This is a genomic window from Thermocrispum municipale DSM 44069, from assembly GCF_000427825.1.
GTDB lineage: Bacteria > Actinomycetota > Actinomycetes > Mycobacteriales > Pseudonocardiaceae > Thermocrispum > Thermocrispum municipale.
Map to the genome: position 1 here is coordinate 1 of NZ_KE386593.1, position 57,671 is coordinate 57,671.

Consider the following 57,671-nt stretch of genomic DNA (forward strand, 5'->3'; position numbering starts at 1 on the left):
CGTCCAGTGCGCGACGAGCGGTCGGCTGCTCCACCCCGTACTGAGCCATCAACTCGTTCTCACCAGGAACCTTGCTGCCCGGAGGAAGCTCACCACCATCAATGCGCGCCCGCAGCTCGTCCGCGATCTCCCGATATCCGTAGCGCCCCTTGCGCGNCTCATCGGCCATCCCGGCTCACCTCCCTCCGGAGCTACTGAAANTCTTCCCACGGTCATCGTTTAGTTCTGTACAGCACAGGCTACCCCTCAGCGCCTCCCACACCGCCACACGGGGCCACAGCCATCACACCCCCGACCCCCGCTCGCAGCCCCGGTCTGCGTGTTCAAACTTTCTCTACTTGTTCAAGGCGGCCCCTGCGGGGCCGCGCACCGGGCCGCCACCGAGGCGCGGCGGGCAAGCGGGGCATGCGGCTGCCGCCGGTCCCCGCGCCCGCCGCCAGCGTCTCGGCGACCCGGGCGCAATCACGCAGGAGCCATCAACAGATCCAAGAAATGCCCTCGCCGGGCGGGCAGGCTCCGGGATGACCCGAACGACCCGAACGCGCAACCGACGGCCGCGCGGTGTGTGCGGGTAGTCACCAACTGGTCATCCCGCCGCCTGCCCTGAGGGCTATCACACCGGCCTGGGGCCGCAAGCTTGATCACGTACGCGCCGGTCATGCACGCAGGTTGCGGCCCCAGGCAGGTGCGATCTAGACGCCCTCAGGCGACGGGATGACCAGCCCAGATCCCCCGACATGGCAGCGAACGTGCTGTGCCTGTCCCCCCAACTGCCACGTGCTGTTCGACAACGGCGCCATGATCATTACGAGGATGGCAATGTCGTCGTCAATGGCATCGTCCGCCGGACCACTCAGGATCCTGACGGCGCGTCCAACATTCGTCCAACATGCGCCCGGCGGAGAGCGGCAAACACCAACAGACAATGACAGCTCCCCCGGCCGAGTCCATCCAGGTCAGGGGGCTGACCAGTGCTCTACGGGCAAGGAACCGTCTTCAGAAGGTTGGGGGTTCGAATCCCTCCGGGCGCGCATCAGGCCCCTGCTCAGGGGCCATTTTTCTTGCCCTGAACGGCGCATCAACCCGGCGCATTGGTCATTTCGTAGCACGCGGCGCACCGTCGTACCGGATCAAGATCAACGCATCAGCCGATCCCCTTCCGGCGTTCCTACCTACGCCCGCGCTCCCGGTGGCATTCACCTGATCAACGGCCGCTGCGGGACAATCGCCGCGTGGGCCACACGCATCTGCCGAAACCGGACGCCAGCACGACGTGGGAGTCGTCCTGGCCGACGGCCATAGCGCAGACCGTGGCTCCTTTGCAGCGTGGCCGGGCCGACCCGACACATCGGATCGTGGAGTCGGCCGCCCACTCCGGGCTGCCGGGTGTCTGGCGGACATCGCTGACCGATGACGGCCCGGTGAGCATGCTGCTGACGCAGGACGATGTCCACACGCTGACCTGCCGGGCATGGGGTCCCGGTGCGCGGCGGGCCGTCGAGAACGCGCCCGAGTTGTGCGGCGCGGCCGACGACCCGAGCGAGTTCCGGCCGGATCATCCGATGCTGGAGGGCCTGCTCCGGCGCAACCGCGGGCTGCGCATCGGCCGCACCAATCGCGTCCTCGAAGCCCTGATCCCCGCGATCCTCGAGCAGCGAGTGCTCGGGCGGCAAGCCACGACGGCCTGGCGCCGACTGGTTCGCCGCTACGGCACCCCCGCGCCTGGGCCCGCGCCTGAGGGCATGAAGGTCTTCCCGGCGCCGTCCACCTGGGCGGCGATACCCGCCTGGGAATGGCATCGCCTCGGGGTCGACCCACGACGAACTCGCACCATCATCGCCTGCGTACGCCGAGCCGGTCGGCTCGAACGACTCAGCGGGCTGCCCACCGAGGACGCCAAGCGCCTGCTGTGCACGATCGACGGGATCGGGGTGTGGACAGCGGCGGAGATCGCCCAGCGGGCGTTCGGGGACACGGACGCCCTGTCCGTCGGAGACGTGCACCTCGCCCGTGTGGTCGGCCACGCCATGTTCAACGCCGACTTCGACGACGACGCCATGGTTGCCGCACTCGAACCGTGGCGGCCGCACCGCTACCGCGTCGTGCGTCTGCTGCACGCGGGCGGGTACGCCACACGGCCGCGGTTCGCGCCGCAGCGGCAATGACCTGGCTCGAGAACAACAAAGGCCGCCGGAGCAACGGCGGGGACAGATCCTTCGGGGTCTGCCCGGGCCGTAATTCCGGCGGCCTCGGTCGCTGTTCGGTCAGTGCAGCGCGCTCTTGAGCGTGCGGATGGCCAGGTCGATGGCGGCGTTGGCGGCGTGGGTGTCGCGCAGCGCGTCCAGCATCACGAAGTCGTGGATGATTCCGGCGAATCGGACCGCGGTGGTGGGCACCCCGGCCTCGCGCAGCTTGGCGGCGTACGCCTCACCCTCGTCACGCAGCACGTCGGCCTCGGCCGTGATCACCAACGCCGGCGGAAGGTCCTTCAGCTGCTCCGTCGTTGCCCGCAGCGGCGAGGCGGTGATCTCGTTCCGCTGCTTCTCGTCGGTGGTGTACTGGTCCCAGAACCACTTCATGCCGTCGCGCTGCAGGAAGTAGCCGGTCGCGAACTCGTGGTACGAACCGGTGTCGAAGGCAGCGTCGGTGACCGGGTAGAACAGCACTTGCTGCACGAACTTCACATCGCCGCGCTCCTTGGCCAGCAGCGTCAGCGCGGCCGACATGTTCCCGCCGACCGAGTCACCGGCGATCGCCAGCTTCTCCGCGTCGAGCCCCTTCTCCTTGCCCTTGGTCACGATCCACTTCGCGACCGCGTAGTTCTGCTCGATCGCACGGGGGTAGCGCGCCTCCGGCGACAGGTCGTACTCGGGGAACACCACCGCGGCCTCCGCGCCGACCGCCAGCTCACGGACCAGCCGGTCGTGGGTGTGCGCGTTGCCGAACACCCAGCCGGCGCCGTGGATGTAGAGGATCGCGGGCAGAACGCCGGTGGCGCCCTGCGGCTTGACGATCCGCGCCCGAGTCCCGTCCTCGAGGGTGATCCACTCCTCGTCGACCGGCAGCTTCGGGTAGTCGGTCGTCTGCGCCTCGTCGACCGCCTTGCGACCTTCCTCCGGAGGCAACTCGAACAGGAACGGCGGGTTGGCGGTCGCGTTGGCGAACTCCTGAGCGGCCGGTTCCAGAACAACACTCATGTCGAACAACCCTTTCGAACTCGGAGCCCTCGAGGTCTTCGGGGACTCGCAACCCTTGTGGAAGTCTTTGGAGAACGTTCGTTCTCCGACGTCTGCTACTCTAGGAGAACGATGGTTCTCCCCGCAACATGGCGTGCGTCACGTGGCGGTCGCGGGAGACGAAAGACGGCGATCCCGGGATGAATGACGGTGATCGCGGAGGCGCAGGGACGCAGACGCGACGGGCCGAGGGATCGCGAAGGCGGAGCAGTTCAGCAACGCCCAGACGGAGCGAATTGTCGGCGCGAGGCGGAGGGGCATACAGACGCACGGGGCCGGGAAGGCAAGCTGAGGGACGAAGGGAAGGCGAAGTGGCCAAGTCAGCAACGGCGAGTGAAGCCAAGACAGCAACCAAGACCGGCGGCAAGACGAGCAGGACCAGGCTCGACGACGAGACCGCGCAGCAGCAGATCCTGAGCGCGGCCGATCGACTGTTCTACGAGCGCGGCGTGCAAGCCGTCGGCATGGACGCCATCCGCGATGCCGCGGGTGTGTCGCTCAAGCGCCTCTACCAGCTGTTTCCGTCCAAGGAGCACCTGATCGAGGCCTACCTGCGGCACCGCGACGCGTTGTGGCAGTCCATGCTCGACGAGCACGTCGACGCCCGGACCGATCCGCGCGAACGCATCCTCGCCGTGTTCGACTTCCTGCGCGACTGGTCGAGCCAGCCGGACTACCGCGGCTGTGCGTTCATCAGGACGTTCAACGAGCTCCGCGCCGCGTCACCGCACATCGCGGAGATGGCTACCCATCACAAGGACGGCTTCCGCGCCGAACTCGTCGAACTCGCCCGCGAAGCCGGAGCCGACGCCCCGGAGCAGCTGGCCGACCAGCTCATCCTGCTGAGCGAAGGCGCCATCACCCGCTGCGCGATGGCCGGCTCGTCCGCACCCGCCACGCGCGCGCGGGAAGCAGCTGCGGCGATTCTCGACGCCACGCTCAACTAGCCGACGATCAGGACTTCCAGCGTGCGGGGACCGTGGACGCCCTCGACCCGGTCGAGCTCGATGTCGCTGGTGGCCGACGGCCCGCTGATGAACGTCAACGGCCGGGTGGCCTCCAGCCGCGCCAACGCCTCCGGCACGCTGACCACCACCTGATCGGCCCGAACCACACACAGGTGGTAGTCCGGCACCAGAGTGATGATCCGCCGCCCCTGCGCGGCACCCGAGTCCAGCACGATCGTGCCCGTCTCCGCGATCGCCACCGCGCAACCGGTCACCACACCGTCCACACTGTCCAGCTCGGACAAGGCCAGCGGCGGATCGTCGGACTTCCACTCGACCCCGGACACTCGCCACGAATCAGGTGCATCAGCAGGCACGACGACGGTCTTCGCCGAACGCCGGGCCAAGCACTCGGCGATCCGATCCGGCACCTCGGCCTCGGACACCCGGTGCACGATCGCCTTGTAGTCGGCGACCCGTTCGTCCAGCAGCGCGAGCACGTCGGACGCCGAGCGCTCCCGCTCGTAGTCCCGCACCACCGGCGCACCCGCCGGACGGTCCACCGCACGGATCCTGCTCAGGATCTCTTCACGAGCGCTCGACACGATTGCGCCTCCACCACGTGCGGAACGACTCCTTGGGCACCGCAGGCGCGTTCCGCGAATCCGTCCACTTCGCTCCCGGCCCCGGAATCCTCTTGATCCACCCGTCACGGGCCAGGAACCGCGACAGCGACCCGGCCTTCTGCGTCGCCTCGTACCGCTTCGGATCGGCGAACACCCACGCGGCCGCAGCCATCGCCAGCGCCTCCGGTGTGCGTTTGCCCTTCGCCTCCACGGCCTCCGCCCGCAGGTGCGTCAGTACCTCGGGAATGTTGATCCGCACCGGGCACACCTCGAAGCACGCTCCGCACAGCGACGACGCGTACGGCAGCGAAGCGGCCTGCTTGTCGTGCATGTCGCCGACGAGCTGCGGCGCCAGGATCGCCCCGATCGGTCCCGGGTAGACCGACCCATAGGAATGCCCACCGGTCCGCTCGTACACCGGGCACACGTTCAGGCATGCCGAACACCGGATGCACCGCAGCGCCTGCCGGCCCACCTTGTCCGCCAGCGTTGCTGTTCGTCCGTTGTCCAACAGGACCAGGTGGAACTTCTGCGGCCCGTCGCCCGGTGTCACCCCCATCCACACCGACGTGTACGGATTCATCCGCTCCGCGGTGGACGACCTCGGCAGGAGCTGCAGGAACACCTCGAGGTCCTGCCAGGTGGGCACCAGCTTCTCGATGCCCATCACGGTGATCAGCGTCTCCGGCAACGTCAGGCACATGCGCCCGTTGCCCTCCGACTCGACCACCACGATCGACCCGGTGTCGGCGACGGCGAAGTTCGCCCCGGAGATCGCGACCTTGGCGGAAAGGAACTTGCGCCGCAGGTACTTGCGCGCCGCCTCCGCCAGATCCTTCGGCTCGTCGGACGCCGGCTTCTCCGTCATCCGCCTGCTGAAGATCTCGCGGATCTCCGCCCGGTTGCGGTGGATCGCCGGCACCAGAATGTGCGACGGCCGGTCCTCGCCGAGCTGCACGATCAACTCGGCAAGGTCGGTCTCGATCGCGTTCACCCCGCTGGCCTGCAGCGCCTCGTTCAGCCCGATCTCCGCCGTGGCCATGGACTTGACCTTGACCACCTCGTCGGTGCCCTCGGCGCGGATCAGATCGAGCACGATCTGATTGGCCTCTTCGGCGTCCCGCGCCCAGTGCACGACGCCGCCGCGCGCCGTGACGGCCTCCTCGAGCCGCACCAGGTAGGTGTCGAGATTGGCGAGCACGTCGTCCTTGATCGCCTCGCCCGCGCGGCGCAGCCGCTCCCAGTCCGCCATCTCGGAGACGACCTCGGCGCGCTTGGCCCGGATCGTCGTGGTCGCTTTGCGCAGGTTGCGACGTAGTTGCGTGTTGGCCAACGCCTCGTGCGCGGCCTTCGGAAAGGCTGGACTGCCCAGCCAGGTCACCGGGTTGCGGCCGCCCACGGCTCCTCCTCCGTACTCGCCAGGATCGACGCCAGGTGGACGGTCTGCACGCCCGTCTTCAACCGCGACAAACCACCGCCGATATGCATCAGGCACGAGTTGTCGCCGGCACACAGCACCTGCGCACCGGTGTCCAGCACGTTGCGCATCTTGTCGGCGAGCATCGCCGTGGACGTCTCGGAATTCTTCAGCGCGAACGTGCCACCGAAGCCGCAGCACTGCTCGGCCAACGGCAGTTCGACGAGCTCCAGCCCTCTCACCGCACGCAGCAGGCGCAGCGGCCGGTCCCCCACGCCGAGCATCCGCAGTGAGTGGCACGTCGGGTGGTAGGTGACGCGGTGCGGGAAGTAGGCGCCGACGTCCTCGACACCCAATACGTCGATAATGAACTCGCTCAGCTCGTAGGTGTGCTCGACCGCCGGCCCGGTGCCGCACAGGTCCGGGTGGATGTCCCGCACCATCGCCGAGCACGAGCCGGACGGCGCCACCACATAGTCGTATTCGGCGAAGACGTCGGCATAAGACTCAGCGAGCTTGCGGGCGTGATCCCGGTAGCCGGTGTTGAAGTGCATTTGCCCGCAGCATGTCTGCCCGAGTGGGAAATCGACCTCGCAGCCCAGCCGTTCCAGCAGGCGAACGACGTCTTTGGCCGTGTCCGGGTACAGCGTGTCAGTCAGACAGGTGGCGAACAGTGCGACGCGCGGACCGCTCATGACCGGCCCGCGGGAATCCGGCCCAGGACGAGTAACGCTGATCGTGAAGGCATCTCCCGGCTGCCCGGATCCCACATGCTCGGTTCCTTTTCGTTCGGGTACGCATCCGCGCATGATTCTGCTGAACGTGCGCCCGGACCGCCAGCCGTCTCATCCTGAGCGACGAATGCGCTGCTCACCCGTGCCGGTCAGCGGAACGGTCACGGGCTCGCGCGTTCTTTCGACTTGGCTATGCCGCGAGCTCGGCAAGCTCACGGCGGCGCTGCTCCCATTCTTCCCCGCGCCACGTGGCAGGCATGGCGGCCAACGCATCTGCGGCGGCGCGACGGGCGCCTTGCCGATCGTCGAGGGCGTGCAGCACGAAGGCTCGCTCGCCGGTGAAGAACGACGGCGTGTACCAGTAGCCGGACTCGGGCACCTCACCCGGAAGCCGATCAACCAACTGGTCAGCTCGACCGAGCTGGCGGGCGGCCTCGGTCCGGTCCCCGCCGCGCGCCAATACGTCGGCGCGTTGATAGGCCAAGTACGTGCGCAGTGCAGGGTGGGAGCGCGGGTTGCGAGCAGCGGCCTCGTTCAGCGCATCAGCCGTACGCACGTCGTGACGGCGCAAGCTTCGGTCCGCCGCGAACGACAACGCGGTCACCAGGCGATGTGAGTCGTCCGCTTCGATCGCCAGAACAGTCGCCCGGTCCAGATGTCGCCGCGATTCACCCCACTGACCGAGCGGGATCGCCAACCACCCGAGGTACTGCTCGATCTCGGACAACAGCCCGACGGCACAGGAGCGCGCATCGCCCGATGCGTTGCGAGCCAGCCGGTCCACCAGTGCGGCTTGCCGCCGAACACTGGGCACGACTTCGGCAGCACCCGCGACGTCTTCCAACCGTCGCAAACTCCCCAGCACCGACGCGACAGCATCGAGCGCGACCACGTCGGTCCGTCCGCGCAGCGCAGCCGACACACGATCGGCGGCTTCGGTAGGCGCAAAGCCGAGGTCGGCTTCTGTTGCGTCGTACACAGCGCACAGTGCGGCGCGAACGAGCGACGACGGACGCCGCACGGTCCCGCGTTCCAACTTGCCGAGGTGATTGGCGTCGAAGGCCGAGTCCTTGCCGTGATGACGGGCGATCCACGCCACCACCAATTCGGCCACTTCCTCGCGGCTCGCATGAGTGCCCGGTGAGCGTCGAGAGGGCATCGATTCGCGGGCGAACCGCAGCCGTTCGTTCGGTTCGGGCACGAATTCAGCGTACGACGTTCCCGCGGGATCCTGCCGATCTTCCCTCCCGCCCTAGGACCCCTGTGACCAGGCTCGGAAGCCATGACGTAGAACTCCGGACCGATGGTGCCGCCACCACCTGGCCAGTCCGCCGCCGACACCGGGCACGAGCGGACGGTGGAAACTGACACCCTGCTGTTCACCACGATCGCGCAATCCTGCCCTGGCATCGTGCGCACGCTGACGTTGCTGATACGCGAGCTCACCGAAGCCGACCTCGAGCCTGCCACCATGAGAATGCTGGGCGAGCGGATCCAACGGATCGGCGAAGCGGTTTCCGCGCACGCGAAGCGCTCCACCTGGGACGAATGACCGTCGAAGGCCGCCTTGTGCGGACCTCCAACACTTCTGGAGCAATGTGCGCCCTGTCACACGTCCCGCTGCGCCGCCCGGAGGACTGATCAACTCCGGCTGACCGAACCCCGCCGAGGTGCAGATCCACCCCGCTATCTGCGCCGAATCACCCACGGCAGACCCGCTCACCTGCGCACTCGGCACTGCCCACGCCGGATCACCGCACCGGGTGCTGTTCGCCGCAAAGCCTTTGGATCCACCGACAACGGCTCGGCTTCCAGCGCCTTCACCGGCCACCACCCCGGGCCCATTCTGTGATCCACGACATACCCCTGTGCCCGCTGTGACGATCTGAGGAGCCCGCCGTGTCCGAGCACACCTGCACCTTCGGCCTGTGGTACGACTTCCGGAATCCGGCGCGGTGGCCGCGCAGCTTCACCAGCTTCTACGCCGAGACCCTCGACCAGATCGCCTGGGCGGAAAGCCGCGGCATCGAGTCGGTGTGGCTCACCGAGCACCACTTCATGGCCGACGGCTACACGCCGTCGCCGTTCGTCATCGGTGGCGCGATCGCCGCCCGCACGAAGTCGCTCAAGATCGGCACCAACCTGATCGTCTCCCCGCTGCACAACCCCATCCGCCTCGCCGAGGACGCCGCCACCCTGTCCCTGCTCAGCGGCGGCCGGTTCGACCTCGGCGTCGGCCAGGGCTACTGGCAGCCGGAGTTCCAAGCCTTCGGCCGGAACCTGCGCAACCGGCCCAGCTTGCTGGAAGAAGGCGTCGAGATCATCCGCCGCGCCTGGTCGCGGGACACCGCGGAGTTCCACGGCAAGCGCTACGACTTCCCCGCGCTGCCGGTCACCCCGCAGCCGGAGGCCACCCCGCAACTGTTGGTCGGCGCCATGGCCGAGCCCGCCATCGAGCGCGTCGCCCGCATCGCCGACGGCTTCCTCAGTACCCAGAACGCCCACCACCAGATGTACATCGACGCGCTGGAGAAGGTCGGCAAACCGGTCGACGAGGGCCGCATCTACGCAGGTCAGTGGGCAATCATCGCCGAGGACCCGGAACGCGAGTGGGCCCGCATCGGCCAGCACGCGCTCTACCAGATCAACGGCTACATCGGCATGGGCGCGTTCGGCCCGCCGGACCAGGTCCCCACCTTCCCGAACCCGCAGGCCCTGCTGGACGCCGGCGCGTTCCTGCTGTGGGACGTCGACACCGCGGTCAGCGAGCTGACCACGCTGCTGCTCGACCGTCCGCAGATCAAGGACGTGCACTTCTGGGCGCAGCTGCCCGGCGAATCGGTGGAGAGCGGGTCGGCCCGCATCGAACTGCTCACCTCCCGCGTCATCCCGCAAGTACGCGCGGCCGTCGCGGCCGGACGACAGGAGGTGTCCGTATGACCCCTGCGCCGGCCTCCGGCTCCCCCTTGTTGATCACCGACTTCCTGTACCGGGCACGCGACCTGTTCGCCGCGAAGACGATCACCCAGTACCAGGACGGCGAGAAGATCTTCAGCTACACCTACGCCGAGTACGCCGACCGCGTGCTGCGCCTCGCTCAAGCCCTGATCGACCTCGGGGTGCGGCCAGGCGATCGGGTCGCGACGCTGGCGTGGAACCACCACCGCCATCTCGAGCTGTACCTGGCAGCTCCGCTGGCGGGAGCCGTGCTGCACACGCTCAACCTGCGGTTGGCAGCCGACGAGATCGCCTACATCGTCGACCACGCCGATGACCGCGTGGTGTTCGTCGACTCGTCGCTGCTGCCGTTGCTGGACAGCGTCCGCTCCCGCCGCCCCGAGATGCCGGTGATCACCACCGACGGGGACAGCCCGAACCACGACGAACTGATCGCGGCCGCCACGCCGCTGGAAAAACCCGTACCGCGGGACGAGAACGACCTGGCCGCGCTCTGCTACACCTCCGGCACCACCGGCGCCCCCAAGGGCGTCGGCTACTCGCACCGCGCGCTCTACCTGCACACCTTCGCCGCATGCCTGGCCGACGGCCACGCGATCTGCGAGCGCGACACCGTCTGCCACGTCGTCCCGATGTTCCACGCCAACGCGTGGGGCATCCCGTTCGCCGCGTTGATGACCGGCGCGAATCAGGTCCTGCCCGGGCCGCACCCGTCGGTGGCCGACATCGCCACCATGCTCTCGACCGAACAGGTCACCTACACCGGCATGGTCCCGACGGTCGCCGTCGACCTGGTCAAACACGCCACGGCCAACCGGATCGACCTGACCAGTTTGCGGGCCCTGGTGCTCGGCGGCTCGACCCCGACCCCGGAGCTGATCCGCAGCATCGAGGAAGACCTGGGCGTGCCGGCCTACCAGGGCTGGGGCATGACCGAGCTGTCCCCGATGGGCACATTCGCCCGCCCACCACGCGACGCCGACGACGACCCGCAGCGCCGCTACGAGTACGTCCGTCGCCAGGGACGCCTGCTACCCGGCCTGCACTGGAAGCTCGTCGACGACGACGGCAACGAGGTCCCGCACAACGGAGTCGACCGGGGCGAGCTGCTCATGCGCGGACCGTGGGTCGCCGACCGCTACTTCCGCGACGAGCACCCGGAGGCGTTCGCCGACGGCTGGTTGCGTACCGGCGACATCGCGACCATCGACTCCGAGGGCTACCTGACCATCGTCGACCGGGCCAAAGACCTGATCAAGAGCGGCGGTGAGTGGATCAGCTCGCTGGCGCTCGAGCAGGCACTGACGACGATCCCCCAGGTCGCCGAGGCAGCCGTCATCGCGGTCCCGCACGAACGCTGGCAGGAACGTCCACTGGCCTTCGTCGTCGCCGCCGAAGGCGCCCAGCTGGACCCCGAGCAGGTGCGGTCGGCCCTGGCCGAGCGGGTGCCGCGCTGGTGGCTGCCCGAACGCGTCATCGTCGTCGACTCCCTGCCCAGGACCAGCGTCGGAAAGCTCGACAAGAAGCGGCTGCGCAGCAGCGTCGGCGCCGGACTCTTCGCGGACCCGCACCATGCGGCGCCCTCACCCGCATAACCCGCACCTCCACGCCCGTCACGAGGAGGACCTTGCGTGAAGTTCGGCATCTTCTACGTCCTGGAATGTCCCGACCACGACTTCCCGCGTGCCTATCGCGAGATGCTCGAACAGGTCGAGTACGCCGAACTGCTGGGCTTCGACGAAGTGTGGCTGGCCGAGCACCACGGCAGCGACTACGGCTCGATGCCCTCCCCGCAGGTGGCCGCCGCCGCCATCGCGCAACGCACCGAGCGCATGCGCATCGGGATCGCGGTCAGCAACCTGACGTTCGACTGGCCGGTCCGCATCGCCGAGGACTACGCGATGGTCGACGTCCTCTCCGGCGGACGGCTCGACTTCGGCGTCGGCCGCGGCTACCAACCGCACGAGTTCCGCAACATGGGCGCGGGCGAACGGCAGGCGGAAAGCCGTGAGGTGTTCGTCGAGGCCCTCGACATCATCCGCGGCCTGTGGAGCAAACCCACCGGTCAGCCGTTCTCGTACCACGGCAAGCACTTCGACATCACCGACGTGGACTGCCGGCCCACCCCGGTGCAGCGCCCGACCCCGCCGATCTACCTCGCCTCGATCAGCCCGGAGTCGTTCGACCTGGCCGTCGCACAGGGCTGCAACATGCTCGTCACGCCGACGCTGATGACGATGCCGGAGCTGAACGCGTTCGTCGTCGACGCCAAACGGCGATTACGGGATCTCGGCCGGGACATCCTCGAGCTGGATTTCCCGATGAACTGGCAGATCCACCTCGCGGAGACCGAACAGGCCGCGGTCGACAACGCGCGCGAGGCGCTGACCTGGTACTTCGACTCGGTTCTGTCCATCGTTCCGCAAGGCGAGGACGTGCCGCCGAGCTACGAGCGGTACGCCGAACTGGTCTCCGCCACCGACAAGGCGGGCGGCGTCACCGTTGACGGCTTGCGCGACGGCGGCGTCGTCTACGTCGGCGACCCCGACGGCCTGATCCGGCAGCTCGAGTCGCTGCACGACGAGACCGGGCTGCAACACCTCATCTGCTGGATGCGCTTCGGCGGGCTCGACCACCACAAGGTGCTGCGCTCGATGGAGCTGTTCGCCGAGCACGTCATGCCCCGCTTCCGCGACCGCGAACCGGTCGTGCCGCGCGCCCTGCGCGAGCTGTCCGCCGCCGAGACCTCCCCTTTTGCTCGATCCCTACTAGTTCAGGAGGACACCATGGGATACCTGCCCGTCGAGAACGACCGCAGCATCTACTACGAGCACCATCGCGGCAGCGGCAGGCCGATCGTGCTCGTGCACGGCTGGGGCGCCAACGCCCGCGCGTGGGACACCACGCTGCCCGCGCTGCTGGCCAACGGCAACGAGGTGGTCACGCTCGACCAGCGCTGCTGTGGGCGCTCGGACAAGGACTTCGAGGAGGTGTCGATCGCCGCGCTCGGCGAGGACGTCGTGCGCCTGGTGGACCACCTCAGCCTGGACCGCCCGGTGATCAACGGCTGGTCGCTCGGCGGCGCGGTGGCCACGGCCGCGGTGGCCAAGCTGGGTGACCGCGCGTCGGGCCTGGTGCTGACCGGTGGGGCCTCGCCTCGCTACACCGCGACCGACGACTGGCCGCACGGCGGGACGACCGCCGACGTCGAAGGGATCCTCGACGCCCTCGCCGCCAACCGCGCCGCGACGTTGCGCGGTGTCGCGGAAGCGGTGTGCGCGGAGAACCCGGGCGAAGCGGTCCTCGACTGGCTGTGGGACATGTTCATGGAGATGGGCCCGCGTGGTGACCAGTCGTTGCGCGACCTCGCCGAGGTCGACCTGCGTAAGGAACTCGCGGGCCTGGAGGTGCCGATCCTGTTGCTGCACGGCCGTGCCGACACGTTCGTGCCGTATTCCCAGGCCGAGGCCGTGACCGAGTTGAACTCGCGCGCCGAACTGGTCGAGTTCGCCGGCGGGCACGCACCGTTTTTGGAGGACCGGGACCGCTACCTCGGCGCCTTGACGGAGTTCTTGAATCGATGACCAAGAACTGGCTGGTCACCGGCGGGTCGCGCGGTATCGGGCGTGCGGTCGTCGAGCAGGCGACGGCCCGGGGCGACCGGGTCGCGGTCTTCGCCCGCAAGCCCGCCACCGAGCAGTGGCCCCACCCGGATCGAGTTGTGGAAATCCACACCGACCTCACCGACTCGACTGCGGTGGCACGCGGTGTGCGCACCGTTTTCGAGCGGTTCGGATCGCTCGACGTGGTGGTCAACGCCGCCGGGGTCCACCGGGGTGGCCGGGTCGACACCCTGTCGCGAGAGCACTGGGACGAGGTGATCGGCACCAACCTCACCGGCGCATTCGAGCTGGCCCGGCACGTCGTCCCCCGCCTCGAAGCCGGATCCGCCCTCATCAACGTGGGTGCGGTGGTGGGCTTTCGCGGTTTTCCCGGCGACGTGGCCTACGGCGCGGCGAAAGCCGGCCTGCACGGACTGACCCAGGTGCTCGCGGTGGAACTGGCACCGCGACACATTCGGGTGAACCTGGTGATCCCGGGTTTCGTGGAGACCGACATGACCTCGGCGCTGACCGGGCGGGCGCGCGAGCGGATCCTCGCCGCGATCCCGCTGGGCCGCACGGGCCTTCCGGCGGAAATTGCGCAGGTCATCGTGGGTGTCGCGGACGCCGAGTACATGACCGGCTCGGTGGTGGCCACCGACGGCGGCTTGCTCAGCTCGTTCGCCTCCCGTAGTTGACCTGCCCGTGGTTGTGGTGGCCTACAACGCCGCGAAAAGTCACGTGACCCGCACCACAAGCGGGAAGTTAGCCTCGAGACGACAAAACCTGAATTTCGTTTTCTCGACGCATTTTCGCCCACTTCCCCTGCGGAAGGAGTTCGTATGAACGACACCGCGAGTGCCGGAAGCCGCGAAGCGGACAACAAGAAACTCGTTGCGGAATTCATGCAGGTGTTCTCCACCGGTGACGTGGCGGCGATCATGGACTATCTCGCCCCCACCGCGACCTGGTGGGTGGCCGGCACCATCGAAGGCATCTCCGGCACCAAGAGCAAGGACGAGTTCCGGGAGATGCTCTCCGGTCTGTCCGCCAACACCAAGACGGGCGCGATCCGGCTGACCCCGATCGCATGGACCGCGGAGGGCGACCGCGTCGCGGTGGAGACCGAGTCGTATTCCGAGATGACCAACGGCCGGGTCTACAACAACCTGTATCACTTCGTATTCGAGGTGCGCGACGGGAAAATTCAGTCGGTCAAGGAATACCTGGACACCGAACACACTCGGGCCGTCTTCCTCGCCGCGTAGTTCTTCCGGTTCTTCGCTCCCATTCCAGCAACAACCCATTCGCACACATTGAAGGAGACACGTCCATGGACATCGGCATGCTGTTGGTCGCCCAGAATTATCACGAAAACGTCAGCGACCAGGAGGTCTTCCTCCGCGAGGTCGAAATGGGAGTGAACGCGGAGAAGTGGGGCTTCGACACCGTCTGGTCCGCCGAGCACCACTTCGACGACTACTCGATGCTCCCGGACAACCTGCAGATCCTGACCTACATCGCGGCCAAGACCTCGAAGATCAAGCTCGGCACGGCCGCGGTGATCCTGCCGTGGAACGACCCGAAACGCGTCGTGGAGAAGGTGGCGATGCTGGACATGCTGTCCGGCGGCCGCGTGATGTACGGCATGGGCCGGGGCCTGGCCAAGATGGAGTACGAGGCGTTCGGCATCCCGATGGACGAGGCGCGCGAGCGGTTCGTCGAAGCCACCAAACTCACCCTGGAAGGCCTGCGCACCGGCGTGGTGGAGAACCCGGACGGCAAGTACTACAAGCAGTCCAGGGCCCAGATCCGCCCGGCGCCCGATCCGTCCTACGAGTGGACCCGCGAGCGGCTGTTCGGTGCGGCCATGTCGCCGGACACGATTCCGATCATCGCCGAGCTCGGCCTGCGCATGATGACGTTCGTCCAGTTCCCGTTCGAGAAGCACGCCGAGGCCATCAACCAGTGGCGTGAGCTGTACCGTGAGAAGCAGGGCGTGGAGCCGCCGACCCCGCTGGTGCAGGACTTCGTCATCTGCCACGAGGACGCCGACGAGGCGCGGCGGCTGGCGCACGAGCACCTGTCCCGGTACTTCCTGTCGGTGATCAAGCACTACGACTTCGCCGGTGACCACTGGCGCTCGACCAAGGGCTACGAGACGTACCAGGTCGGCGCGGACATGATCAAGGAAGCCGGGATGGAGGCGGCCGCCACCGGATACGTGGAGGCCAACATCTACGGCACGCCGGAGCAGATCGTGGAGAAGTACGCGGCCCGCCGCGAACTGGCCGGCGACTTCTCGGCCAATGCCGCGTTCGCGTTCGGTGGCCTGCCGATCGACCAGGCCTTCAAGTCGGCGCAGCTGTTCGGCGAGAAGGTCGTGCCGGAACTGAAGAAGATGACGGCGAAGGTCCCGGTCAGCGCATGATCACCGTCGTGGCGGCGCCCGGGGGTCCGGGCGCCGCCACACCTCACCCGGCGGACGGCGAGATGAATTCCCCCATGACTCGAGGTTTGACCGCCACCCACGACTTCACCGATCTCTTCCGCGACGTGATGGCGGGCGTGTGCACGCCCGTCACGGTGGTCACCGCGCTCGACGGTGACCGGCCGCACGGCACCACGGTCAGCGCGTTCGCGTCGCTGTCGTTGCATCCACCGATGGTGCTCGTCGCGCTCGACCGCGGGTCGGACCTGCTCAGCGTGGTGCGTGTGCGGGGCCGGTTCGGGGTCAACATCCTCGGCCACGGTCAGCACGACCTCGCGCTGAGGTTCGCCCGCAAGGGCCTGGACAAGTTCGACGGGGTCGACTGGTCCCTGTCCTCGGGCGCACCGCGCATCACCGGCGCTCCCGGCTGGGTGGCGTGCACCGTCGCGGATCTGGTGGACGGCGGCGACCACGTCGTGGTCCTCGGCCATGTCGTGGAGGCCGACCGCGCCGACTCCCCGCCGCTCACCTATCACCGGCGCACGTTCGGTACCCACAGCGCAGAACAGGAGTAGTGGCCATGCCCCGCACCCCGGCTCAGCAGGTCGAACTCGCCGTCTCCACGCTCGCGGCGGGCGGCCTGGTCGTCGTGGTCGACGACGAGGACCGCGAGAACGAAGGCGACCTGGTGGGCGCCGCCGCGACGATGACCACCGAGCAAATGGCGTTCATCGTCCGCCACACCACCGGCATCGTCTGCGCACCCATGCTGGCGCATCGCGCCGACGCGCTCGATCTTCCGCTGATGGTCGACCGCAACACCGAGGCGCACCGCACCGCGTTCACCGTCAGCGTCGACCACGTCTCCACCGGTACCGGGGTCAGCGCCGAGGACCGCGCAGCGACCGTGCGAGCACTCGCCGACGAATCCACCGCGCCGGAGGATCTGTGCCGGCCGGGCCACATCTTCCCGCTGCGCGCCAGGGAAGGCGGGGTGCTCGCCCGGGCCGGCCACACCGAGGCCGCCGTCGATCTGCTGCGCCTGGCCGGAGCTGGTGAGGTGGGCGTGATCAGCGAGATCGTCGCCGACGACGGCTCGATGCGACGCGGCGACGACCTGGACGCGTTCGCCGAGGAGCACGGGCTGCCGATCGTGCGGATCGCCGACCTGGTGCGGTACCGGGCGGCGACCGAGCCGTTCGTCGAGTACGTCGCCGAAGCGGAGATGCCGACGGAGTTCGGCCAGTTCCGCGCGGTCGCGTTCCGCTCCGTGGTGGACGGCTCCGAACACTTGGCGCTGGTCATGGGCGATGTCGCCGAAGCGGGCCACAGCCGGCAGGGCGTGCTGGTGCGGGTGCACAGCGAATGCCTCACCGGCGACATCCTCGGCTCGCTGCGCTGCGACTGCGGGGCACAGCTCGAGCGGGCACTCGCCGAGATCGCCCGCGAGGGCTGCGGCGTGCTGGTCTACCTGCGCGGACACGAAGGCCGCGGGATCGGCCTGGCGCACAAGATCCGCGCCTATTCGCTGCAGGAACAGGGCTTGGACACGGTGGACGCCAACCGCGCCCTCGGCCTGCCGGACGACTCGCGCAGCTACGGGGTCGGCGCACGGATCCTGGCCGACCTCGGCGTGCGGCGCATGCGGCTGATCACCAACAACCCGAGCAAACTCGGCGGCCTGGAGGGCTACTCGATCGAAATCGTCGGACGGGTGTCGCTGCCGACGGCCGTCACCGCGCACAACGTGCGCTACCTGCGGACCAAGCGTGACCGGATGGGGCATGCGCTGGACACACCCCTACCGGACGTGATCGCAACCTGACATTCCGCTCTTGTGAATTGTCACTAGTTCGTGGATGTTGGTGAGCGAGGCAGACGGGAGGCCCACGACAAAGGAGACGAGGACCCCATGACGCTGCTGAGCACGACCACCGAGCGAATCGCCACGCCGGCCATCCCCCGGCCGCGTCACCGCGAACGCGACGTGATCACCGCGTTCGCGCAGATCACCGGTGAGGCGATCAAGGACACCGATCTGGAAGAACTGCTTCGCTCGGTGTGCATGAAGCTGTGCGAAGTGATCGGGGTCTGCCGTTCGTCGCTCTATCTCAAGCACCCCGACGGGCGGTATCGCGGCGCCGCGGGCCACTGCGCCGAGCAGGGCGACATCACCGAGGCGGTCAAGCGGCAGGAGTCCGGGATCGAGGGTGACGCGTTCAGCCGCGAGATCATCGAGACGGCCCGCCCGGTGCTGATCGAGGACGTGGCCAACGACCCACGCCCGCATCGCCGCACGATGGAGCACTGGCAGGTGCGGGCCATGCTGGGCGTCCCGCTGGTGTTCGACGGCGAGGTCACCGGTCTGCTGTTCGTCGACGACCGGGACCGCGACCACGTCTACACGCAGGAAGACATCGAGATCGCGGAGATGTTCGCGCAGCTCAGCGCGCTGTTCATCAGCCAGGCGATGTTGAACGTGCGGCTGCGTGCGCAGGCGTCGGAGATCGCCCGCAGCCGCAACACGCTGGCGTATCTGGCCGACGTGCACCGCAAGCTGACCAACGCGGTCCTGGAAGGCGCCGACATCCACACCGTCGTCGCGCTGCTGTCCGACCTGTCCGCCAAACCCGTTGTGCTCTACGACGAAGACTTCCGGGTGCTGGCCTGGTCCGCGCCCGCCGCCCTCGGTCTCGACCGGCCGCCGGTGATCTCCGAGCGGATCCGCACCATGCCCGCGGTGAAAGCCGAGCTGGCGGGTCTCAGCCCGGAACGTCCGTCCGCGGTGGTGCCGCCGACGTTGTCCGTCGGACTCGGCCGTCGGCATCTGATGTGTCGGCTGGTCATCGAGGGACGGCCGAACGGCTTTCTGGGCATCGTCGAGGTCGGCAGGTCGCTGGAGCCGATCGACGCCAACATCGCCGAGCACGGCGCCACCGTGCTGTCGCTGCAGATCCTGTCCGAGCGCAGGCAGATCGAGACCCAGGGCCAGGCTCGCGACGACTACCTGTCCGACCTGCTGCGCAACACCCGGGACAAGGAGCACCTGATCCGGCGCGGCCCGCAGTTCGGCATCGACCTGACCAACCCGCACGTGTTGGTGCGGTTCACGCTGTCGGCGAACCCGCGGCTCAGCGCGACCGCCGCGCAGCGCCTGGTCACCCGTCGGTTCCAGGAGGTTTTCGGTATCGACGAGCCCGCGGCGGTGAAGCTGCCCGGCCACATCATCGTGCTGGTCCCGCTCGCCGACGACGGCTCACCGGAGGAGCTGGCCGCGGTCCGCAACCGGGTGCGGCAGGTCCGGGAGTCGCTGCAACCGGACCTGGCCACCGGCACCACGGTCATCTCCGGGGTGTGCCGCGAAGTCACCGACTTCCCCCACGCCTCCCGCGAGATGCGCGAGGTCGCCGAGATCGCCCGGTCGTTCGACTGGGCCGAGGACGTCTTGGACGTCACCAAGCTGGGGCTACTGCGCGTCGTGGTCGGCTCAGGCCGGGTCAAGGAGGCCGTGCGGTTCGCCCACGAGTACGTCCACCCGGTGCGTACGGCCGACGACGGCACACTGCTGGAGACCTGGCGCGCCTTCGTCGACGCGGACGGGCGCGTGAAGGGTGCGGCGGCCGCGCTCGACGTGCACGAGAACACCGTGCGTTACCGGCTCGGCAAGATCAAGGATCTCACCGGGCTCGACCCGAGCGGCCTCGAGGCGCTGCTGTCCGCCCGGCTGGCGTTCCAGATCCTGTCGTTCGCCAACCCGTGACCGCCACCGTCGCCCGGCTCGACCCGCATTGTAGAAACCCACGACAAGCTGGGGAAACGACAGTGCCGGGGCAAGATTGCGGCGGATACGTTCGAGGCATGCCGACCGACACCACGCACAGCGACCTCATCGGGGTCGACCTCACCGCCGTTCGGGACTGGATGGACGCCCAGGGCCTTGGGGCAGGCGAGCTGACCGCGGTGTCCCCGATCGGCGGCGGGACACAGAACGTCATGATCGGTTTCGAGCGTTCCGGTGTCCGCTACATCCTGCGGCGCGGCCCACAGCATCTTCGGCCCCAGTCGAACCGGATCATGCAGCGCGAAATGACGTTGCTGCGCGCGTTGGCCGGCACGTCGGTGCCCCACCCGATGTTCGTCGCCGGCTGCGAGGACACCGACGTCATCGGCGCGGTGTTCTACCTCATGCGGGCTGTAGATGGCTACAACGCCGCGGAGTCCCTCACCCCCGCGCACGCCGCGGACCCCGGTATGCGCCACCGCATGGGCCTGAGCATGGTCGACGCGCTCGGCGAACTGGCCCGCCTCGACCCGGCCTCGATCGGACTGACCGACTTCGGGCGCCCGGACGGCTTCCTGGCGCGCCAGGTGGACCGGTGGCGCAGCGAACTCGAGTCGTTCACGCTGCTGCCCGGCTACCCCACCGTGCTGCTGCCGGAGGTGGACCGGATCGCCTCCTGGCTCGAGGACAACCGTCCCGAGCAGGGCGCGACGGGCATCCTGCACGGCGACTACCACATCGGCAACGTGCTGTTCGACCGCGTCGAGCCGCGGGTGACCGCCATCGTCGACTGGGAGATGGCCACCGTCGGCGACCCGCTGCTCGACCTCGGCTGGATGTTGGTGATGTGGGGCGACGACGGCGAACCCGACCTGCTGGAGAGCAAGCTCGCCGGCGCGGGCGGGCTGCCGAGCAGGACCGAGATCCTGGCCAGGTACGCCGCGCACAGCGACCGGGACCTGCGGGCCATCGACTGGTACACCGCGCTCGCCGGGTTCAAGCTCGGCATCATCCTCGAGGGCACCTACGCCCGCTCCCGGTCCGGCCAAGCACCCGTCCAGGTCGGCGAACGCCTGCACCGCTACGCCTTGCGACTGTTCGAACGAGCCCGCCGCTTCGCCGCCTGACCCCGACCCCGGAAGGGAGCACATCGATGGCGTGGGACTTCTCCACCGACCCCGAGTTCCAGCGGAAGCTGGATTGGATGACGGCGTTCGTGCGTGACGAGGTCCGTCCGCTGGAAACGTTGGATCTCACCTGGCCGCAGCTGCGCACCGCGATCGCGCCGCTGCAGCAGCAGGTCAAGGACCAGCAACTGTGGGCGGCGCACCTCGGACCGGAACTCGGCGGTCAGGGCTACGGCCAGGTCAAGCTCGGGCTCATGCACGAGATCCTCGGATCGACGCCGTACGGGCCGCTGGTGTTCGGGTGTCAGGCGCCGGACTCCGGGAACGCGGAGATCCTCGCGGCGGCCGGGACCGACGAACAGAAGCGGCGGTGGCTGGACCCGCTGCTGGCCGGCGAGATGTACTCCGCGTTCGCGCTGACCGAGCCGGACAACGCCGGCGCCGACCCGACGAACCTGTCGACCACCGCGGTGCGCGACGGCGACGGCTGGGTGCTCAACGGCCACAAGTGGTTCATCTCCAATGCCGCGACCGCCGACTTCGTGATCGTCGTGGCGGTCACCGACCCGGACGCGGAGCGGCACCGCCGAGCCTCGCAGTTCATCGTGCCCATCGACGCACCAGGGCTGGACGTTGTGCGCGACATCGCGTCGATGGAAAACCCCAGGCCGCGGGAGAACTACTTCGGTTCGCACTGCGAGGTGGTGCTGCGTGACGTTCGGGTCGGTGACGACGCGCTGCTCGGGCAGCCGGGCGACGGCTTCGTGATCGCACAGAAGCGCCTCGGGCCCGGGCGGATTCATCACTGCATGCGCTGGATCGGGCAGGCCAAGCGGGCGTTCGACATGATGTGCGAGCGCGCCACCTATCGGTACGCGCACGGCAGCGTGCTCGGCGAGAAGCAGACCGTGCGGAACTGGATCGCCGACTCCGCCGCGGAGATCCAGGCGCTGCGGCTGATGACGCTGCATGCCGCATGGGTGATCGACACGCAGGGCACCAAGGCGGCCCGCAAGGACATCGCGATGATCAAGTACTACGGCGCGAAGATCCTGCACGACGTCATCGACCGCGCCATCCAGACGCACGGTTCGCTGGGCTACAGCTCCGATCTGCCGTTGGAGTTCATGTACCGCGCAGCCAGGGCGGCTCGGCTCTACGACGGCCCGGACGAGGTGCACCGCGACACCGTGGCCAAGTTGGAGCTGCGCAACTACGAAGCGCCTGCCGACGGACGGCCGAGCGAACACGTGCCGACGCGCAGGCGGGCGGCCCAGGAGCGGTACGCGGAGTTGTTCGACGAGGTGCTGGCCTCGGTCTGAGGGTGGTGGGAGCCCGGCGCGGTCCGGGTCGTCCCACCCCCGGTAATCTCAAACTGTTGACAGTTGGCAGATTACCGGTCAGGGTGGCGATACACCCCACCGCATCGACCGGTGGCCGTGAGCAAGCGATCTCGGGGAGGCCCCATGACCAACCTGGCGCGCCGGCTTCGCGCGCTCGTCGAATCCACCGACCAGCCGCTGCTCCTTCCGGGCGCGGCCAACGCGCTCGCCGCGCGGGTCGTGGAGGAAGCGGGCTTCGGCGCCGTCTACGTGACCGGCGCAGGCGTGACCAACAGCTACCTCGGGATGCCCGATCACGGCCTGCTCACGCTGGACGAGCTGTCCGGCCACGTGGAGGCAATCGCGGACGCGGTGAACATCCCGGTCGTCGTCGACGCGGACACCGGGTTCGGCAACGCGCTCAACGTGCAGCGCACGGTACGTCGCCTGGAGCGCGCGGGCGCGGCAGCCATCCAGCTCGAGGACCAGGTCAGCCCGAAGAAGTGCGGTCACTTCAACGGCAAGGAAGTCATTCCGCTCGAGGAGATGGTCGGCAAGGTGCACGCGGCGGTCGACGCTCGCCGTGACGACGATCTGGTCATCGTCGCCCGCACCGACGCCCGCGCGACCGAAGGACTCGAAGCGGCCTGCGAGCGCGCCGCGGCCTACCGCGAGGCAGGAGCGGACGTGCTGTTCGTCGAGGCACCTGAGAGCGTGGACGAGATGCGCTACATCACCACGCAGGTCCCCGGCAAGCACATCGCGAACATGGTGGAGGGCGGCCGCACCCCGTTGCTGTCCCGCGACGAGCTGGGCGACCTCGGCTTCGCCGTCGCGCTGTACGCCAACGCGACGCTGCGCGGGGCCGTGGTCGGCATGCGCGCGATCCTCGCCCACCTGGACAAGCACGGCGACACGCGCGAGGCCCAGCACTTGATGATCAGCTGGCGCGACCGCCAGGAACTGGTGCGCAAACCCGAATTCGACGAACTCGAGCAGCGCTACGCGGCGAAGCCCGACAGGAGGAGCTGATGGACGGCTACGACCTGCGACTGCGCGGCGGGAAGGTCTTCCAGCACGGCGCGGGACTGCAGAACCTGGACATCCTGATCAACGACGGGACCATCGCCGGTCTGGTGGCCCCCGGCACGCACGTCACCGCGGCCGAGGAAGTCGACATCTCCGGCAAGGTCGTGCTGCCCGGCGGCATCGACCCGCACGTCCACCTCGGCAAGGACATCCGCGTCCCGCGCGATCCCGACGACGCGTCGTTGGAAACCGCTTCGGCGGCGGCCGGCGGCATCACGACGATGCTCGTCTACCTGATGAGCGCCGAGCCGTACGAGCAGGTTTTCGCCGATTCGGACGCGGCGATGAAGGGCAACTCGCACACCGACTACGGCTTCCACTTCGTCCTCGGCACCGACGAGCAGGCGGCCGCGATCCCGGACTACGTCCGCGAACTCGGCGTGTCCAGCTTCAAGTTCTTCATGAACTTCCGTGGCGACGAGGGCAAGTACCTCGGACTGCCCAGCAACGACGACTCGTTCATGTACGACCTGCTCGGGCGGGCCGCGGACGCCGGCGCGATGGTCAACCCGCACCCGGAGAACATCGAGCTGGTGTGGAAACTGCGCGACCGGGCCAAGGACGAATCGCTCCCGCCGCTGGAAGCCTGGTACCGCAGCAGGCCACCCGTCGTGGAGGCGGAAGCCGTGCAGCGCGTCGCGTACTTCGGCAGCGTCACGGGCGCCTCCGTCTACGCCGTGCACACCAGCAGCAAGGCCGCGTTGGAGGCGATGCGCACCCAGCGCACCGCCTACGAGAACTTGTTCACCGAAACCTGCACCCAGTACCTGACACTCACTACCGACTCTCCGTGCGGCACGTACGCGAAGGTCAACCCGCCGGTGCGGCACACCGAGGACGTCGAAGCGCTGTGGGAAGGCCTGCGCACGGGCGAGGTCGACACCGTCGGCTCGGACCACAACGCCCGACACCGCACGGCCAAGGAGAAGGACATCTGGTCGGCGTCGGCCGGTTTCCCGGGCACCGGGTTGGTGCTGCCGACGGTGATCGGTGAAGGGCTGCGGCGCGGGATCGACCTCGAGCGACTGGTGGACGCGACCAGCACGCGGGCAGCGCACCTCTTCGGCCTCTTCCCAAGCAAAGGCACGATCCGCATCGGCTCGGACGCCGACCTCGCCGTCGTCGACCTCGAAGCGACGACCACGGTGCGCGCGGAAACCCAGTACTCCGCGGCCCAATACTCGCCGTGGGAGGGCGTCGAGATTCCCCTGAAAGTCGTCCACACGCTGGTGCGCGGACACTTCGCGGTCCGCGATGGCGAGCTGTCGCAACAGCCCACCGGTGTCTACCTGCCGAGAGAGCGCAGCGGAGCTGCGGCGCTGGCGCAAGCGAAGGAGTACGCATGAGCGAACAAGGTCCGTGGACGGTTGGTGGCAAAGGCGTCATCGACGAGCTGACGACTCGCCGGTACGAGCTCGCGGGCTTCGGCAAACCGGTCGGGATGGGTCAGCGTCCCGCCCTGCTGATCATCGACGTGCAGTACCGCACCGTCGGCACCACGCCGGCGCCGTTCGAGACCGCCGTCGAGGAGTTCCCGACCAGTTGCGGCGAAGTCGGCTGGGCGGCGGTCGGCAACATCGCCCGCCTGCTCGCCGCGTTCCGGGAGAACGACTGGCCGGTGTTGTATCCGCACGTGGCACCGAAGAAGAGCTACGACAGCGGCAGGCTCGGCGCGAAGGTGCCGGCGATCATGGACATCCCGTCGAAGGGATACGAGTTCGTCTCCGAGGTGGCGCCGGAGGAGGGTGACATCCTCGTGCCCAAGCGGCACCCGAGCGCGTTCTTCGGTACGCCGCTGGTCAGCTACCTGGTGGAAGCCGGGGTCGACTCGCTGGTGGTGACCGGATGCACCACGTCCGGCTGCGTGCGATCCAGCGTCACCGACGCGTTCTCCTACAACTTCCGGGTCAGCGTCCCGGCCGACGCCGTTTACGACCGGAGCCCGGTGGTACACGAGGTGAACCTGTTCGACATGGCGCAGAAGTACGCCGACGTCACCACGACCGACGCCCTGCTGGCCGCTTTGCCTGCAGGCGGCTGAAAGCCTCCCCGGGCTCACTGAATCCATGGTGGGCCCGGGGAACTCCATCACTCCGGTTCGGAGGCGCGCAGAACCGCGAGTGCGTTGTTGAGCGAGCTGGTCAGATGCGATTCCAGCAGCGCGGCCGCCTTGTCGCCGTCGCGCTTCGACAGAGCCGCCAGGATCTCGCGGTGCTCTTCCAGCGCCGTGCGGGCCCGCTGCGGCTGATGCGCCGACCGGGCTCGCGCCAGCTTGATCTTCCTCCCCACCTCGGTGAGCGCCTGCAGCAGCGGCGGGTTCGCCGCCAGCCGGGCGAGCCGGGCGTGGAAATCCGGGTTCGCGGGATACGCGCCCGCCGTGTCGTCGTCCATCGTGTGCTCGGTCTCGTCGAGCATGTCGCCCAGCTCGTCGATGCGCTCCTGCGGCGCGTAGCGGGCGGCGAGCCGCACGGCGTGGGTCTCCAGCGCGATGCGCAGCTCGTAGAAGTCGGACAGCTCCCGCGCGGAGAACGAGCGGACGTAGACGCCGCGGTGCGTCACCGGCTCGACCAGCCCCTCGGCCGCCAGGCGCCGGATGGCCTCGCGCAACGGCCCCCGGCTGATGCCCAGCGCCTGCGACAGGTGGACCTCGTTGAGCCGCTGCCCGGGGGCCAGTTCGCCGTCGAGAATCATCTGGCGCAACACCTCAAGGCTCTTGTCCGCGTAGGTGGCCGCGCGACCCAGCTTGGTCGGCCGGAGTTGTTCAGTCATCCGATTCCTCCTCGCGGCACGCGAGCCGCGGTAACTGTCGACAGCGCGATCATAGTACCTAGCTGCAGATTTGCTTTTGTTTCCACCAAGTTCACGCAGAAGTGTTGACAGTTTGCAGTTTTTCGCCGAGTGTGTTCGCTACACCCGATCGCCGTAAACCGGGCGGCAGACATGGAGGTGCTGACGATGCAGGCAGCCGACCAGACCCCGCAAGCCGCGCCCGCTGACGTCACGACCAAGACCGACGCGCCGACGTCGATCGACCCGCGGGTGATCGGTGCCGGCCTCGTCGGGTCGATCGTCGAGTACTACGACTTCGGCATTTACGGCTATCTGGCCACGGTGCTCTCGGTCGTCTTCTTCGCCGAGGGCGCAAACCCCACGACGGCCCTGCTGGCCACGTTCGCGACGTTCGCCGCGGCCTTCGTGCTGCGGCCGCTCGGCGGGCTGATCTTCGGACACCTCGGCGACCGTTTCGGGCGCTCGCGCATTCTGGCGGCCACCATCCTGTCGATGTGCGCCGCCACGGTGGCGATCGGTGTACTGCCGACCTACTCCGCCATCGGCGTCGGCGCGGCGTTCCTGCTGGTGGCCGCGCGGTGCGTGCAAGGAATCGCGTCCGGCGGTGAGGTCGGCGGCGCGGCCGCGTACGTCGCCGAGAAGTCGCCGCCCCGCCACCGCGGGTTCCTGTGCTCCACGGTGCAATTCGGCGCGTTGAGCGGTGCGCTGCTGGCGTCGGTCACGGTGTCGATCCTCAACTCGGTGCTCACCGAGGAGCAGCTGGCCGACTGGGGCTGGCGCGTGCCGTTCCTGCTGAGCCTGCCGTTGGGGCTGGTCGGCCTGTGGATCCGGTTCCGGCTGGAGGACTCGGTGACCAAGGACGAGCTGGCCACCGGCGAAGGCCTGGCGTCCGCCCCGGCCGCCGAGCTCATCCGCGAGCACCTGCCCGGCCTGCTGCGCACGCTGGGCCTGTCGACGCTGCTGTTCGCCGGCTACTACGTGGTGTACGTCTACGCCTCGACACATCTGCAGCGGACCGCGGGCTTCAGCCCGAACGCGGCGTTCTGGTCGACCACCACGACGCTGGTCGTCTCGTGCCTGACCATGCCGCTGTTCGGCCACCTGTCCGACCGGTGGGGCCGCAAGCCGATGCTGTTCGTCGCGTCGGTGGCGTTCGGGGTCTTGGCGATTCCGTGCTTCGCGCTGATGAGCGCGCCGTCGCTGCCCCTGGCGGTCGTCGCCCAGGTCGTGCTCGGTCTGTCGGAAGCCGCGCTGATGGGCATCGTGTTCGCCGCGTTCGCCGAGATGTTCCCGTCCCGCGTCCGTTACACCGGCATCGCGCTCGGCTTCAACTTGGCCAGCATGGCCGTCGGCGGCACCGCGCCGCTGATCAGCCTGTGGCTGTTGGACGTGACCGGCAGCTCGCTGGCACCGGCGTGGTTCTTGATCGGCACGGCTGTCATCACCGCCGCGACCTCGCTGACCGTCACCGAAACCCGGGGTACCGCACTGCGCGCCGTCTGACTCACCAGAGCCGAGCACCGCGCTGCGGACCGTGGAAACTCATCGCGAAGAAGGGAAGTTTGTGCAGGACATCGACGTAGACGTGGTCGTCGTCGGCGCAGGCGGGGCCGGTCTGGTTGCGGCCCTCGCGGCGACCGACGCGGGCGCGAGCGCTGTCGTACTGGAGAAGGAAGAACGGCCCGGTGGCAACACCGCCGCCTCCACGGGGTCGGTTCCCGGAGCCGGCAGCCGTTGGCAGGCGGAGGCCGGAATCGAGGACTCGCCCGAACGCCTGGCCGCCGACCTGCTGCGGCAGTCCGGCCCGCACGACGCCGAGGACCTGGTCACCACGTTGGCCACGGTGAGCGCGCCGCTGGTGGAGTGGCTGGTCGACAAGCACTCGGTGGACCTGCGGCTGATCACCGACTACAAGCACGTCGGGCACAGCGTCCCGCGGCTGCACGCCCCGCCGTCCCGCAAAGGCCATGCCCTGGTTGCGGACCTGCTGCGCGCGGCGAAAGCCGCCGATGTCGAGGTCCTGACCCACTCGCCGGTCGACCGGCTCGTCGTCGAGGACGGCCAAGTGCGAGGTGTCGTCGTGTCCGGTGACCGTTCCGGCACCTACACGCTGCGCAGCCGCGCGGTCGTGCTCGCCGCGAACGGCTTCGGCGCCAACCGCGAGATGCTCCGGCAGTTCGCGCCGCAGGCGGTCGGGCTGGAGTACCTCGGTGCACACGGCAGCACCGGCGAGGCCGTGCGGTGGCTGCTCGACCTGGGCGCGTCGATGGCGAATGCGGAAGCCTTCCAGGGCTACGCGGCCGTGGCCAGCCCGCACGGCTCGATCACCTCGTGGACCACGGTCGAACACGGCGGGATCCTCATCGACGGACGCGGCAGGCGCATCGGTGACGAGTCCGTCGGCTACTCGGGTTTCGCCCCCGCCGTGTCCGGAGCCGAGCCGCCGGTGCACGTCATCTTCGACACCGGCATTCGTGACTCGGTCGCCGCGCACGAAGAAGAGTTCGCCGACCTCCTCGCCGCCGGGGGCGTCAAGGAGGCGGCCGACGTGGCGGAGTTGGCGCAGGTCACCGGGGCGGACGCGGACGAGCTCGCGCGGACGCTGGACGCCGCCCGCGCGGCCGCTGCCGGAGAAGCGAGCGATGTCTTCGGCCGCACCGAGTGGGGCCGCGGGCCGCTGAAGCCGCCGTACGCGGCAGTGCGCGCGATTCCGGCGCTGTTCCACACCCAGGGCGGCGTTCGGGTCGACGAACACGCCAGAGTTCTCGGCCAGTCCGGGCCGATTCCCGGCGTTTATGCCACGGGCGGTGTCGCCGCCGGAATCAGTGGGCGTGCCGGTGGCGCGGGCTACTCGTCCGGCAACGGCCTGCTCAGCGCGCTCGGACTCGGCTTGCTCGCCGGCCGCCACGCCGCGGGCTGATCTCCCTGGTCCTGATCCGCGGAGCTCTTCTCGCCCTGATCCGCTGATCGCCCTGGCCTTGATCGGCTGATCTCGCCCCGATCCACGACCATCCCTCGCCCCGATCCATCGACCATCCCTCGCCCCGATCTCCACCGACTGACGAGGAGCCTGTTGTGTCCACCCCCACCGGGCCGGCGCAGCCCCAGTCCAAGCGGGCCGCGATCGGCAGTTTCGTCGGCACCACGCTCGAGTGGTACGACTTCTTCATCTACGCAACGGCCGCGTCGTTGGTGTTCGACGAGGTCTTCTTCCCGACGCAGGAAGGCGTGCTGGGCAAGCTTGCCGCCTTCGCCACCTTCGCGGTCGGGTTCATCGCCCGCCCGCTGGGCAGCATCCTGTTCGGGCACTTCGGCGACAAGATCAGCAGGCGGAACGTCCTCGTCGCCACGTTGCTCATCATGGGCGGCGCGACCGTCCTCATCGGCCTCATCCCGGCCTACTCGGCGATCGGTGTCTGGGCTCCGGTGCTGCTGACGCTGTGCCGGATCGCGCAGGGCATCGCGCTCGGCGGCGAGTGGGGTGGCGCCGCGCTGCTGTCGGTGGAGAACGCGCCGGCCCGCCGCAAGGGACTGTTCGGTTCGTCCACGCAGATCGGCTCCCCCGCCGGGCTGCTGCTGGCCAGCCTTGTCGTCAGTGTGTCGTCGTGGGTCAGCGGGGACGCCTTCGGCGACTGGGGTTGGCGGATCCCGTTCCTGGCCAGCGTGGTGATCGTCCTGGTCGGCCTGTACATCCGCCGCGGGCTGGCCGAGTCGCGGGACTTCGTCACCACGAAGGCGAAGGACGACGTCACGAAGGTCCCGGTCGCGGAGGTGCTGCGCACGGATTGGCGGTCGGTCCTGATCGGGGCGGGCCTGGCGGCGGCCAACAATGCGCTCTACTACGTCATCGCGACCTACACCCTGGCGTACGTCACCGACTCGCTGAAGGTGCCGGAGTCGCAGACGCTGAACCACCTGACCATCGTCTCGGTGTGCTATCTGATCTCCATCCCGGTGTTCGGGTGGCTCTCCGACCGGGTGGGGCTGCGCCGTCAGGTGACGCTGGCGGCCCTGGCCGCCGCTGCCTTCACGTTCCCGTACTTCGCGATGATCGAGACGGGTGACTCGTGGATCATCCTGCTCGGCATGATTCTCGGGCTGGCGGTCATCCAGTCCGCCGCCTACGCGCCGCAGCCGGCGATCTACTGCGAGCTGTTCCCGACCAAGATCCGCTACACCGGCGCGTCGCTGGCGTACGCGCTGCCGACCACGCTCGTCGGCGGGACCACGCCGTTCATCGCGACCTGGTTGTACAGCGAAACCGACAGCAACACCGCCATGGCCTGGTACATCGTCGGGCTCTGCCTGGTTGCGGCCGGATGTGCGTGGCTGGCGCACCGCCGGCACGTGCGGGTCACGCAAGCGGCCGCCGAGCCGGCGGGAGGCGTGCATGTCTGAGGCCACGGAGCTGCTGGACTGGGCGGCGGACCACGCGCGCCGCGGAGTCGCCACGATTCCCGAACCCGTGCTGCGCAAGGCGATGCTCATCGTCTGCGACGACCTGGCCGCGATGATCGCGGCGCACACCGAGGACGAGGTGCGGCGGGTTTCCGCGCAGGCCGTCGACGGTGACGAGTCGACCGTGGTCGGCGTCCCTGGTCGGCGAACTGATCGCGGTCGGGCTTCGGTGGCGAATGCGGTGGCCGCGAACTGGACGGAGCTTGACGGCGGCTACCGCCCGGCAACCTGCCACGGCTCGCTGTACACGCTGCCGACCGCGCTCGCCGAGGTGGAAGCGACGAACGGCAGCGTGGGTGACCTGCTCATCGCGCTCGTGACCGGGTACGAGGTCGTCACCCGGGTCGCCCGCGCGTATCGGCCGCCGCTTCCGTTGTCGCGTCATCCTCATGCGTCGTTGTCGCCGATCGGGGCCGCCGCTGCGGTGGGCGCCGCTCGTCGTCTCCCAGCGGACGCGTTTGCCCGAACCGTGCTTGGTGCGGCCTCGATGTCGATGACCGGGCCGTTCGTCAATGCGACCCAAGGTGCCACCGTGCGCAACGCGTGGGCGGCGGCCGCTTCCCAGCTCGGATTCCTCGCCGCGGACATGGCTGACGCCGGGCTGACCGGCAGTCCTACGGCGTTCCGCGAAGTTTTCGCCGACGTCGGTGGCGCGGCGGCGCGAGAGGAAGAGCTCACGCAGGGCTTGGGTGAGCGCTACGGTGTGCAGGACGCCTATCACAAGCCGTACGCGTGCTGTCAGTATCTGCATTCGAGCGTGGAAGCTGCCGGTCAGCTGGCGAAGCGGGTACCGGTCGACAAGATCGTCGAGATCGCTGTCCGCGCGCACCCGCTTGCTGCGGCGCTCGGCAACAAGAGCCCCGAAACGAGCCTTGCCGCGCGTTTCTCGCTGCCCCATGCCGTGGCCGCCGTGCTCTTGGCCGGCGAACCCGATATGAAGGCGTTCGCCCGGGAGTCACTGCACGAGGCAACAGTCGTCCAGCTGCGGGATCGCGTGCGGATCGAGGAGTGGACCGACGTACCCGAGCCGCCGCACGACCGGCCGTCCAGTGTGCGGGTGACCCTGGCGGATGGCAGCGTCCACGAGGAAACCGTGATGTCTGCGCTCGGCGGACCGGACCGGCCGATGTCGCGCGAGCAGCTCCTCGACAAGTTCCGAACGCTGACGGCCGAGCTCAGACCCGGCTTCGCTGCACAGGCTGAGGCGCTGACCGACCCTGACCGGCCGCTGGACCTCGACGTCCCGCTCCGCGTGGTGCTGGATCGACTTCTCGGGGAGGTGTCCTGATGTCCGTCGTCGACGTTCTGATCGACAAGGTCGCCGATCTTCCGGAGCTTCCGCCGGACATCGAAGCGTCCGCGCGGCTGCATTTCCTCGACGCCGTCGGAGTGGGGCTGGCAGCCACTCGTCGCGGGCCCGTACGTGAGCTTCCCTCCACCGTCGCCACGACCGGGCCCTGCACCGTTCTGGGCGCCGACACGACCACCTCGCCCGCCGAAGCGGCCCTGGTCAACGGCACACTCATCCACTCGCTGGAGTACGACGACACCCACACCGGCTCCGTGATGCACGGCAGCAGCGTGCTCGCGCCTGCGGTGCTTGCCGCGGCCGAGGACACCGGCGCGGACGGCCGGCAGGTCATCAAGGCTTTCGCCGTGGGGTGGGAGGTGCTCGTCCGCCTCGGCCTGGCCAGCCCGAGCGGGTTCCAGCGCGTGGGATTCCAAGGCACGTCGGTCGCCGGGCCGCTCGCCGGCGCCCTGGCCGTCGGCCTGATCAACGGTCTCGACCGCGAACGGCTCGCTGACGCGATCGGCCTCGCGGCCAGCTTCGCTGCGGGCAACTTCACGTTCCTGGCCAGCGGCGCGACCAGCAAAGCCGCCCAGGCCGGCATCGCAGCGCAGGCCGCCGTGTCCGCGGTTCGCCTGGTCGGTGGCGGTGTGACCGGAGCCCGGACGGTCTTCGAGGGCGAGCGCGGATTCTTCGGGCTCTACGCGCGAGACGCCGCGGCTGCCGAGCGCTTCCAGTCGTCGCTGGAGGATCTCGGAACGCGCTGGTACTTGGCGGAAGCGGCGTTCAAGGGTTTGCCGTGCTGCCACTTCCTGCACCCGTTCGTCGAGGCCGTCGCCGAGCTGAACCTCGGACCCGGTGGTCACGAGCGCCTGCAGCGACTGACGTGCCACGTGCCCACCGGGCAGGAGCACGTCATCGCGGTTCGTTGGGAGCGCAAGCAGTCACCCGAACGTGCTGACGAAGCACGGTGGAGCCTGCCGTACGTCGTGGCCCTGCAAGCCGTGCGCGGTCAGGTTGACCTTGATGACTTCGTCGGCGAGCCGGACCCGGAAGTCGTGCGGTTCGCACAGCGCGTGACCTGGGAGCCCTGGCCGGATTCGGGCTATCCCGCACGGTTCCCCGCGAAGCTCGAAGCGGCATGGGACGACGGCAGCCGCCAACTCGTCCGGATCCCCGACGTCGACGGCAACGGCTCCCGCCCGTGGGATGCCACTCGCGTCATCGCGAAGTTCCGCGACAACTGCGCCGCAGCGGGGGTCGATCCGGCGAGCATGGATTCGGTAACGGAGGCCATCGTCAACGCCGCCCAGCCCGACCTCGCCGCGGTACGGCGACTCGCTGGGCGGGCGTAGCGGTTGGACGAGTACCGCGCGTGCCGCCTCGTGGCGAGCTACCGCTGGGACGCGAAGGCGCCGGCTCGGCGACCGATCTCCCCACCGACAAGTAAACAAGTCGTTTTGTCGACAAAGTGTGCGGCGTTGGATGGCTGGCTCGCCGTCCCGAGATCGACAAGCCCACCGTCCGGGCACGGGCCGACCCGCGTCGCTCAGTGCGGCTAACGTCGCGGTGTGGACGAACTGCTGTGGTTGGAAGAAGTCACCGGAGACGAAGCCCTGGCCTGGGTCCGAGCCCGCAACGACGAGACGGTCGCCGCCCTCACCAAGGATGACGAGTTCGCGCAGCTGCAGCGCGAAATCCGCGAAGTCTGGGATGCCGACGACCGGATCCCGTTCGTCACGCGGCGCGGCGACTACCTGTACAACTTCTGGCAGGACGCCGACCACCCGCGCGGCCTCTGGCGCCGCACGACCCTGGAGTCCTACCGCCAACCGCGGCCGGACTGGGAGGTCGTCCTCGACCTTGACGAGCTTGCCGCCGCGGAGGGCGAGAACTGGGTCTGGCACGGGCCGACCGTGCTGCGCCCGGACTACGACCGCTGCCTGATCGAACTGTCCCGCGGCGGCGCCGACGCCACCGTGGTGCGCGAATTCGACCTGCGCACGTTGACGTTCGTCCCGGACGGGTTCGAGCTCGGCGAGGCCAAGCACCGGCTGAGCTGGATCGACCGCGACCACATCTACGTCGGCACCGACTTCGGCCCCGGCTCGCTGACCACCTCCGGCTACCCGCGCCAGGTCAGGCAATGGCGGCGCGGCACCCCGCTGTCCGAAGCCGAACTCGTCTTCGCAGGCAACGAGGACGACATGCAGGTCGCCGGCTACCACGACCCCACCAAGGGCTTCGAACGCGACTGGATCTCCCGGTCGATCGACTTCTTCAATTCCGAGAAGCTGCTCCGCACCGGCGACATGCTGCAACGCATCGACGTCCCGAACGACAGCGAGATCGACGTCCACCGCGAGTGGATGCTGGTGCAACCGCGCGGCGAGTGGCTGGGACATCCCGCGGGCTCGCTGCTGGCCATCCGTTTCGACGAGTTCCTCGACGGCAATCGCGACTTCACGGTCGTCTTCCGACCCGACGAGCACTCGTCGCTGCAGTACCACCAGTGGACCCGCGACTACCTGCTCCTGGTCACCCTGACCGACGTCAAGAGCCGCCTGCTCGTCGTGGAGCCGGGCAGCTGGCAGCAGCACGATCTGCCCGGCATCCCGGACATCGGCAGCGCCGACCTGGTCGACACCTCTCCGGACGACTCCAACGAGTACTTCCTGCAGACCTCCGGCTTCACCCAACCGTCCACGCTCAGCCGAGGCGTCGTCGGCGACGAGAAGCCGCAAATCCTCAAGCGCAGCCCGGCCTGGTTCGACACCGACGGCCTCACGGTGGAGCAGCACTTCGCGACATCCGACGACGGCACCGAAGTCCCGTACTTCGTCATCGGCGGGCCCAGCCCTGGCCCGACGCTGCTCTACGCCTACGGCGGGTTCGAGATCTCCCTGACCCCGTCCTACAGCGGAACGGTCGGCCGGGCGTGGCTGGCGCGCGGCGGCCGCTACGTCGTGGCCAACATCCGCGGCGGCGGCGAGTACGGACCGCGCTGGCATCAAGCCGCGCTCAAACACCACCGGCACCGCGCCTACCAGGACCTCGCCGCCGTGGCGCGCGACCTGGTCGACCGCGGGCTGTGCACCCCGCAACAGCTCGGCATGGAGGGCGGCAGCAACGGCGGCCTGCTCGCCGGCGTCATGCTCACCCGCTACCCCGAGCTCTTCGGCGCGATCGTGTCGCATGTGCCGCTGTGCGACATGCTGCGCTATCACAAGCTTCTCGCGGGGGCCTCGTGGATGGCCGAGTACGGCGACCCGGAAGACCCCGACGACGCCGCCTACCTGCGCAGTTACTCGCCGCTGCACAACCTGCACCAGGACAGGCACTACCCGCCGACGCTGATCGTCACGTCAACCCGCGACGACCGCGTTCACCCGGCGCACGCGCGCAAACTGGCCGCGCGAATGCGCGAACTCGGCCACCAGGTGCACTACTACGAGAACATCGAAGGCGGACATGGCGCGGCCGCCGACAACGCGCAACGGGCGTTTCACTGGGCGTTGACCTTTACGTTCCTTTGGCGCCATTTGCGGTGATTCACGCCTCGCCGGCGCATGAAAGGCAGGCCAGGGGGTAGCCCAAACGTATGCCAGCGTCAGCCCCATCGACAGTCGCCGTCGGAGAAGGAACGTTTCGCACCATGGTGCGGGACATCCCCGGCTTCTCCGCCACCCGGTCTGGAACCGGCGCGAACCGATCGGTGACGGGCAAGGCGTGCTGTTGGTCCCCGGATTCGGTTTCGGGGACCGCAGCCTGGCACTCACCCGCAACTGGCTGCGCGCCCGTGGTTATCAGGCCATCGGCTCGCGCACCGGTTTGAACATCGGCTGCACCACCACCATGGTCACCCGGCTGGAAACCACCCTCGAACGGCACGTCGAAACGACCGGCCGCAAGGTGATCATTCTCGGCCAGAGCCGCGGCGGCTGGCTGGGACGCATCGTGGCCATGCGCAGGCCGGACCTGGTCGGCGGTCTGATCATGCTGGCCAGCGCGGTCCTCAACCCGCTGGCGGGCAAGGCCAAGTTCCTCGCCGTCGCCCGCTTCATCGCGCGACTCGGCAGCGCGGGCCTCCCCGGCGTGCTCGACCAGGACTGTCTCACCGGTCAGTGCTATCGCGTCAACCGCGCCCACCTGCTCAACCCACTGCCGTCGGAGATCCCCGCAGTCTCGGTCTACTCCCGGCACGACGAGATTGCGCCGTGGGAGCTGTGCCGCGACCCGAGCGCCGAGCACGTCGAAGTGCACAGCACACACACCGGCATGGCGCTCAACCCCGACGTCTACACCGCGCTGTTGCCGCGCCTGACCAGGTGGGCGAGCTAGCCAAGGCGGCAACGGGCCCCAGCCCGCCGGCCGGGCGACGAAGCCAGCCACGGCACAAGGCACATTGCGCCGCCGGCCGGGCGACGAAGCCGGCCACGGCACAAGCCACATTGCGCCGCCGGCCGGGGCCAACCCGGGCTCGGCACATGGCCGGATTTCGCGCCGGCCCGACCAGCTGACCGGGGCTACCCCAAGCTCGGATCGATCAAGTACTTGGCGCCCGTGGCTCGCGCACTGTACGTGCGGAGCGCGTCCAGCTCCAAGGCGCCGACCAACGAGACCGTCTCGGCGAAGTGACTGGCGAACGTGGTCGTCAGCTCGTTCGCCACCCGCTCCTTCATCCGGTTCCTGGTGGCCTCGTCCAGCGTTGCCAGATACGTCGGCATCAGAAAGCCCGACAGGTTCCACGCAAACCCGATCCCCGACGAGATCGTGGTCGGCGAGGTGTCCAACCGTCCGTAGATGTAGACGTGGGTCTTCTTGCCCGAGCCGTAGCGGGAATACTTCGTCAACTTCCGGCTGGCAGCCGTTTCCATCGCGGCGAGAATGTCGCCCGCCAACCGTCCGCCACCGACCGCGTCGAAGCCCAGCGTCGCGTCCGTCTCCGAAATCGCCTCGACCAGCTGCTCGAACCACCCGTCTGCGCTGGTGTCGACGACGTACTGAGCGCCCTCCGCACGGAGCAGGCGCACCTGCTCCGGCGACCGCACCACGTTGATCAACGGCATCTCGTCGGCGAGACAGATGCGGTTCAACATGCGTCCGAGGTTCGAGGCGGCAGCGGTGTGCACGATGGCGGGGTGCCCGCCCGACCTGGCCACCTCGAGGAACGACAACGCGGTCAACGGGTTGACGAACGCGGCTGCGCCCGCCGCGGCCGGCGTGCCCTCGGGTAGGACCATGCACGCCGACGCCGGAACAGTCCGGTACTCCGCGTACATCCCGCCACCCATCACGGCGACCGTGCGTCCCAGCAATGCTTGCGCCTCGGGCGAGTCACCCGCGGCGACCACCGTGCCTGCCCCTTCATTGCCCACGGCCATCGGAATGCCGACCCTGGCCTGCATGGCAGCGAAGCCGCGCTCGGGCACCGGCGCGGTGATCTTGGGACCGTGCTCGTCGCTGCTCTGCTCGGCTCGGCCCAGGTCGGCCGTGGCCAGCAGCAGGCTGAGATCGGACGGATTGATCGGCGCCGCTTCCACGCGAATCAGCACCTCGTCCGCACCGGGCGCGCGCGTCGGCTGCTCCTCGACGAACAGCTCCAACGTCTTGTCTTCCCTGATCAGGCTGCGGATCAGGCGGGTATGGGCGGGGTATGTCGCGCTCACGTGCTCTCTCCCTGCTGGCGTACACGGTCTCTGCGACGCAGCCTAGGCGCCATCCGTGGTTGTCGTCGTGGCCCACAACGGCCCCCCATCGACACTGTTGACGGCACGACAACAAGAGGTCACGGTAGCCGCATGGACTTCCAGGAAGTGGACTACGCGGTCGCCGACGGGGTTGCGACCATCACGCTGAACCGGCCGCAAGCGCGCAACGGCTACACGGTGCGTATGGCGGACGAGCTGGCTTACGCGTTCGGCAAGACCGATGCCGACCCCGACGTGCGCGTTGTCGTGCTGACCGGCGCCGGGTCGGACTTCTGCGTCGGTGCTGATCTGTCCGGCGGCTCGCTCGACGTGGGCGAGGGGGACGAATCGTGGCAGGAGCCTGCCGGGCGCTGCGTCCGCGCCATTTTCGCCTCCACCAAGCCGGTCATCGCGGCGATTCGTGGCGCAGCCGTCGGCGCGGGCTCGACGATCATCCTGCCCGCCGATTTCCGCCTCGCCGCCACCGACAGCCGCTTCGGTTTCGTGTTCAGCCGTCGCGGCCTGTACCCGGAAGGCGCGTCCACCTGGTTCCTCCCCCGGCTGGTCGGGCTCGGCCGCGCACTCGACTGGATGGTCAGCGGGCGGGTCTTCGGCGCCGACGAAGCGCTCGCCGCGGGCCTGGTCACCCGGCTCCACGAACCCGACGAAGTCCTGCCTGCCGCCTACGAACTCGCCGCGGAACTGGCCGCCAAGGTCGCGCCGGTGGCCGCCGCGGTCATCCGGCAGATGCTCTTCCGGCTCAGCCCGCTCGAGTCGCCGGATCCGGTGCACCGGCTCGACTCCCGGCTCATCGCCCAGGCCGCAGGCAGCGACGACACCGTCGAGGGCGTGCGGTCCTTCCTCGAACGACGTGACCCGCAGTTCCCCGGCGTGGTCCCGGACGACATCCCCGCATGGCTTCCGTGGCAGTCGGACTGAGGCAAGATGGCCGGCATGAGCGCGCAGTCCCCACCGCGGTGGCGGCGGTTGGAGCCCGACGAACGACGTGAGCAGATCCTCGAGCGCGCCATCGACCTCTTCGCCGAGCGGCCGTACGCGGAGGTGTCCACCAGCGACGTCGCCCGGGCCGCCGGCGTCGCCAGAGGCCTGATCAACCACTACTTCGAGTCCAAGCGCGGGCTCTACCTGGCCGCGGTCCGCCGGATCGTCACGGTGCCCACGTTCGATCCGGCGACCCTGCCGGACGGGCCACTGCGGGCCCGCGTGGAAACCCTTGTCGACTGGCTTCTGACGACGGTGAGCAAGCACGCCAAAGGCTGGATCGCGGTGCTGGGGACCGAGGGCATCGGCAGCGACCCGGAAGTCGAACGAATCCTGGCCGAAGCCGACCGACGAGCCGCGGAGAACCTGATCAAGAGTGTCGGGATGCACGACGTGCGGCCGCACGGGCAGCAGCTGCGTGCGCTGGTCCGGGCCTACGGCGGCATGGTCAAGGCAGCCGTACGCGAGTGGATGATCCACGACACGCTGACCCGCGACCAGGTGTTGCTGCTGCTCACCGAGCAGCTCACCACGCTGCTCGAGGAGACGTTCCCGCGACTGCAGGAGCTCGACCCCGCCGCGCAGTAGATGGCGCGGCGCCCGGGCAGGACGCGGCCACCTGCGGGGGTTTGCCGGCGACGACATGAGCGTGGCTGCGGGCGCCCGGCCGCTCTTCCGGCGCCCGCAGCCGCGACACTCAGCCGGCCCGCACCGGCGCCCTCTGCCCGGCCCGGGAGGACGTCCCCGCGGCGGTCCGGGGCCCGTGCAACCAACCCCGGAAAGCCCGGGTGAGCGCCGACATCACCACGAAAGTCATGAGCGACACCAGCACGATGGTCAACGCCAGGGTCACCGCAGGCAGCGGCAGCCCGCCCAGGACCGGGCCGAGCACCCACAGCAGCGTGGTGATGAGCGGATAGATCCCCACCCAGGTCAGCACGGCCACCTTCCAGCGTGGCGGTTGCACTCAGGCCACCTCCGTCCCGCACAGCCCCGCGCCGTGCGCGGAGACGCCCGTCGCGTCCTTGCGAAGGCCGGCCCGCCGAGCTGGGCGCGGGTCTTGTCACTCGACGCGACCAGGGCGACGCCGAAGCACCGTCCGGTCCTCCCCACAGCGCCTGTGATGAACACATGCATGAACTGACTCCTCGTTCCTTCCACGACCAGTGATGTCAGTCGCAGACATCACTGTACAACCTCATGTCAGTTCCTGTCATCACTTATACTGCGGTCATGGGCAGATGGCAGCCGGGGACGCGTGCGCGACTGCACACCGCTGCCGTACGCCTGTTCACCGAGCACGGTTACGAAGAGACGACCGCGGCCGACATCGCCGAGGCGGCCGGCGTCACCGAGCGCACCTTCTTTCGCCACTTCCCCGACAAGCGTGAGGTGCTCTTCGACGGCCAGGATCGGCTGATCGAGGCGGTCGCGCGGGGCGTCAAGGAGGCGCCGGCCGACGCCGCACCCCTCGATGTCGCCGTCAGCGGCGTGGTCGCGGCCGTGGAGTTCTTCGACGAAGAGCGCCGCCCGTACGCGCGCATGCGACAGCTCCTGGTCGACGCGCACCCCGCGCTGCAGGAACGCGAGCGGAACAAGCTTGCCCAGCTCGCCGACGTCGTGCACCGCGGGCTGCTCGACCGCGGCGTCACGGACCCGGCCGCCACGCTGGCAGCGGAGTCGGCCGTCGTCGTGTTCCGCAGCACGATCGCCCAATGGCTGCGGGAAGACGAGCAGCGGCCGTTCGACGACATCGCGCGCGAAACGCTCGCCTCGCTGCGCGCGGTGGCGGGAGTGCCCGTCGGCTGACCTCAGCCGACCGCAACGCTTCGTGGCGAGCCGTAGGCGAACGGTCAGGGGATGAAGCGCTTGGCGAGCGCCTCACTGCCGCGAGCGAGCAGCGCAACGTCCGCGCCGACGGCCACGAACGACGCCCCGGCGTCGAGGTAGCGCTGCGCCATCTCCGGGTCGAACGCGTTGACCCCGACAGGCTTACCCTGTGCGCGCACGGCCTCGAACGTGCGCAGCACGGCGTCCACCACGTCCGGGTGGGTCTGCTGCCCGAGCAAACCCATGGACGCCGCGAGATCGGACGGCCCGACGAACACACCGTCGACGCCGTCGACCGCCGCGATCTCGCCCGCCGCCTCGACCGCCCCGCCGCTCTCGACCTGCACGACCAGGCTGACGTGCTGGTCACCGTCGGCCAGATAACCGCCGACGCGTCCCCAGCGTGCCGACCTCGCCAGCGCCGAGCCGACACCACGAATGCCGCCCGGCGGGTACCGCACCGCCGCCACCGCGGCCCGCGCCTCCTCCGCCGAGCCGACCATCGGCACGAGCAGATTCTGTGCGCCGAGATCGAGCACCTGCTTGATCACGACCGCGTCGTTGCTCGGCACCCGCACCACGGTCGTCACCGGGTAGGCGGCGGCGGCCTGCAACTGGGTGAGGATCGTGCCCAGGTCGTTCGGCCCGTGCTCGCCGTCGATCAGCAGCCAGTCCAGCCCGGAGCCCGCGCAGATCTCGGCGATCAGCGGACTGCCGGAGCAGCACCACATGCCGATCAGCGGCCGGTCGGCGGCGGCGAGCGCGTCGCGGAAGGTCACTGGAAGCGGCATGTGATCGTTCCCATCGGTCCGTAGTCGCACAACACGCTGTCACCGCGGGAGACCCACATCGGCCGGGTGAACGAGCCGGCGAGGATGATCTCGCCCGCCTCGAGCCGGTCGCCGTGCTGGGACAGTTTGTCGGCCAGCCAGGCCACCCCGGTCGCCGGGTGGTTGAGCACGCCCGCGGCCACTCCGGTCTCCTCGATCGTCTCGTTGCGGTACAGCAGCGCCGACACCCACCGCAGGTCGACGGCATCCGGCTTGGTCGGATTGCCACCCAGCACCATCGCGCCGTACGCGGCGTTGTCGGCGATCGTGTCGACGATCGTGCGGCCTTCCAGCTCGATGTGCGAGTTGAGCACCTCGAGCGCCGGGATCACGTACTCGGTCGCCCGCAGCACATCGACCACGGTGTGCCCGGGGCCCTCCAGGGGCTTCGCCAGCACGAACGCCAGCTCGACCTCGATGCGCACGTTGGAGAACGCGTCGAACGGGATCGTCGACCCGCTGCTCCACACGGTGTCGTGCAGCATGACCCCGTAGTCGGGTTCGGTGATGCCGGTGGCCGCCTGCATCGCCTTGGACGTGAGCCCGATCTTGCGGCCCACCAGTCTCCGCCCGGCCGCGATCTGCCGGTCGCGCCAGGTCCGCTGGATCGCGTAGGCGTCCTCGATGTCGGCCTCCGGGTACCGGGCGGTGATCCGCGGTATCACGGAGCGGGTGCGATCGGCCTCGGCCAGTTCGTCGGCGATCGCGGTGAGCACTTCGGGTTCGAGCATTGGTCTCCTTGCCGCTCAGCGGGCCGATCAGAGCTGGTGGCCCAGCTTGTACTCGCCCTGCTTCCATTCCGGCAGCGGCTTGTCGTCGTCTTTACGGGTGTAGGAGAACCCGTCGGCGCCGATCGTCACCGCCATCTCCGACGAGTCGGTGCGCGCGACGACCGGCTTCGGGTTGCCGTCCAGGTCGAGCACGAGCGAGGCCTCGGTGTACCAGCTGGGCACGACCGGGTTGCCCCACCAGTCACGCCGCTGGTTGTCGTGCACGTCCCACGTGACGACCGGGTTGTCCGGGTCGCCGGTGTAGTAGTCCTGCGTGTAGATCTCCACCCGGTGACCGTCCGGGTCGCGCAGGTACAGGTAGAACGCGTTCGACACGCCGTGACGGCCGGGACCGCGCTCGATGCAGTCGGACCGCCGCAGCGCGCCGAGCTTGTCGCAGATCGCCAGCACGTTGTGCTTTTCGTGCGTGGAGAACGCGACGTGGTGCATGCGCGGGCCGTCGCCGCCGGTCATCGCGGTGTCGTGCACGGTCGGCTTGCGCCGCATCCACGCCGCGTACACCGTGCCCTCGTCGTCCTGGATGTCCTCGGTGACGCGGAACCCGAGGTTCTGCAGGTACGACACCGCGCGCGGCACGTCCGGGGTGACCTGGTTGAAGTGGTCCAGCCGCACCAGCGCACCCGGCGTGTACAGGTCGTACCGCCAGGCGAGCCGCTCGACGTGCTCGACGTCGTAGAAGAACTCGTACGGGAAGCCCAGCGGGTCCTCGACACGTACCGAGTCGCCGACGCCTTTGACCCAGCCCTCCTTGCGACGCTCGACGCGGCAGCCGAGTTCGGAGAACCAGGCGACGGCCTTGTCCAGGTCCTCCGGCGAGCGCACGCGGTAGGAGAACGCGGCGGTGGCGGGCACCGGGCCCTGGCGCAGCACGAGGTTGTGGTGGATGAATTCCTCGAGCGTGCGCAGGTAGATCGTCTCGTCGTCCTCCTCGGTGACCACCAGGCCGAGCACGTCGACGTAAAACTCCCGCGCCGCGGCGAGGTCGCTGACCACCAGCTCCATCGACGCGCAGCGGATGATGTCCGGTGGCGGCACCGACGGCTTCGGCACCGGGTTGTCGCAGACGATCGGGGCGTCCTGGGAGACGTAGAAGCCCGACGAGGTCAACGTTTTGTCGTTCCTGCTCATCTCACGCGTCCTTGCCGAACGTGGGGTTGTGCACCTTGCCGAGCGTGATGTGCACGGCTTGCTGGTGGGTGTAGAAGTCGATCGACCGGTAGCCGCCCTCGTGGCCGAGGCCCGACGCCTTGATGCCGCCGAACGGTGTGCGCAGGTCACGCACGTTGTTGCTGTTCAGCCACACCATGCCTGCGTCGATCGCGTGGGCCACGTTGTGCGCGCGCTTGAGGTCGTTGGTCCACACGTAGGCGGCCAGCCCGTACTTGGTGTCGTTGGCCAGGCGGACCGCTTCCTCGTCGGAGTCGAACGGGGTGATCGCCACGACCGGGCCGAAGATCTCCTCCTGGAAGATCCGCGCGGTCGGCGGCACGTCGGCGAACACGGTCGGTTCGACGAAGTTGCCCTCGCCGAATTCCGCCGGGCGACCGCCGCCTGCGAGCAGCTTGCCTTCGCTCTTGCCCAGCTCGATGTAGCTCATCACCTTGTCGAAGTGCTCCGGGTGCACCAGCGCGCCCACCTCGGTGGTGGGGTCGTGCGGGTACCCGACCCGCACGCGCTTGGCCTGCGCGGCGTAGCGCTCGACGAAGGTGTCGTAGACCTCGCGCTGCACGAGGATGCGCGAGCCCGCGGTGCAGCGCTCGCCGTTGAGCGAGAACACCCCGAAGATCGTGGCGTCGACGGCCGCGTCCAGGTCGGCGTCGGCGAACACGATCGCCGGGCTCTTGCCGCCGAGCTCCATGCTCAGCCCCTTCAAGTGGGGTGCGGCGTTGGCGAAGATGATCTCGCCGGTGCGGCTTTCCCCGGTGAACGAGATCAGCGGCACGTCAGGGTGCTTGACCAGCGCGTCCCCCGCCTGCTCGCCGATGCCGTGCACGAGGTTGAACACGCCCTGCGGCAGCCCGGCCTCTTCGAAGATGCCCGCCCACAGCGACGCCGACAGCGGGGTGAACTCGGCCGGCTTGAGCACCACGGTGTTGCCGGTCGCGATCGCCGGTGCCAGCTTCCAGGACTCGAGCATGAACGGCGTGTTCCAGGGCGTGATCAGCCCGGCGACACCGACCGGCTTGCGGTTGACGTAGTTGACCTGCCTGCCCGGCACCTTGTAGGCGTCGTCGGCCTGCGCGACCACCAGGTCGGCGAAGAACCGGAAGTTCTCGGCCGCGCGGCGGGCCTGGCCGAGCGCCTGCGTGATCGGCAGCCCGGAGTCGAACGACTCGAGCTCGGCCAGCCGCTTGTCGCGGGACTCGACGATGTCGGCGATCCGGTTCAGCACCCGGGCGCGCTCGCGCGGCAGCATGCGCGGCCACGGTCCTTCGTCGAACGCGCGGCGCGCCGCCTGCACGGCTCGGTCGACGTCCGCCGCACTGCCCGCCGCGCACTGCAGGTACGTGGTGTTGCCGACCGGTTCGAGCACACCGAACGTGGCGCCGTCGAGCGAGTCGACGTGCTCGCCGTCGATGTAGTGCTGGATGCGGTCGGGCAAGTCCTCCGGGACGTGCCGCGCGGCGGCGGAGGGATTGTCGGTGCTCATGCGGATACCTCCTGACGTCACAGCTCGGGCATTCCGACCGGCTGATCGGGGTGGTTGTGGCTCAGCAGCGCCTGCAGCGTGCCGGCACGGTGGCGGCGCATGGTGTGTTCGATCTCGTGCGTGGGGGCGCCGCGTTCGAGCAGGTCGAGCAGCTCGTCGTGCTCGCGAACCGACTCGCGCGCCCGCTCGGGCACGAACGTGAAGATCGAGTCGCGCATGTTGCCCAGCCGGGCCCACTCGGCGTCGATCAGCTCGACGAGCCGCTGATTGGGGCATGCGCGGTAGAGGATCGCGTGGAACTGCTGGTTGAGGACGGTGAAAGCGTGCGGATCGAACGCACGCCGCGGTTCGAGCGTCCCGCGCAGGCGCTCGTTGGCCTCGCGGGCACGCCGCAGGTCCTCCTCGGTGAGCGACGACGCGGCCAGCGCGACCGCAGCTGCTTCCATCAGGCTCAGCGTCTGCATGCTCGCGCTGTAGCGGTCCTCGTCGAGCATCGCGACGTGCGCGCCGACGTTGCGCTCGAACGTGACCAGGCCTTCGGCCTCCAGCTGCCGGATCGCCTCACGGACCGGCACCACGCTCATGTCCAGCTCGGCCGCGATCGTGCCGAGCACGAGCCGGTAGCCGGGGGTGAACTGGTGGTTGAAGATGCGCTCCTTGATCCACTGGTAGGCGCGCTGCGACTTGCTGATCTTGATTTCGGTGTCGGTCACTGCCCCCGCTCCCGTTCGTAGCGGGCGCGCCACGCGGCGTTCATCGGGAACAGCCCCTCCACCGGTTCACCCTTGGCGACCTGCTCAGCGATCCAGGCGTCCTCTTCCTCCTGCGCCAGCGCGGCGTCGACGACCTCCTCGACGAGTGCACGCGGGATGACGACCACGCCGTCGTCGTCGCCGACGATGACGTCACCTGGCTGCACGGTGGCGCCCCCGCAGGCGATCGTGACGTCGCTGTCCCACGGCACGTGCTTGCGGCCGAGCACCGCGGGGTGCCTGCCGGAGGAGAACACGGGCAGGATGTCGGCGACGGCCGCGGAATCCCGGACACCGCCGTCGGTGACCACGCCCGCCGCGCCACGAGCGCGGGCACGCAGCGCAAGGATGTCGCCGAGCGTGCCCGACCCGGGGTCGCGGCGCGCCTCGATGACGATGACCTCGCCTTCGCCGACGGTGTCGAAGCACCGCTTCTGCGCGTTGTAGCCGCCGCCGTGGTCGGCGAACAGGTCTTTGCGGTACGGAACGAAGCGCAGCGTGCGCGCGGTGCCGACGAGTTTGGTGCCCGGCCGCAGCGGAGCGACGCCGTCGATCGACACCTCGTTCAGGCCACGCTTGCGCAGCTGAGCGGACAGCCCAGCGGTCGGCGCGGCCTCGAGCTTGGCGCGCAGCGCGGGGTCGAGGCCCTTCGGCGGCAGGCCCGCCGCCTCGCGGGAGCCCCATGCCTCCTCGCGCTGCCGGTCGTCGACCTGCGGCAGCGACCCGAGCGCAGGATCGAACGCGGTCTGGCCTGCCACCACGGTCGTGACGAGCCGTCCCGTGGTCGCGCCGCTGGCCGGTTCGTCGACCTCGACCTCCACCACGTCGCCGGGACCGATGACGCTCGAACCCGCGGGCGTGCCGGTCAGGATGACGTCACCGACCTCGAGCGTCATGTGTTGCGACAGGTCGGCCACCAGCTGCGCGAGCGGGAACAGCAGCTTCGCCGTGGTGTCCTCCTGCACGAGGTCGCCGTTGACCCAGGTCCGCACGCGGAGCCCGGCCGGGTCGAGCGCGGCGGCGTCGAGCAGCGCCGGGCCGATCGGGGTGTACCCGTCGCGGCCCTTGGACCGCACGTTGGATCCCTTGTCGACGGCGCGCAGGTCGTAGACGCCGAGGTCGTTGGAGGCCGTCACCCAGCCGACGTGCCGCCAGGCGTCGGCGACCGAAACGTGCCGCGCCTCAACGCCGATCACCAGCGCGATCTCGCCCTCGAACGCGAGCAACTCGGTGCCCGCGGGGCGTTCGACGGTGCTCCCCGACGGCGCGACCGAGCTGGACGGCTTGAAGAAGTACGACGGATGGGCCGGGCGACGTCCACGCTGCTCGGCGCGCGAGGCGTAGCTGAGGTGGACGGCCACGATCTTGCCGGGTCTGCGCGGCAGCACCCCGAAACGGCCATCGCCCGCGCCGTCCCCGGTGACCTCCTGCGGCGTTGCGGTCATGAGTTCCTTTCGGCCTTGTTTTGTATCCGAAATCGTATACGATACCTCCGCCAGACGGGCAAACGTGACCACCTGTCCGGGCCACGACACGCAGAACCTCACCCCGTCGATTGACACCGACGTCACGACACCCCAGTGGGAGTTCCCATGAACACCTCGGACGCCACCAACGGCGGTGGCATCAGCCAGCGGGAGCGGCGCCGCGTCGTCGCTGCCACCATCGTCGGCACCACGGTCGAGTGGTACGACTTCTTCATCTACTCCTCGGCGGCCGCACTCGTGCTGCCTGCGCTGTTCTTCGAGGGCCTCAGCGGTGCCGCGGCAACGATCGTCGGCTTCACCACGGTCGGCATCAGCTTCCTGTTCCGCCCGCTCGGCGCCGCCATCGCCGGTCACCTCGGCGACCGCTACGGACGCCGGCTCGTCCTCGTCTTCACGCTCGTGCTCATGGGTGCCTCGACCGCGCTGATCGGCGTGCTGCCCACCTACGAGACCGCGGGCGCGATCGCGCCGATCCTGCTGATGCTGCTGCGCATCATGCAGGGCATCTCGGCAGGCGGTGAGTGGGGCGGCGCCGCGCTCATGGCGTGCGAACACGCACCGGTGGCCAAGCGCGGCCTGTTCGGCGCGGGCCCGCAGATCGGCGTCCCGCTCGGGCTCATCGGCGCGGCGGGGGCGATGGCGATCATGAGCCAGCTCGCTCCCGGCGACGAATTCCTGACGTGGGGCTGGCGCATCCCGTTCCTGCTGTCGATCGTGCTCATCGGTGTCGGCTACTACGTGCGCCGCAAGGTCGAGGAAACCCCGGTCTTCACCGAGATCGCCAAGCGCGCCGCACAGAGCAAGACCCCGATCGTCCAGTTGTTCCGCAAGCACACCGTGCTGGTGCTGCTCGCCGCGTTGGTGTTCGCGGGCAACAACGCGGTCGGCTACATGACCACCGGACCGTTCCTGCAGAACTACACGATCAACCCGGACGGCCCGCTCGGCCTGCCGCGCAGCGACGTGCTGTGGACGGTGGTCGGCGGTGCCGTGGTGTGGCTGGTGTCCACCCTGGTGGCCGGCTGGATCAGCGACCGGCTCGGCCGCCGCAACACGTTCACCCTCGGCTGGGTGCTGCAGGCGATCGGCGTGCTCGCGCTGTTCCCGCTCATCCACATCGGCTCGATCGGTTCGGTGTTCGCCGCGTTCGCCGTGCTCAGCGTGGGGCTCGGCTTCACGTACGGCCCGACGTCGGCCTACTACGCCGAGCTGTTCCCCGCCTCGATCCGGTTCTCCGGCGTCTCGATCGCCTACGCCATCGGGTCGATCGCGGGTGGCGCGTTCGCCAGCACGATCGCGCAAGCGCTGCTGGAGGCCACCGGCGGCACCGGGGCGGTGACCGTCTACCTGCTCGGCATGACCGCCGTCGGGCTCGCCGCGACCCTGCTCATCCGCGACCGCACCGGCATCCCGCTGGGCACCGAACACGAGGCCGAACAGGCCGCAAGCCCCATCATGGGAGCAAGCCGGGCGTGAGCCGGTCGTCCCGGGGGCACGGCCGCACCGCGGCCGTGCCCCTGACAAGCAGCAGTAAGGAGCAAAGATGCAGTTCCACCACCACGGCTACGTCTCCGGCGACCCGCGCGTGCTGCCCGCTGCGGGTACCGGCGTCGACCGGCCGACGGAGCTGCCCGACGAAATGGACGTCCTCATCGTCGGCTCCGGCCCCGCCGGCATGCTGCTGGCCGCACAGTTGTCGCAGTTCCCGCAGGTCGTCACGCGCATCATCGAACGGCGGGACGGCCGGTTGCGGCTCGGCCAGGCCGACGGCATCCAGCCGCGCAGCGTGGAGACGTTCCAGGCGTTCGGCTTCGCCGAACGGATCATCGCCGAGGCCTACAACATCGGCTGGATGAATTTCTGGAACCCGGATCCGGACGACCCGAGCCGGATCGTCCGCACCTCGCGAACCGAGGACTACGGGTTCAAGATCAGCGAGTTCCCGCACCTGATCGTCAACCAGGCGAGGGTGCTGGACTACTTCGCGGAGGCCGCCCGCAACGGGCCCGGGCGGATCGTGCCGGACTACGGCGTCGAGATGGTCGACCTGAAGGTGACCGACGACGGCGAGTACCCGGTCGAGGTCTCGGTCCGCTACACCGCGGGTGAGCGTGAGGGCGAGACCCGCGTCGTGCGGGCCAAGTACGTCGCGGGCTGCGACGGCGCACACAGCCGGGTGCGTGACGCGATCGGCCGCAAGCACGTCGGCGACTACGCCAAGCACGCCTGGGGCGTGATGGACGTGCTGGTCAACACCGATTTCCCGGACTGGCGCATCAAGTGTGCGATCACCTCCAGCGCGGGCAACATCCTGCACATCCCGCGCGAGGGCGGCTACTTGTGCCGGATGTACATCGACCTCGGCGAGGTCGAACCGGAGGACTTCGACCAGGTCAAGCGGACGCCGATCGAGGAGATCATCCGGCGCGCGAACAAGATCCTGCACCCGTACTCGCTCGACGTGCGGGAAGTCGCCTGGCACAGCGTCTACATCGTCGGCCACCGGGTGACCGACAAGTTCGACGACGTCCCGGAGGGCTCGGACCGCACCCCGCGGGTGTTCCTCACCGGCGACGCCTGCCACACGCACAGCGCGAAGGCCGGGCAGGGCATGAACGTGTCGATGCAGGACGGCTTCAACCTCGGGTGGAAGCTCGGCCTGGTGGTCAGCGGCCGCAGCCCGGAGTCGCTGCTGGCGACGTACTCGGCGGAGCGCCAGCCGGTCGCCCAGCAGCTGATCGACTTCGACCGCGAGTGGTCGTCGCTGATGGCTCGCAAGCCGGAGGAGATCAGCGACCCCGACGAGCTGGCGCAGTACTACTTGGCGACCGCGGAGTTCCCGTCCGGGTTCATGACGAGATACGAGCCGTCGATGATCGTCGGCACGAACGACCACCAGCACCTGGCGACCGGGTTCCCGCTCGGCATGCGGTTCAAGTCGGCCAAGGTGACGATGGCTAGCGACGGCAATGTCATCCACCTGGGCCACCACGCGCGAGCCGACGGCCGCTGGCGGGTGTACGCCTTCGCCGACCGGCCGGGCCCCACCGAGCCGTCGGCGTTGCGGGACTGGGCCGAGTGGATGGGTACCGCGGACGACTCGCCGCTGCTGCGGCACACCCCACCCGACGAGGACCCGGACTCCGTGCTCGACGTCAAGGTCATCTACCAGCAGGGATACGACGAAGTCGACGTCACGCAGGTGCCCGCGGTGTTCCGCCCGAAGTCGGGCCCGCTCGGCCTGGTCGACTGGGAGAAGGTGTTCGCAGCCAAGCCGACCGTGTGGTGTGACACCGACATCTTCGACGAGCGTGGGCTGTCGCGCGACGGCGTGGTGGTCGTGGTGCGGCCGGACCAGTACGTCGCAGCGATCCTGCCGCTGACGGCGAAAGAAGAGCTGGCGGAGTTCTTCTCCCGTAGCCTGCTGCCGCAACGCTGACCCGCATTGCCCCACGCCGGTTCGCTCGGGCGACCCTCGGGCACCGGCTGAGAGACCCCGGAGGACTTGCGTGACCACGCTTTCCGCACACGTCGCCCACACCCTGTCCCGGCACGTAGACCACGTGTTCGGCGTGATGGGCAACGGCAACGCCCACCTCATCGACGCACTCGAGCGCGACACCAACGTCGGCTACACGCCGATGCGCCACGAGGTCGGCTGCGTCGTCGCCGCCGACGCCTACTTCCGGGCGTCCGGTCGGCTGGCGGCCGCGACCGCGACCTACGGCGCCGGGTTCACCAACACGATCACCGCGCTTGCCGAAGCCGCGCAGGCGCGGGTGCCGCTGATCGTCATCGCGGGCGAAGCGCCGACGTCCGGTCACCGCCCGTGGGACGTCGACCAGATCGCGCTCGCCTCGGCAGTGGGTGCGCGCACGTACACGGTGGGGCGAGCGGACGCGGGCGGCACGGTGATCCTCGCCGTCGAGCACGCCCTGAGTTATCGGGTGCCTGCGGTGCTCGCGCTCCCCTACGACGTCGTCAAGACCGAAGTGGTGACCACCTCGACCCAGGGTGGCGAGGTCGAGGCCGAGCCGCCCGAGCCACGTCTGCTGGAGCCGCTGCGTCCGACCGGCGCGTTCGCGCAGGCGCAGGTGCGCCGGTTCGCCGAGCGTTTGGCCGGCGCGCAGCGTCCGTTGCTGCTGGCCGGGCGGGGTGCGTGGTTGTCCGGCGCCGGGCCGGTGCTGCGGCAGATCGCCGACCGCTTGGGTGCGCTGACCACGACGACGGCGTTGGGGCGCGGTCTGTTCGACGACGCCTACGACCTGGGTGTGGCGGGCGGCTTCGGCGCGGATGGCGCGATGGACCTGGTGGCGCAAGCGGACGTCGTGCTCGTGGTCGGCGCCGGACTGAACCAGTTCACGATGCGGTTCGGGCAGCTGTTCGGCCCGGGCACCGAGGTGTTGCAGGTCGACGTCGCGCAGACCTCCACCCACCCGTTCGTCAGCGGCTACGTCCGCGGCGACGCGCGCGTGGTCTCCGAACAGCTGCTCGACGAACTGGAGCGCATCGAGGCCAAGCCGAGCGGCTGGCGGGAATCGGTCGACGTGACCGCCGCTCGCACCTACCACCCGGGTGAGGAACTGGCCCCGGACGGGCGGCTGGACCCGCGCAGCGCCGCCTGCCGGATCGCCGAGCTGCTGCCGGAGGACCGCGTGGTGGTCTCCGACGGCGGACACTTCATCGGCTGGGCGAACATGTACTGGCCGGTCGCCTCCCCGGACCGGATGATCATGGTCGGCACGGCGTTCCAGTCGATCGGGCTCGGCTTCCCCAGCGTCGCGGGCGCGGCCAGGGCGAAGCCGGAGTCGACGGTCGTGCTGACTACCGGTGACGGGGGCGGACTGATGGCGGCTGCCGACCTGGAGTCCGCGGTCCGGGTCGCTGGGGGCCGCGGCATGGCGGTGGTGTGGAACGACGGCGCGTACGGCGCTGAGGTGCACGTCTACGGTCGGCAGGGTCTGGCGCGCGAGCCGATGGTGATCGACGAGGTCGACTTCGCTGCGCTTGCCCGGGCAGTCGGCGCGCAGGGTGTCGTCGTACGCACCCTCAAGGACCTCGATGCGCTGGCCGAGTGGCGTGCCCGGTCGCCGCAGGAGCGTCCGTTCCTGCTGCTCGACCTGCGGGTGTCGCCCGAGGTCGTGGCGCCGTACCAGGAAGAGATCCTGCGGGCCAACAGCTCCCGTCCGGCCTGATCAAGCGGTGCGGCTGCGCAGTGAGCGCAGCGGCGGGCGGGCGTCCATGGTCAACTCCCTGACCACCGGATCGGCGCCGTGCCGGAACTGGGTGAGCGTGGTGGCCGGGCCGTCGACCGGAATCATCCGGCCGTAGCGCTCCAGCCGGTCGTTGACGGTCAGCATGATCTGGCTTGCCATCACCCCGAGGTCCCGCAGCGACTGGTGGCGGTGTTTGCGCTGGCCGAGGTCGACCTGGGCCAGTGCGTCCAGGCCGTAGCGCTCGTGCAAATCGATGAGGTGACCGATCTCCACGCCGTAGTGCGCCATGAACGGGATCTGCTCGAGGGCCTCGCGCCTGCCCGCGTACTCCCCGGCGAGCGGCTGCACGAACCCGGCGAGCGACGGCCAGTGCATGTTCAGCAGCGGTCGCGCGACCAGCTCGGTGACCCGGCCGCCGCCGTCGGGCTGCACCTCGCCGTCCCCGACGAACGGCCTGCGGTAAAAGCCTTTGACGTAGACGACGGACTCGTCGGCCAGCAGCGGCCCGAGCAGTCCGGTGACGTACGTGGCGGAGAATTCGCGCAGATCGCCGTCGACGAAGACCACCAGGTCGCCGGTGGATGCGGCCATGCCCTTCCACAGCGCCTCGCCCTTGCCCTGCATCGGCGGCAGCTGAGCGAGTACCTCCTGCTCGGCCACCACCGTCGCCCCGGCCTGCGCCGCCACGCGGGCGGTGTCGTCGGTCGAGCGGGAGTCGACCACCACCAGCTCGTCGACCAGCCCGGCACGGTCGACGAGTTCGCCGCGAATGGTTCGGACGATCTCGCCCACGGTCGACGCCTCGTTGCGGGCAGGGATGACCACGCTGACGGTGGCGGCACCCTTGAGCGACAACAGCTTCTCCACCGGCCAGTCGGACGCGTGGCTGCTCCGGCGCCGCAACCACTGATCGACCTGCCACGACACTGCGGGCCTGCGCGTTGCCTGATCCGTCATCTCGGCCTCCCGTCGTCTGCCGTCGGATCGATCGCCGACGGCCAGTGCCGCAACAGTGGGTGATGCGAGTTTCCCGCCCGCGCCCGCGGAGGAACGGCCGTGTTACGGCGTGGCCGTCGGTGGAAACCAACCGCGCGAAAAGGATTTACCCGTCCGCGCGTCGCACCCCAACCTCCAGCCACCGACCGGAGGTTCAGCCCACATCGGTTCTCGACGGATTCTTCTGTGCCGCCTGCACGAGCAACACGCCGGGGAGCAGGAAGACGAGGAACGGCGACCGGCCGAGCAGGACGCCGGCAACCAGTCCCCATACTCCCGGCGCCCAACCCAAGGCGGCGGGCACCGCAGTGCCACGCCCTGCGCGACCAGATCCAAGCGTGGATCGAGGCCACGGGACTCGCCGGCGAAGGCCGCGCCGATGAGCTGAGCATCGTCCTGCTCGACATGGCCATGGGCATCCACCAGCAGTGGCGCATCGCCCCGGACGCCGTCGACCTGGAGCGCGCGTATGCCGCCGCAGGCACCCTGTTGCGCGGCCGCGGCGCGACCGAATGAAATCCGCAGCCGCGGAGATTAATCCGCCCGCTCAGTGGGGAACCCGGTCCTACGGCGTCCCCTCCGGGCGGGTGACCTCGCGTTGCGGGGATCCGCGTGCACGGTTGGGATGGACGAAGACGGGAGCCGACACCGCGCGGCGGAGCCCGGGTGACAGGGAGTGAAGCGTCACCCGGGCTCATCCCGCGGCGGCGGACGACAGCCCCGGCACCTGCCGGGGAGAAGAGAGGAAGTGCACGCCATGGTCGACTTCGGCAAGCTCGCCAACAAGGCCAAGGAGGCGTTGAGCCAGCACGGCGACAAGGTCAGCGGCGGGATCGACAAGGCGGCAGGCTTCGCCAAGAACAAGTTCAAGGGCAAGTCGGAGACCATCGACAACGTCGCCGAGAAGGCCAAGAACTTCGTGGAAGGCCAGGGCAACGCCGACGGACCCGGCCAGGCGGGCAAGAGCGGGAGTCACTCAGAGGCGCCACGCCACACCAGCGGCTCCAGCGGGCAGAGCGGCCCCACCCCAGGGCCACGCCCGCAAAGCGCAAGTCACACCGAGGCCCCACGCCACACCAGCGGCTCCGGCGAGCAGAGCCGCCCCACCCCAGGGCGGCCAGGCGCGCAAGGCGCATCGGACAAGCCCGGTGGCGGCCCTAAGCCGGGCAGCCCCCACGAAGGCCACGGCCCGACCGGACCGTCCAGCTCGTAGCGACCCTCAGCACGCAGCGATCAGGCTGCCGGCCGCGTCACCGCGGGTCGGCAGCCTGATTCGTCACCGGGACTCGCCCCAACGCCGTACTTCCCTCCACTGCGGTCACGCGACCACCCTGCTCCCCCAGCGCCAGCAACGCATCCGAGGCGTCCTGCGCTCGCAAGTCGATGCGAACCGACGTGTAGTCCGCTGAGCGCATAGTGGCCAGCGCCTGTGCTCCGGCATGCCCGGCTTTGATGGTCGCCCCCAGCGAGCCCGTCGACGCGAGCGAGCCACGCGCCGCGCCCAGCATCCCCAAAGCAGTGTCCAACGCCGGCAGCAGCGCGGCCCGGTTGCCTTCCGTCATCGCTCGCACGAGCTCCACCCGCGACCCGGCAACCCGCGTGCCATCGGCGAACGAGCCTGCGGCCAGGGACAAGGTCAACGGACCACCTTCCGCGCCGATCGCGGCCAGGACGGCGGCCAGCACGTGCGGCAAATGCGAGATACGGGCGACCGCGGCGTCGTGGAGCTCCGCCGTGACCGGTACGACCTGCGCGCCGAACTCCACGGCCAGCTGCGCGATCTCCGCCCACCACGTCAACTCGGTGTCGTGGGCCAGACACAACGCCCACGCCGCACCGGCGAACAAGTCGGCCTTGCCCGCGGGCCAGCCCGACTCGGTCGTCCCCGCCATCGGATGCCCGCCGACGAAGCGGGCCTCCGGCGCGAGCCGGCGCACCGACTCCTGCACCGGCTGCTTCACGCTGACCGCGTCGGTGAGCAGCACACCCGGGGCGTGTTCCGCCACTTGGCGCAGCACGGCGTCGACCGCGGTCAACGGGACCGCGAGCACCACGATCGCGTCCCGCTCGGCGGCCCTGGCCAGCGCGTCGGGCAGCGAGGTCGTGGCGTCGAAGCCGTCCGCCCTGGCCGCCGCGACGTCCTCGTCCGAGGCGGCCGCGCCCCAGACTTGCCGGTCCGCCTTCGCCGCGGCACGCAGCACCGAACCACCGATCAGGCCGAGTCCGACCACACATACGTCGCGCACAGTGCGCCAGTCTGCCCGATACCACGGACATCGTGCCCGTCGGCCGTCCTGCTTGATCTCGCGCGAACTGCGGTTTCGTCCTACCGTTGCGTGATGACGGCTGCGGTCACCGAAGGCACGCCATGAACGCTCGAGAACCGGTTGCCGGTTTCGCGATCGAGGCTGCGCTGGAAGGCGGCAGGTGGTGGTGCAGGCCCCTGCCGAACACCGCGCTGACCAGCTTGGACGCCGCATTGACCGAAGTACGCAAGGTCGCCGTGGAAGGCGCGGTGTTGGCGCTGCTCGGTGTCGACGACGAGTTCTTCGTGCTGATCCGGCCGGCCCCTGGTGGCGCCGAGCTCTTGTTGTCGGACGCCACGGCGGCGCTCGACTACGACATCGCCGCAGACGTGCTGGATATGCTGCGAGTGCCCACGCCTGACGAGGACGATGACGCGGTCTGGCCGGAAGGCGACCTCGCCATCGCTGCCGACCTGGGCCTGCCTGCCGAGGAGCTCGCGATGATCGCCGGTGACGAGGACTTGTATCCGGACGAGCAGCTGAGGATGATCGCGCAGCGCTGCGGCTTCGGCGAACAGTTCGACGAAGCGCTGCAACGAACCTGACGATGTACGAGGCCTATGAGGAAGCTGTCCGCGCCGCACTGGCCGAAGCGCGCACGGCGGGCAGCGACGATGTGCCGATCGGTGCTGTCGTGTTGGACCCGCACGGCGAGATCCTTGCCGGCGCGGCCAACGCGCGCGAGCGACTCGGCGACCCCACCGCGCATGCCGAGGTCCTCGCGCTCCGGCAAGCCGCGGCCAAGTGGGGTGACGGCTGGCGACTGGAAGGGTGCACGCTCGCGGTCACCGTCGAACCGTGCACCATGTGCGCCGGCGCCGCGGTGCTGTCCCGCGTCGCCCGGGTGGTTTTCGGCGCGTGGCAACCCCGCACCGGAGCGGTCGGCTCGTTGTGGGACGTGGTGCGTGATCGTCGGTTGAACCACCGGCCGGAGGTCGTCGGCGGCGTCCTGGAGCACGAGTGCGCCGAGCTGGTGGAGCGGTTCTTCGCCGACCACCGTGACACCTGCGGGTGAACGCTCGGCAAGGCTCGTCGCTTCCTGCTGGTTCGCCGGGCATGATCCGGTATCCCCCCGACCAACTCGATCCGAGTGGGAGAACAACCAGCATGAGCATCATCGACAAGGTCAAGGGCTTGTTCGGCGGAGCACGGGAGAAGGCGGCCGACGCCGTCGAAGCCGCCTCCGGCGTGGCGGAGTCCGTGGCCGAGAAGGCCAAGGAGGTCGGCAGCGACATCGCCGACAAGGCCAAGGAAGTGGGCGGCGGCCTCGCGGAGAAGGTCACCGGCGGCAAGGACTCCGGCGACCAGGACAAGTCCGCCGAATAGTCGCCCGGTCGAGGAGAGCGCCGGTCGCCGGCGACGGCGAAGGTGACCGCCCCCCTCGGACAGTGCGCACGCCGTCCGGTAGCCTATTCGGCGGTAGCGTGTCCGAGCGGCCGAAGGAGCTCGCCTCGAAAGCGAGTGAACGGTAACCCCGTTCCGTGGGTTCAAATCCCACCGCTACCGCGTTGGAAACGGGCCGGGCCCAGGCGGGTCCGGCCCGTTTCGTTTGCCGGTGTGGAGGGTTCGCCGAGACCGCGATGGCAGCCCAGGAGCCGATCCCGCCACGCGAACGCCAGGCGGCTCGCAGTGCCCTCGCAGTGTTCGGATGTGCAGTTCGGGCGTTCGCGTCAGCTCTTCCGTCCGACCGCACCCTGGTTCTCGTCGAAGATCTCCTGCTCCGGGCCGGTCAACGGAGTCCCGCACAGTTCGTCGCCGACCTTGCAGGTGTAGACGCCGATGATCGTGCCGGTACCGGACTCGCCGTCGACATCGGCGATCAGCGCCGTTCCGCTGGCGCCGCCGCCCGGCGCGTCGACGTCGTTGTCGCAGTAGCCGAACCGCCGGTTCTCCTGGAACTGCACCTGCGCCTGGCAGCTCATGTCGAGCACCTGGCCGCCCTCGTGCTCACCCGGGTAGCCGTAGACCTTGGCGTGCTGCGGCTCTGCGCCGGGGTTGGCGCAGTCGAAGCAGATCTGGTGACCGCCACCGACGACGTCCTCGATGTGCCTGCCCTCCTCGTCGGTCTCCAGCACGACGACGGCAAAGTCGTCGGTTGCCCGCTCGGACTCGACGTAGGCGTCCGGCACCACCCACTTCTTCGCCTGCCACGTGCCGAACGGCTGCTCGTCCTCGTGCAGGCCGGGGACGAACTCGACCAGGTCGGCCAACTCGCCTTTGTCGTTGTAGACGGCATGGCCCGCGCCGAGGATCACGTCGCCGCTCTCGCTGTCGACCACGGTCGCGGTGGAGATGACCCGGGCACCCTCGTCCTG

General features: G+C 69.1%; 52 protein-coding genes and 1 tRNA gene (1 of these 53 running past the window's edge). 35 read left to right on the forward strand and 18 right to left on the reverse strand.

All coding sequences use genetic code 11. The features are described from left to right. The coding region (locus YWM_RS25830) for a GntR family transcriptional regulator (protein WP_156914798.1) at positions 1-169 on the reverse strand (169 nt) is incomplete at its 3' end. A gap of 1,063 nt (positions 170-1,232) precedes the next feature. Between YWM_RS25830 and YWM_RS0115390 the strand changes: the two genes are divergently transcribed. Continuing rightward, complete coding sequence (locus YWM_RS0115390; RefSeq protein WP_245566063.1) at positions 1,233-2,165, forward strand: DNA-3-methyladenine glycosylase family protein; 933 nt, start codon at positions 1,233-1,235, stop codon at positions 2,163-2,165. Positions 2,166-2,264: 99 nt separating this feature from the next. On the opposite strand, the gene YWM_RS0115395 is transcribed toward YWM_RS0115390, so the two are convergent. Next, positions 2,265-3,197 (reverse strand): alpha/beta hydrolase, encoded by a 933-nt coding sequence (locus YWM_RS0115395; protein ID WP_038045462.1) that lies wholly within the window; start codon positions 3,195-3,197, stop codon positions 2,265-2,267. A 350-nt stretch (positions 3,198-3,547) separates the two neighbouring features. Here YWM_RS0115395 and YWM_RS0115400 point away from each other — a divergent pair, with 350 nt between their 5' ends. Beyond that, entirely contained in the window at positions 3,548-4,183 is a 636-nt protein-coding gene (locus YWM_RS0115400; protein ID WP_245566064.1) for a TetR/AcrR family transcriptional regulator, read from the forward strand. On the opposite strand, the gene YWM_RS0115405 is transcribed toward YWM_RS0115400, so the two are convergent. The 4 genes from YWM_RS0115405 to YWM_RS23960 form a co-directional block, all read right to left on the reverse strand. Then, positions 4,180-4,788: a LutC/YkgG family protein gene (locus YWM_RS0115405; protein WP_028851456.1), complete on the reverse strand. Its 609-nt coding sequence runs from the start codon at positions 4,786-4,788 to the stop codon at positions 4,180-4,182. The genes YWM_RS0115400 and YWM_RS0115405 overlap by 4 nt on opposite strands. Then, positions 4,772-6,208 carry a LutB/LldF family L-lactate oxidation iron-sulfur protein gene (locus YWM_RS0115410; RefSeq protein WP_028851457.1) on the reverse strand — a complete coding sequence of 479 codons (1,437 nt, stop codon included), beginning with the start codon at positions 6,206-6,208 and terminating at the stop codon, positions 4,772-4,774. The genes YWM_RS0115405 and YWM_RS0115410 overlap by 17 nt, the downstream gene beginning before the upstream one ends. Then, positions 6,187-6,921, reverse strand: a complete 735-nt coding sequence (locus tag YWM_RS0115415) for a (Fe-S)-binding protein (protein ID WP_028848469.1) — start codon at positions 6,919-6,921, stop codon at positions 6,187-6,189. Before YWM_RS0115415 ends, YWM_RS0115410 begins: the two co-directional genes overlap by 22 nt. Positions 6,922-7,150: 229 nt before the next feature. Further along, complete coding sequence (locus YWM_RS23960) at positions 7,151-8,161, reverse strand: NsdA family TPR-like regulatory protein (protein WP_245566065.1); 1,011 nt, start codon at positions 8,159-8,161, stop codon at positions 7,151-7,153. A gap of 156 nt (positions 8,162-8,317) precedes the next feature. Between YWM_RS23960 and YWM_RS0115425 the strand changes: the two genes are divergently transcribed. From YWM_RS0115425 to YWM_RS0115495, 15 genes are all read left to right on the forward strand, one after another. After that, positions 8,318-8,512, forward strand: a complete 195-nt coding sequence (locus tag YWM_RS0115425) for a hypothetical protein (protein ID WP_156914799.1) — start codon at positions 8,318-8,320, stop codon at positions 8,510-8,512. Positions 8,513-8,859: 347 nt separating this feature from the next. After that, complete coding sequence (locus tag YWM_RS0115430) at positions 8,860-9,900, forward strand: LLM class flavin-dependent oxidoreductase (RefSeq protein ID WP_028848467.1); 1,041 nt, start codon at positions 8,860-8,862, stop codon at positions 9,898-9,900. Further along, positions 9,897-11,513, forward strand: coding sequence for a long-chain fatty acid--CoA ligase (locus YWM_RS0115435; protein WP_028848466.1), 1,617 nt, complete (start codon positions 9,897-9,899; stop codon positions 11,511-11,513). Before YWM_RS0115430 ends, YWM_RS0115435 begins: the two co-directional genes overlap by 4 nt. A 36-nt stretch (positions 11,514-11,549) precedes the next feature. Further along, the gene (locus YWM_RS25835) at positions 11,550-13,502 is read left to right on the forward strand and encodes an LLM class flavin-dependent oxidoreductase (RefSeq protein WP_028851458.1); all 1,953 of its coding nucleotides are present in this window, start codon (positions 11,550-11,552) and stop codon (positions 13,500-13,502) included. Next, positions 13,499-14,218 carry an SDR family NAD(P)-dependent oxidoreductase gene (locus YWM_RS0115445; RefSeq protein WP_028851459.1) on the forward strand — a complete coding sequence of 240 codons (720 nt, stop codon included), beginning with the start codon at positions 13,499-13,501 and terminating at the stop codon, positions 14,216-14,218. Before YWM_RS25835 ends, YWM_RS0115445 begins: the two co-directional genes overlap by 4 nt. A gap of 144 nt (positions 14,219-14,362) precedes the next feature. Then, complete coding sequence (locus YWM_RS0115450) at positions 14,363-14,788, forward strand: nuclear transport factor 2 family protein (protein WP_028851460.1); 426 nt, start codon at positions 14,363-14,365, stop codon at positions 14,786-14,788. Between the two features lie 65 nt (positions 14,789-14,853). After that, positions 14,854-15,951 (forward strand): LLM class flavin-dependent oxidoreductase, encoded by a 1,098-nt coding sequence (locus tag YWM_RS0115455; protein WP_028851461.1) that lies wholly within the window; start codon positions 14,854-14,856, stop codon positions 15,949-15,951. Positions 15,952-16,025: 74 nt separating this feature from the next. After that, positions 16,026-16,526 carry a flavin reductase family protein gene (locus YWM_RS0115460; RefSeq protein WP_043661634.1) on the forward strand — a complete coding sequence of 167 codons (501 nt, stop codon included), beginning with the start codon at positions 16,026-16,028 and terminating at the stop codon, positions 16,524-16,526. Positions 16,527-16,531: 5 nt separating this feature from the next. Further along, a complete protein-coding gene (locus YWM_RS0115465; RefSeq protein WP_028851463.1) occupies positions 16,532-17,776 on the forward strand; it encodes a bifunctional 3,4-dihydroxy-2-butanone-4-phosphate synthase/GTP cyclohydrolase II in 1,245 nt (414 codons plus the stop codon). Between the two features lie 87 nt (positions 17,777-17,863). After that, positions 17,864-19,711, forward strand: a complete 1,848-nt coding sequence (locus YWM_RS23975) for a GAF domain-containing protein (protein WP_052344949.1) — start codon at positions 17,864-17,866, stop codon at positions 19,709-19,711. A 98-nt stretch (positions 19,712-19,809) separates the two neighbouring features. Then, positions 19,810-20,859 carry a phosphotransferase family protein gene (locus tag YWM_RS0115475; RefSeq protein WP_043661373.1) on the forward strand — a complete coding sequence of 350 codons (1,050 nt, stop codon included), beginning with the start codon at positions 19,810-19,812 and terminating at the stop codon, positions 20,857-20,859. Between the two features lie 26 nt (positions 20,860-20,885). Continuing rightward, entirely contained in the window at positions 20,886-22,181 is a 1,296-nt protein-coding gene (locus YWM_RS0115480; protein WP_028851465.1) for an acyl-CoA dehydrogenase family protein, read from the forward strand. A gap of 144 nt (positions 22,182-22,325) precedes the next feature. Then, positions 22,326-23,213 (forward strand): isocitrate lyase/PEP mutase family protein, encoded by an 888-nt coding sequence (locus YWM_RS0115485; RefSeq protein ID WP_028851466.1) that lies wholly within the window; start codon positions 22,326-22,328, stop codon positions 23,211-23,213. Further along, on the forward strand, positions 23,213-24,616 hold the full coding sequence (locus YWM_RS23980; protein ID WP_052344951.1) for a dihydroorotase: 1,404 nt from the start codon (positions 23,213-23,215) through the stop codon (positions 24,614-24,616). Before YWM_RS0115485 ends, YWM_RS23980 begins: the two co-directional genes overlap by 1 nt. Further along, complete coding sequence (locus YWM_RS0115495) at positions 24,613-25,311, forward strand: isochorismatase family protein (protein ID WP_084612454.1); 699 nt, start codon at positions 24,613-24,615, stop codon at positions 25,309-25,311. The genes YWM_RS23980 and YWM_RS0115495 overlap by 4 nt, the downstream gene beginning before the upstream one ends. A 47-nt stretch (positions 25,312-25,358) precedes the next feature. Here YWM_RS0115495 and YWM_RS23985 read toward each other — a convergent pair whose 3' ends face one another. Then, positions 25,359-26,039, reverse strand: coding sequence for a GntR family transcriptional regulator (locus YWM_RS23985; protein WP_052344953.1), 681 nt, complete (start codon positions 26,037-26,039; stop codon positions 25,359-25,361). 186 nt (positions 26,040-26,225) lie between these two features. Between YWM_RS23985 and YWM_RS0115505 the strand changes: the two genes are divergently transcribed. The 7 genes from YWM_RS0115505 to YWM_RS24000 all read left to right on the forward strand — a co-directional run bounded on the left by YWM_RS0115505 (position 26,226) and on the right by YWM_RS24000 (position 36,147). Next, entirely contained in the window at positions 26,226-27,563 is a 1,338-nt protein-coding gene (locus tag YWM_RS0115505) for an MFS transporter (protein ID WP_028851468.1), read from the forward strand. A gap of 61 nt (positions 27,564-27,624) precedes the next feature. After that, a complete protein-coding gene (locus YWM_RS0115510) occupies positions 27,625-28,980 on the forward strand; it encodes an FAD-dependent oxidoreductase (protein WP_043661376.1) in 1,356 nt (451 codons plus the stop codon). Positions 28,981-29,135: 155 nt separating this feature from the next. After that, on the forward strand, positions 29,136-30,458 hold the full coding sequence (locus YWM_RS0115515; RefSeq protein ID WP_028851470.1) for an MFS transporter: 1,323 nt from the start codon (positions 29,136-29,138) through the stop codon (positions 30,456-30,458). After that, positions 30,451-31,806 carry an MmgE/PrpD family protein gene (locus tag YWM_RS23990; protein WP_156914800.1) on the forward strand — a complete coding sequence of 452 codons (1,356 nt, stop codon included), beginning with the start codon at positions 30,451-30,453 and terminating at the stop codon, positions 31,804-31,806. The genes YWM_RS0115515 and YWM_RS23990 overlap by 8 nt, the downstream gene beginning before the upstream one ends. Next, positions 31,806-33,161, forward strand: coding sequence for an MmgE/PrpD family protein (locus YWM_RS25320; RefSeq protein WP_052344957.1), 1,356 nt, complete (start codon positions 31,806-31,808; stop codon positions 33,159-33,161). Before YWM_RS23990 ends, YWM_RS25320 begins: the two co-directional genes overlap by 1 nt. A 216-nt stretch (positions 33,162-33,377) precedes the next feature. Beyond that, positions 33,378-35,357, forward strand: coding sequence for a prolyl oligopeptidase family serine peptidase (locus tag YWM_RS0115530; protein WP_028851471.1), 1,980 nt, complete (start codon positions 33,378-33,380; stop codon positions 35,355-35,357). Positions 35,358-35,535: 178 nt separating this feature from the next. Continuing rightward, positions 35,536-36,147, forward strand: coding sequence for an alpha/beta hydrolase (locus YWM_RS24000; RefSeq protein WP_342664951.1), 612 nt, complete (start codon positions 35,536-35,538; stop codon positions 36,145-36,147). Between the two features lie 185 nt (positions 36,148-36,332). Here YWM_RS24000 and YWM_RS0115540 read toward each other — a convergent pair whose 3' ends face one another. Continuing rightward, the gene (locus YWM_RS0115540) at positions 36,333-37,475 is read right to left on the reverse strand and encodes a zinc-binding dehydrogenase (RefSeq protein ID WP_028851472.1); all 1,143 of its coding nucleotides are present in this window, start codon (positions 37,473-37,475) and stop codon (positions 36,333-36,335) included. A gap of 132 nt (positions 37,476-37,607) precedes the next feature. Here YWM_RS0115540 and YWM_RS0115545 point away from each other — a divergent pair, with 132 nt between their 5' ends. Continuing rightward, on the forward strand, positions 37,608-38,435 hold the full coding sequence (locus YWM_RS0115545; protein WP_028851473.1) for an enoyl-CoA hydratase-related protein: 828 nt from the start codon (positions 37,608-37,610) through the stop codon (positions 38,433-38,435). Between the two features lie 15 nt (positions 38,436-38,450). After that, complete coding sequence (locus YWM_RS0115550) at positions 38,451-39,086, forward strand: TetR/AcrR family transcriptional regulator (protein ID WP_028851474.1); 636 nt, start codon at positions 38,451-38,453, stop codon at positions 39,084-39,086. Positions 39,087-39,195: 109 nt separating this feature from the next. Here YWM_RS0115550 and YWM_RS24005 read toward each other — a convergent pair whose 3' ends face one another. Next, positions 39,196-39,465, reverse strand: coding sequence for a putative antibiotic biosynthesis monooxygenase (locus YWM_RS24005; RefSeq protein ID WP_156914801.1), 270 nt, complete (start codon positions 39,463-39,465; stop codon positions 39,196-39,198). Positions 39,466-39,731: 266 nt separating this feature from the next. Between YWM_RS24005 and YWM_RS0115560 the strand changes: the two genes are divergently transcribed. Further along, positions 39,732-40,307 (forward strand): TetR/AcrR family transcriptional regulator, encoded by a 576-nt coding sequence (locus tag YWM_RS0115560; RefSeq protein WP_028851476.1) that lies wholly within the window; start codon positions 39,732-39,734, stop codon positions 40,305-40,307. 44 nt (positions 40,308-40,351) lie between these two features. Here YWM_RS0115560 and YWM_RS0115565 read toward each other — a convergent pair whose 3' ends face one another. Genes YWM_RS0115565 through YWM_RS0115590 form a run of 6 tightly spaced genes read right to left on the reverse strand, consistent with a single transcriptional unit; the run spans position 40,352 to position 46,796 of the window. Next, positions 40,352-41,119, reverse strand: a complete 768-nt coding sequence (locus tag YWM_RS0115565) for an HpcH/HpaI aldolase family protein (RefSeq protein WP_028851477.1) — start codon at positions 41,117-41,119, stop codon at positions 40,352-40,354. Continuing rightward, a complete protein-coding gene (gene hpaH / locus YWM_RS0115570; protein WP_028851478.1) occupies positions 41,104-41,889 on the reverse strand; it encodes a 2-oxo-hept-4-ene-1,7-dioate hydratase in 786 nt (261 codons plus the stop codon). The genes YWM_RS0115565 and hpaH overlap by 16 nt, the downstream gene beginning before the upstream one ends. A gap of 27 nt (positions 41,890-41,916) precedes the next feature. Beyond that, on the reverse strand, positions 41,917-43,077 hold the full coding sequence (hpaD, locus tag YWM_RS0115575; RefSeq protein ID WP_028851479.1) for a 3,4-dihydroxyphenylacetate 2,3-dioxygenase: 1,161 nt from the start codon (positions 43,075-43,077) through the stop codon (positions 41,917-41,919). A 1-nt stretch (position 43,078) separates the two neighbouring features. Further along, positions 43,079-44,599, reverse strand: a complete 1,521-nt coding sequence (hpaE, locus tag YWM_RS0115580; RefSeq protein ID WP_028851480.1) for a 5-carboxymethyl-2-hydroxymuconate semialdehyde dehydrogenase — start codon at positions 44,597-44,599, stop codon at positions 43,079-43,081. A gap of 17 nt (positions 44,600-44,616) precedes the next feature. Beyond that, complete coding sequence (locus tag YWM_RS0115585; protein ID WP_028851481.1) at positions 44,617-45,312, reverse strand: GntR family transcriptional regulator; 696 nt, start codon at positions 45,310-45,312, stop codon at positions 44,617-44,619. Then, on the reverse strand, positions 45,309-46,796 hold the full coding sequence (locus tag YWM_RS0115590) for a fumarylacetoacetate hydrolase family protein (protein WP_043661380.1): 1,488 nt from the start codon (positions 46,794-46,796) through the stop codon (positions 45,309-45,311). The genes YWM_RS0115585 and YWM_RS0115590 overlap by 4 nt, the downstream gene beginning before the upstream one ends. 147 nt (positions 46,797-46,943) lie before the next feature. Between YWM_RS0115590 and YWM_RS0115595 the strand changes: the two genes are divergently transcribed. The 3 genes from YWM_RS0115595 to YWM_RS0115605 all read left to right on the forward strand — a co-directional run bounded on the left by YWM_RS0115595 (position 46,944) and on the right by YWM_RS0115605 (position 52,033). Beyond that, complete coding sequence (locus YWM_RS0115595; RefSeq protein WP_028851483.1) at positions 46,944-48,314, forward strand: MFS transporter; 1,371 nt, start codon at positions 46,944-46,946, stop codon at positions 48,312-48,314. 67 nt (positions 48,315-48,381) lie between these two features. Further along, positions 48,382-50,277, forward strand: coding sequence for an FAD-binding monooxygenase (locus YWM_RS0115600; RefSeq protein ID WP_028851484.1), 1,896 nt, complete (start codon positions 48,382-48,384; stop codon positions 50,275-50,277). A gap of 70 nt (positions 50,278-50,347) precedes the next feature. Further along, entirely contained in the window at positions 50,348-52,033 is a 1,686-nt protein-coding gene (locus YWM_RS0115605) for a thiamine pyrophosphate-binding protein (RefSeq protein ID WP_028851485.1), read from the forward strand. Here YWM_RS0115605 and YWM_RS0115610 read toward each other — a convergent pair whose 3' ends face one another. Beyond that, complete coding sequence (locus YWM_RS0115610; protein WP_028851486.1) at positions 52,034-53,011, reverse strand: glucosyl-3-phosphoglycerate synthase; 978 nt, start codon at positions 53,009-53,011, stop codon at positions 52,034-52,036. Between the two features lie 796 nt (positions 53,012-53,807). Here YWM_RS0115610 and YWM_RS25325 point away from each other — a divergent pair. Next, complete coding sequence (locus YWM_RS25325; protein ID WP_052344961.1) at positions 53,808-54,263, forward strand: antitoxin; 456 nt, start codon at positions 53,808-53,810, stop codon at positions 54,261-54,263. Positions 54,264-54,300: 37 nt separating this feature from the next. On the opposite strand, the gene YWM_RS0115625 is transcribed toward YWM_RS25325, so the two are convergent. Beyond that, positions 54,301-55,296, reverse strand: coding sequence for a prephenate dehydrogenase (locus tag YWM_RS0115625; protein WP_245566066.1), 996 nt, complete (start codon positions 55,294-55,296; stop codon positions 54,301-54,303). A 122-nt stretch (positions 55,297-55,418) separates the two neighbouring features. On the opposite strand from YWM_RS0115625, the gene YWM_RS0115630 reads away from it, so the two are divergent. The 4 genes from YWM_RS0115630 (at position 55,419) to YWM_RS0115645 (ending at position 56,862) form a co-directional block, all read left to right on the forward strand. After that, positions 55,419-55,901, forward strand: a complete 483-nt coding sequence (locus YWM_RS0115630) for a tRNA adenosine deaminase-associated protein (RefSeq protein WP_028851488.1) — start codon at positions 55,419-55,421, stop codon at positions 55,899-55,901. A gap of 2 nt (positions 55,902-55,903) precedes the next feature. Next, entirely contained in the window at positions 55,904-56,371 is a 468-nt protein-coding gene (locus YWM_RS0115635) for a nucleoside deaminase (RefSeq protein ID WP_028851489.1), read from the forward strand. 92 nt (positions 56,372-56,463) lie between these two features. Then, positions 56,464-56,682: a hypothetical protein gene (locus YWM_RS0115640; protein ID WP_028851490.1), complete on the forward strand. Its 219-nt coding sequence runs from the start codon at positions 56,464-56,466 to the stop codon at positions 56,680-56,682. 92 nt (positions 56,683-56,774) lie between these two features. After that, positions 56,775-56,862 (forward strand) — tRNA-Ser (locus YWM_RS0115645). A 164-nt stretch (positions 56,863-57,026) separates the two neighbouring features. Here the strand turns inward: YWM_RS0115645 and YWM_RS0115650 are convergent. Beyond that, positions 57,027-57,671, reverse strand: the 3' portion of a protein-coding gene (locus tag YWM_RS0115650; protein ID WP_156914802.1) for a hypothetical protein. Its footprint extends 162 nt past the window's final position; the window shows 645 of its 807 coding nt (coding positions 163-807); its start codon lies off the right edge, out of view — the gene reads right to left on this strand; it ends in the stop codon at positions 57,027-57,029.

Bases quoted from the DNA above. Each gene is read 5' to 3' on its own strand.
- YWM_RS0115600 (WP_028851484.1), top strand. From the start codon at position 48,382: ATGCAGTTCCACCACCACGGCTACGTCTCCGGCGACCCGCGCGTGCTG.
- YWM_RS0115630 (WP_028851488.1), top strand. From the start codon at position 55,419: ATGAACGCTCGAGAACCGGTTGCCGGTTTCGCGATCGAGGCTGCGCTG.
- YWM_RS0115460 (WP_043661634.1), top strand. From the start codon at position 16,026: ATGACTCGAGGTTTGACCGCCACCCACGACTTCACCGATCTCTTCCGC.
- YWM_RS0115480 (WP_028851465.1), top strand. From the start codon at position 20,886: ATGGCGTGGGACTTCTCCACCGACCCCGAGTTCCAGCGGAAGCTGGAT.
- YWM_RS0115545 (WP_028851473.1), top strand. From the start codon at position 37,608: ATGGACTTCCAGGAAGTGGACTACGCGGTCGCCGACGGGGTTGCGACC.
- YWM_RS0115590 (WP_043661380.1), bottom strand. From the start codon at position 46,796: ATGACCGCAACGCCGCAGGAGGTCACCGGGGACGGCGCGGGCGATGGC.
- YWM_RS25325 (WP_052344961.1), top strand. From the start codon at position 53,808: ATGGTCGACTTCGGCAAGCTCGCCAACAAGGCCAAGGAGGCGTTGAGC.
- hpaH (WP_028851478.1), bottom strand. From the start codon at position 41,889: ATGCTCGAACCCGAAGTGCTCACCGCGATCGCCGACGAACTGGCCGAG.
- YWM_RS0115435 (WP_028848466.1), top strand. From the start codon at position 9,897: ATGACCCCTGCGCCGGCCTCCGGCTCCCCCTTGTTGATCACCGACTTC.
- YWM_RS0115495 (WP_084612454.1), top strand. From the start codon at position 24,613: ATGAGCGAACAAGGTCCGTGGACGGTTGGTGGCAAAGGCGTCATCGAC.
- YWM_RS0115640 (WP_028851490.1), top strand. From the start codon at position 56,464: ATGAGCATCATCGACAAGGTCAAGGGCTTGTTCGGCGGAGCACGGGAG.
- YWM_RS0115485 (WP_028851466.1), top strand. From the start codon at position 22,326: ATGACCAACCTGGCGCGCCGGCTTCGCGCGCTCGTCGAATCCACCGAC.
- YWM_RS0115475 (WP_043661373.1), top strand. From the start codon at position 19,810: ATGCCGACCGACACCACGCACAGCGACCTCATCGGGGTCGACCTCACC.
- YWM_RS0115395 (WP_038045462.1), bottom strand. From the start codon at position 3,197: ATGAGTGTTGTTCTGGAACCGGCCGCTCAGGAGTTCGCCAACGCGACC.
- YWM_RS0115465 (WP_028851463.1), top strand. From the start codon at position 16,532: ATGCCCCGCACCCCGGCTCAGCAGGTCGAACTCGCCGTCTCCACGCTC.
- YWM_RS0115550 (WP_028851474.1), top strand. From the start codon at position 38,451: ATGAGCGCGCAGTCCCCACCGCGGTGGCGGCGGTTGGAGCCCGACGAA.
- YWM_RS25320 (WP_052344957.1), top strand. From the start codon at position 31,806: ATGTCCGTCGTCGACGTTCTGATCGACAAGGTCGCCGATCTTCCGGAG.
- YWM_RS23985 (WP_052344953.1), bottom strand. From the start codon at position 26,039: ATGACTGAACAACTCCGGCCGACCAAGCTGGGTCGCGCGGCCACCTAC.
- YWM_RS0115560 (WP_028851476.1), top strand. From the start codon at position 39,732: ATGGGCAGATGGCAGCCGGGGACGCGTGCGCGACTGCACACCGCTGCC.
- YWM_RS0115565 (WP_028851477.1), bottom strand. From the start codon at position 41,119: ATGCCGCTTCCAGTGACCTTCCGCGACGCGCTCGCCGCCGCCGACCGG.
- hpaE (WP_028851480.1), bottom strand. From the start codon at position 44,599: ATGAGCACCGACAATCCCTCCGCCGCCGCGCGGCACGTCCCGGAGGAC.
- YWM_RS0115610 (WP_028851486.1), bottom strand. From the start codon at position 53,011: ATGACGGATCAGGCAACGCGCAGGCCCGCAGTGTCGTGGCAGGTCGAT.
- YWM_RS0115445 (WP_028851459.1), top strand. From the start codon at position 13,499: ATGACCAAGAACTGGCTGGTCACCGGCGGGTCGCGCGGTATCGGGCGT.
- YWM_RS0115415 (WP_028848469.1), bottom strand. From the start codon at position 6,921: ATGAGCGGTCCGCGCGTCGCACTGTTCGCCACCTGTCTGACTGACACG.
- YWM_RS23990 (WP_156914800.1), top strand. From the start codon at position 30,451: ATGTCTGAGGCCACGGAGCTGCTGGACTGGGCGGCGGACCACGCGCGC.
- YWM_RS0115635 (WP_028851489.1), top strand. From the start codon at position 55,904: ATGTACGAGGCCTATGAGGAAGCTGTCCGCGCCGCACTGGCCGAAGCG.
- YWM_RS23975 (WP_052344949.1), top strand. From the start codon at position 17,864: ATGACGCTGCTGAGCACGACCACCGAGCGAATCGCCACGCCGGCCATC.
- YWM_RS0115595 (WP_028851483.1), top strand. From the start codon at position 46,944: ATGAACACCTCGGACGCCACCAACGGCGGTGGCATCAGCCAGCGGGAG.
- YWM_RS23980 (WP_052344951.1), top strand. From the start codon at position 23,213: ATGGACGGCTACGACCTGCGACTGCGCGGCGGGAAGGTCTTCCAGCAC.
- YWM_RS0115450 (WP_028851460.1), top strand. From the start codon at position 14,363: ATGAACGACACCGCGAGTGCCGGAAGCCGCGAAGCGGACAACAAGAAA.
- YWM_RS0115505 (WP_028851468.1), top strand. From the start codon at position 26,226: ATGCAGGCAGCCGACCAGACCCCGCAAGCCGCGCCCGCTGACGTCACG.
- YWM_RS0115455 (WP_028851461.1), top strand. From the start codon at position 14,854: ATGGACATCGGCATGCTGTTGGTCGCCCAGAATTATCACGAAAACGTC.
- hpaD (WP_028851479.1), bottom strand. From the start codon at position 43,077: ATGAGCAGGAACGACAAAACGTTGACCTCGTCGGGCTTCTACGTCTCC.